Consider the following 56,348-nt stretch of genomic DNA (forward strand, 5'->3'; position numbering starts at 1 on the left):
GCGGGCTCCAGGAGGAGACGACGATCCTCGGTGTGCCGTGCCTGACCGTTCGGCCCAACACCGAACGGCCCATCACCATCACCCACGGCACCAACCGCCTCGTGACGTTCGAGGAACTGGTCCCGGCCGCGCGCAAGGCGCTGGGCGCACCGGAGACACCCCACCGGACGCCACCCCTGTGGGACGGCCACGCAGGCGAACGCATCGCCGACGTCATCCGGAGCTGGAGGGGGGTCGCGTGATGGACCTCGTCGTGATCGGACTCGGCTACGTGGGCCTCCCGCTCGTGCGGGCGGCGTGCCGGGCCGGGCTGCGCACCGGCGGCCTCGACCTCGACGCCCGCGTGGTGGACGGCCTGCGCGCCGGACGCTCGCACATCGACGACGTCTCGCCCGCCGAGGTCGCCGAGATGCTCGGCCAGGGGTTCGAGCCCAGCGTGGACGAGGACATCCTGGACGGCGCGCGGACGGTGGTCATCTGCGTCCCGACCCCGCTGTCGGAGGAGGGCGGGCCCGACCTGACCGCCGTCCGCGGCGCCGCCGAGACGATCGCCCGGCATCTGGAGCCCGGGATGCTGGTGGTGCTGGAGTCGACCACCTACCCGGGCACGACCGACGAGGTCGTCCGGCCGATCCTGGAGAAGTCCGGCCTGAACGCGGGGGAGGAGTTCCACCTGGCCTTCTCGCCCGAGCGGATCGACCCGGGCAACCCCGTCTACGGCATCCGGAACACACCGAAGATCGTCGGTGGTTTCAGCCCGGCGTGCGCGTCGGCCGCCGCCGCGTTCTACGGCAAGTTCGTCGACCGGGTCGTGGAGGCCAAGGGCACCCGCGAGGCCGAGATGGCCAAGCTGCTGGAGAACACCTACCGCCATGTGAACATCGCGCTCGTGAACGAGATGGCGGTGTTCTGCGACGAGCTGGGCGTGGACCTGTGGGACGCGATCGACTGCGCCGCGACCAAGCCGTTCGGCTTCCAGGCGTTCCGCCCGGGGCCCGGGGTCGGCGGGCACTGCATCCCGATCGACCCGAACTACCTGTCGTACAAGGTGCGCTCCCTCGGGTACCCGTTCCGGTTCGTGGAGCTGGCCCAGGAGATCAACGACCGGATGCCCCGGTACGTCGTCGAACGCGCGCAGCAGCTCCTCAACCGCGAGGGGCGGGCCCTGAAAGGCGCGAAGGTGCTGCTCCTGGGCGTCACTTACAAGGCCGACATCGCCGACCAGCGCGAGTCCCCGGCCCGGCCCGTCGCCCGCCGCCTGGCCCGCCTCGGCGCCGAGCTGACCTACCACGACCCGCACGTCGCGTCCTGGCGGGTGGACGGCACCGACGTCCCGCGCGCCGGTGACCTGCCCGCCGCGCTGGAGGCCGCCGACCTGACGGTCGTGCTCACCGGCCACCGGGACTACGACGGCGCGATGCTCGCCCGCCACGCGCGCCTGATCTTCGACGCCGTCGGCCACACCCGCGACGACCCGGGCCCCGCCACCGAACTCCTCTGACGCCCCTGTTCACGCCCGGTCGCCCGGCTCGCCGGGGGCCGTCGCCTTCACACGAGCAGGAGCGGGAGCCCATGCCGGGAACGAAGGACGCTCGCCAGCCGCCGCCCCGAGAACGGGCGGCGCGAACGCGGCACCAGCACCCAGCTCGGCGGGTGCCGCCGCGCGAGCGCGAGGATGCCCCGGACGGGGTCGCCGTCGACCGTGACCATCCGCCAGCGGGCCCCGGCCGGGTCGAGGATCTCCGACAGCCGGGTCAGCGCGGCGATCTCCAGGTCGCCGTTGCGCCAGCACTCCAGGGCCGAGGGGTCGAACGCCGCCGTCCAGGGCGGCCGGGACAGCAGCGCCACCGTCACCGGGCCGCCGGTGGCCGCCGCGAGCCGTGCGGCCTGGTGCGCCGCCATCTCGCGGCGGCCGTCGGTGACGGCGATCAGGTGCCCGCCCGTCCGGCCGCCCGCCCACGCGGGGACGGCGGGCGGCCTGCCCCGCTCGTGGTCGGGCACGGCCTACACCAGCCCGTTCTCGTAGGCGTAGATCACGACCTGGACCCGGTCGCGCACCCCGAGCTTCTGGTAGAGGTGCTTGACGTGCGACTTCACGGTGCTCGCCCCGAGCACGAGCAGTTCGGCCATCTCCTCGTTGCTGTGGCCGCGGACGAGCAGCCGGAAGACGTCCAACTCCCGGTCGGTGAGGTCGGGCATCTCGATCGTCCGCCCGGTGGACAGCGTGGGCCGGCGCGCGAACTCCCGGACGAGCCGCCGCGTCACCGACGCCGACAGCAGCGCCTCGCCCGCCGCGACCTCGTGCACGGCCTCCACGAGCGTGCGTGCGGGCGCGTCCTTGAGGATGAACCCGGTCGCGCCGATGCGCAGCGCTTCGAACAGGTGCTCGTCCTGGTCGAACATCGTGAGGATGATGACCTTGGTGTCGATGCCGGAGCCGGGCGCGCAGATCTCGCGCGTCGCCTCCAGCCCGTCCTTGCGCGGCATGTGGATGTCCATCAGGACGATGTCGGGGTTCAGCAGCCGGACGTCGCGGACGGCCTCGACGCCGTCCGCCGACTCGCCGACGATCGCGATGTCGGGCGCGCCGCCGAAGGTGGCGCGCAGCCCGCCGCGCACCAGCGGCTGGTCGTCGACGATCAGGACGCGGATTTCATGCATCGGCTTCCCCTGTCGTACCAGCGGGCCGTGGACTCGTTGGTCGGAATGCGCGCGCGGACCAGGAAACCGCCGGAGGGCAGTGTTCCGCATTCGAAGGAGCCGTTGACCTCCTGGACCCTTTCGCGGAGCCCGGCAAGCCCGTGGCAGACATTTTGGCCACGCTCGATGAAGGGGACGATCGGCAGGGTGTGGATATCATCGCCGGCGGTGCTGGCCGCGCCACTGGCGACGCACAGCTCCAGTTCGTCGCCAAAGCGCAGCGAGGCGCGGACGGGTCCGCCGCCGTGTTTGACGGCGTTGGTGAGCCCTTCCTGCACGATGCGGTACGCGGTGTGCCGCAGCTCCGCCTGGAGCCGGTCCTGCACACCGGCATTCTCCAGCATGACGGTGAAGCCCGCGCCCGGCGTCCGGACGCCGAGTTCGGTGATCCCGCCGGCGAGCGTGTGCTCGGAAAAGGATTCCGCGACCGTCGAGGAAACACGTTCGCGTGTCCTGGTGCGGGCGAGCCGGGCGCCGAGGGCGCCCCGGGCGGGGTCGTCGGAGCCGGTAGGGGGATGGGCGCGCAGCTCGCCGACCAGGCGGCGGACGTCGTTCAACGTCGCGTGGACCGCGTCGTCGATCGCTTCGGCGACAGGCTTGGCTCGCGGGGCGACGAGCGGCAGCCGCCGGGCGCACATCGAGACGAGGAGCATCCCGTGCCCCACGGTGTCGTGCAGTTCCCGCGCTATCCGCTGCCGTTCCAGATGAATCGCGGCGCCCACCCGGCGGGACAGCTGCCGACGCCGCGGCCAGGTCAGTCCGCCGATTGTGAAGGCGCCCAGCATGAACCCGATGAGAAACTCGAGATCTACCACGAACTCCCACGTCAAAAGCGGTGTCGCTGTATAGGGCATCTTTTCCCCCATGGCCCCGAAGACATCTGACAATTGGTGCAGGTGTGGCGGGGGAACAAAGTGATCGCTGGCACATAACGCTGCGGCCGTGCGCGGAAGTCACCCTGTCCTTCGCCGACTCTATCCCGATACTCATTGGTCTGCAAGAGATTTGTAAGTAAATCCTAAGTGGCCGGACACCGCGTCTGAAGTGTCATTATCACCCTGTGATCAACTAGCCTTACTGGCCGTGAGAAATGCGGGGAAGGGGAATCGGCTCGTGGTTGTTATCTAGTCAAGAAAGCCGTCGCCATTGTCGGGAACCGCCAGCGGAAGCCGAATACGGACGAGCATGCCGCCGCCCGGCGCCGTGTCCAGACCGACCTCGCCGCCGTGCGCCGAGACCACGGCGGCCACGATCGAGAGGCCGAGCCCGGAGCCGCCGCGGTCGCGCGAACGGGACGCGTCGGCGCGGTAGAACCGCTCGAAGGCGTGCGAACGCTGCTCGGCGGTGAGGCCGGGACCCTCGTCCTCGACCTCGACCACCGCGCCGTCCGACCGCGCGGCGTACCGCACGACCGCCGCCGTTCCGTCCGGCGTGTGCTGGCGGATGTTGGCCAGCAGGTTCGCCAGCACCTGCCGGAGCCGGTGGGCGTCGCCGGCCACGATGAGCGGCCCCTCGCCCTCCAGCGCGACCGGACGCCCCGGCGCGACGGCGCGCGCGTCCGACACCGCGTCGCCGGCGAGCGCGGCGAGGTCGACGGGTTCCCGCTCCAGCGCCCGGCCCTGGTCGAGCCGGGCGAGCAGGAGCAGCTCGTCCACCAGCACGCTCATCCGCTCGGCCTCGGACTCGATGCGCGCCATCGCCTTGGCGAGGTCCTCGGGGCGTCCCGCCGCGCCGCGCCGGAACAGCTCCGCGTAACCTCGGATCGTCGCGACCGGGGTGCGCAGCTCGTGCGAGGCGTCGGCGACGAAGCGGCGCAGCCGCTCCTCGGCCGCGCGCCGCTCCCGGAACGCCGCCTCGATCTGGCCGAGCATGCCGTTGAGCGCCTGGCCGAGCCGTCCCACCTCGGTTCGCCGGTCGGCACGCCGCACCCGCCGGGTGAGGTCGCCCGCGCCGATGGCGGCGGCCGTCGCGCCGAACTGCTCCAGGGGGCGCAGCCCGCGCTTGACCACCAGCCCGGCCACGAGCGCCACCCCGAGCAGGGCCAGCAGCCCGAACACGGTCATCGAGCCCGCGGTGCGGCCCTCCAGCTCCTCCGACTCGGTGTTCTGGACGCCGAGCACCAGGAAGCGCGTGCGGGGGCCCGCCCCGGCGGGTCCCGGCAGCCAGGCGGTCCGGACGCGGAAGCCCGAGTCGCCGCCGCCGATCGTGAGGAACCGCTCGCCGTCGGGGTTGCGGTCCGTCACGCGCCCCGGCGCCAGGTCGCCGGGCAGCTCGGGGACCGGGCCGTAGTTCACGGTCTGGAGGACCCTGCCGTCCGCCGCCCGGATCTGGAACAGCGACGGGATGGCGCCGTCGGCCGCGAGGACGCGCCACAGGGCCGTCACGTCGTCCGGTGCGGACGTGGTCCTGAGCGCCTCGCGCGACCCGATCACGGCCTCGGCGCGCCTGCCGGGCGAGGTGAGCATCCGCTCGTCCCGCCCGGACGTCCAGTCGCGCACCGCCGCGAACGTCGCCAGCCCGGCGAGGAGCAGGCCGAGCGCCGCCAAGGCCACCGATGACAGGATGAGCCGTCTGCGCAGTGACACGTCCGTGAGTCTCCCGTCGCGTTCTGGCCTGGCGCTGTGCGGACTCTTAGAGAACCTTGTGAGTCAGGATTCCCTGCGTTTTCTATGAACGCGCGGACGGTGGCTGAAGAGCCGTCCGCTGCACTTGCCTCATGGAAACCTTCTCCAGGTTCGTGCTACGGCACAAGTTGTTCGTGGCCATGGTCTGGCTCGCCGTCACGGCCGCCGGAGCCTTCGCGGTCACGCAGGTCAGCGACCGCCTTGTCGAGGACTTCGCGCCCGCGGGATCGGCCGCGCGGGACGCCAACCAGGCCATCGACGCGACCTACCGCAGCGGGGGCGACAGCGCGCCCACGGTGCCGGTCATCGTCCTGCCCGAGGGCAGGACCGTGGACGACCCGGCCGTGCGGGCGTCGCTGGGCACCGCGTTCGAGAACGCGGCGAAGCGGCTGGACGCCCGTGTCGTCTCCTACGCCGACACCGGCGACCGGCGCTTCGTCGGCGCCGACGGCCGGACGACCTTCGGTTTCGTCTACCCGCGCCATCCCGCCGGAAAGCCGGTGGACGAGGCGCCCGACATCAGCAAACCCCTGGCACAGATCATTCAGCCCTCCCTGCCGACGGGCGCCACCCTGCGGGTGACGGGGATGGACCTGCTGTCGGAGGGGGCGGGCGAGGAGGGCGTCAGCGTCCTCACCGAGACGCTCGTCGGCGGCGTCGGCGCGCTGCTGGTGCTCGCGTTCGTCTTCGGCTCGTTCCTCGCGTTCGTCCCGCTGCTGATCGCCGTCGTGTCCATCCTCGGTTCGTTCCTCGCCGTGTACGGGTTGACGGAGCTCGGCGAGGTCAACTTCCTCGTGCAGTTCGTGGTCGCGCTCATCGGCCTCGGCGTCGCCGTCGACTACTCCTTGCTGCTGGTGACCCGCTGGCGGGAGGAGCGCGCCCACGGCCACGACGGCGAGGAGGCCGTCCACCGCGCCATGGCCACCGCCGGGCGCTCGGTGGTGTTCAGCGGCGTCGCGGTGAGCATCGGACTGATCGTCATGGTGGTGCTGCCCGTCCCGTTCCTGCGCAGCATCGCCTACGGCGGTGTGATCATCCCGGCCGTCAGCGTACTGGCGACGCTGACGCTGCTGCCGATCATCCTCGCCACCGCCGGGCCGCGCCTCGACTGGCCCCGGCTGCGCAAGGACTCGCACGCCAGCCGCGCCTGGGCGGCGTGGACCCGCGGCGTCATCCGGTTCCGCTTCCCGGCGGCGCTGGGCGCGATCGCGGTGCTGGTCGCGCTGGCTTTCGGCGGCCTGAACATCCACCTCGGGGAAGCGGGCAGCATCGCGGGGGCCAAGACCGGCCCCGCCCACGACGGCCTCGTCGCGCTGCGGTCGGCGGGAATCGGCTCGGGCGTCCTCACCCCGGTCGACGTGCTCGTCCCGGCGGGGAGCACGCCCGCGCAGGTGGCCTCGCGGCTCGCGGACGTGGAGGGCGTGCGGACGGCCGTCGCGCCGTCCGGCGAGGCGTGGCGGCAGGGCGGGTCTGCGCTGCTCTCGGTGGTCCCGGTGGACGAGGGCGGCACCAACGCCGGCCACGACACCGTCCGGCGGATCCGCGACGCGGTGCCGGCGAAGACCCACGTGGGCGGTGAGGCGGCCAGTGACATCGACTTCATCAACCAGGTGTACGGGGTGTTCCCCTGGATGCTCGGCCTGATCGCGCTGCTCACCTTCGTGCTGCTGGCGCGGGCGTTCCGGTCGCTGGTGCTGCCGCTCAAGGCCGTCGCGCTGAACCTGCTGTCGCTCGCCGCGGTGATCGGCTCGGTCACGCTGATCTGGCAGGAGGGGCACGGCAGCGACGCGGTCTGGGGGATCCCCGCCACCGGCGCGGTCGGCGCGTTCATCCCCTGCCTGATCTTCGCGTTCCTGTACGGGCTGTCGATGGACTACGAGGTCTTCATCCTCGCCCGCATCCGTGAGGAGTACGAGCGCACCGGCTCCACCAGGGAGGCGATCGTGGAGGGCCTCGGCCGGACGGGACGCCTCGTCACCAGCGCCGCGCTGATCCTCTGCCTGGCGTTCGCCTCGATGGCCGCCGCGCCGATGACCGAGGTCAAGGTCTTCGCCACCGGCCTCGGCCTCGGCATCCTGCTGGACGCCACGATCATCCGCGGCATCCTCGTGCCCGCGCTGATCTCGATGTTCGGCGACTGGAACTGGTGGCTGCCCGCCTGGGCCGCGCGGATCCTGCGGGTCCCGCCGTCCAGGGCGGTCGCCCGCCCGGAGGCGCCGGAGCTCGTTTCCGTGCCCGGCCCCGCCGGCACCTGATCGGCCCCGGTCACCGGAAGGCCCGGGACGCGCCCCGTGCGTCCCGGGCCTTCGTGCGCTCGGCGTGCGCCCGGCGTGCGTTTCGGCGCGCGCCCGGCGCCGCCGTCAGTGGTCTTTGGGGAGCCGTAGGACGTATCCGACGCGCGGGATGGTGTGGATCAGCGGCGGGTCGATGGCGTCGACCTTCCGGCGCAGGTAGCTGACATAGGTCTGCACGACGCCGTCGTTGCCGCCGTGGTCGTAGTTCCAGACGTGGTCGAGGATCTGCCGCTTGGTCAGGACGCGCCCCGCGTTGATGACGAGGTAGCGCAGCAGCTTGAACTCCGTGGGCGTCAGGTCGAGCGACTCGCCCTTGCGGCGCACCTCGTACGCCTCCTCGTCGATCACGAGGTCGGCGAACGACAGCCGCGCCTCGGCGGGTTCGGCGCTGCTCGTGCGCCGCAGCACGGCCCGGATCCGGGCGATCAGCTCCTCCAGGCTGAACGGCTTGGTGACGTAGTCGTCGCCGCCCACGGTCAATCCGGCGATCTTGTCTTCGGTGGCGTCCCGCGCGGTGAGGAAGACGACCGGCGCCGCGCATCCCTCGCGGCGGAGCCGGTGGCACGCGTCCAGCCCCGACCCGTCCGGGAGCATCACGTCGAGCACGATCAGGTCGGGTCGGAACTCGGTCACTTTCGCTGCCGTCTCGGCGCACGTCCCGGCGACCTCGGCGGTGTACCCCTCATACCGCAGAGCCGTGGCGACCAGGTCGGCGAGGTAGGGCTCGTCGTCTACGACGAGAACGCGCTGTGCGGGCTGATTCATGACTCCCAGTGTGAACCGCCGACCTTGGAGAACACAGAGAAAGCCGTGTGAGGGATCTACACGTGCCCGGGCGATCACCGGGGGCCGCCTCCTCCGGAGGGTCCGCCGATCGGCCTGCCGGGGGACGAATGGCCTCCCGCGGTAGGTGGAAGACGAAAGGCGGCCCGTTCCGTAGCGTCCCATCCGACGGAGTCCAAGGCGGTGCCGACGCGGTTCCGGCGTAGTCGTCGACGGAAAGGGGCGGTCCATGAAATCGGAATTCGATCTGTCCGGTGAGCATATCCTGGTGACCGGCGGGTCGCGGGGAATCGGCCGGGCGGTCGTGCTGGCGCTCGCCCGGGGTGGCGCGCGGGTCACCGCGTCCTATGTCAGCGGCGGCGAGGCGGTCGAGGCCCTCGACAAGACCCTCGCGGGCCTGGGCGCCGACTACCAGCTCGTACGCGCGGACGCGGCGAAGGCGGCCGACGTCTCCGCGCTCGTGGAGCGCGCGCACGAGCGTTTCGGCGGGCTGGCCGGGGTCGTCAACAACGCCGGGGTCGTCAGCCACCGCACGATCGACGACCTGGAGCCCGAGGAATGGCACCGCGTCCTCGACGTGAACCTCACCGGAATGTACCTGACCGTCCAGGCCGCGCTGAAACGGCTGGAGCCGGGCGCATCCATCGTCAATGTCACCTCGGCGGTCGCCTTCCGCGGAATGGCGGGACGGGTGCATTACACCGCCGCGAAATCAGGGGTCACCGGGCTCACCCGCTCCCTGTGCAAGGAACTCGGGCCGCGCGGATTCCGGGTGAACGGCATCGCCCCCGGGCTGGTGGAGACCGACCAGATGAGCGGTGTCCCGCAGGCGGCGCGCGACCGCTACTCCGGCATGATCGCGCTCGGCCGGATCGCCGATCCCGCCGAGGTCGCCGGGCCGGTGCTGTTCCTGCTCAGCGACGCCGCCCGCTACGTCACCGGCGCGACCCTGCACGTGGACGGCGGGATCTGATGATCAGGGCCACCCTGCGGATGCGCGTCCGCCCCGGCGGGGGCGCGGCGTTCGAGCGGGCCTTCGCCGCGGTCGCCGACGCGACCAGCCGCGAGCCCGCGAACCTCCGCCAGTCGCTGCTGCGCGGCGACGAACCCGACAGCTACGTGATCACGAGTGACTGGGCGAGCCTCGACGCGTTCCGCGCGTTCGAGAGCAGCCCCGAGCAGGACCGGCTGACGGCGCCGCTGCGCGAGCTGCGGCTTTCGGCCGACATGCGCGTCGACGAGATCGTCCGGCACGTCGACGCCGCCGAGCCCGAGACCCGCCGGGCCGATCAGGAGAAGGAGTCGAGATGACCGTACGGGTGATGGTGTTCGCGTCCGTCAAGGAGGACCAGCGCGGCCCGTTCGAGGCCGCCTATACCGAGGTCGCGTCCACGGTGGCGGGCACGCCGGGACACGTCCGCGACGAGCTGCTGCGCGACGACGCCCGACCGGGCGGCTACATCCTGCTGAGCGAGTGGGAGAGCGAGGAGCAGTTCCGCGCCTGGGAGGACGCGCCCGTCCACCGGCGGGCGACGACGCCGATGCGGCCGTACTGGGCGGGGCGGATCGAACGGAAGATCTACCCGGTGCGGGCGACCGCGGACGGTGTCAGGCCGGGCGAGGGGGCATGAGGGTCCCGGACGACGGCGGCGTCGCGATCGTCGGCGGCGGCATCGGCGGGCTGACCGCCGCGGTCGCGCTGCGCGGGATCGGCGTCCGGACCACGGTGCACGAGCGCGCGCCCGACCTGGGCCGGATCCAGACCGGCGGCGGCCTGATGCTGTGGCACAACGCGGTCCGCGCGCTCCACCTCCTCGGCCTCCGGGACGAGCTGGCCAAGATCGGGCACGAGATCCGGGCGCAGGAGTTCCACTCCTGGCGGGGCCGGCGGCTGGCGCGGTGGCCGGTGGCCGAGATCAGCGAGCGGACCGGCGTGCCCGTCTACGCGGTGAGCCGCCCGGAGCTGCACCGCATGCTGACCGGCCAGGTCGGCGCCGACCTGCGGCTCGGCTCCCGGTGCACCGGGTTCGCCACCGGGCGGGACGGCGCCACGCTGCGGCTGTCCCGGTCCGGCGGGCGGAGCGAGGAGGTCCACCGCGACCTGCTCGTCGGCGCGGACGGGCTGCGCTCGACCGTCCGGGCCGCGCTGATGCCCTACGAGCCGCCGCCCCGCTACGCCGGGTACACCGCGTGGCAGGGCGTCGTCCCGGACCCGGGCGTTCGGCCGGGGGTGTTCGTCAACATCTGGGGACGGGGCCGCCGGTTCGTCTACTACCCGCTCGCGGACGGCCTCGTCTACTGGGACGCCATCACCAGCGACCGGATCGGCCACGGGCTGGACGCGCTCGGCGCCACCGGCGGGGAGATCGTGACCGAGCAGTTCGCGGGCTGGCCCGACCCGGTCGCCGCGCTCGTCGCCGCCACCCCGCCCGAAGAGATCACCCCCATCGACATCTACGACCGCGACCCCGTCCGCCGCTGGAGCACCGGCCGGGTCACGCTGCTCGGCGACGCCGCCCACCCGATGGCCTTCAACCTCGGCCAGGGCGGCTGCCAGTCGATCGAGGACGCGCTCGTGCTCCGCCAGTGCGTGGACGAGGCCGGCCCGACCGGCGCGGCGCTGGAGCTGTACGAGCGGCGCCGGCTGCCGCGCACGACCACGATCGTCCGGCGGTCGCGGGCCATCGGCTCGCTGTCGCGCTGGCAGAACCCCGCGCTGTGCCGGGTCCGCGAGGGCTTCATGCGGATCGCGTTCCGGCGCCTCGTCTACCGCAAGACCGCCGACCTGATCACCGCAACCGACTACTAGAGGAGGCGACCGCGATGCTCGCGAGGACGCTGTCCATGGTCGTGCTGTTCGGCAGCGGCACGGTGGCGGGCACCCTGTTCGCCGTGTGGCGCGCGATCGTGCCCACCCTCGTCGCGCTGCCGGGGGACCGCTACGTGCAGGTGCATCAGCTGCTCGACCGGCGGTTCGATCCGCTGCTGCCGTGGGTGACCCGCGTGACGATGGCGACCGCCGTGGTGTTCGCGCTGCTGCCGGTCGGGCTCACCGCGCGGCTGCTGTGCGGCGCGGGGCTCGCCATGTCCGTCCTGGTCGCGGTGGTCTCCGACACCCGCAACGTGCCGATCAACCGCACGATCTCCGGGTGGGACCCCGAGGCGGCCCCGGCCGGCTGGGACGACCTGCGCGCCCGCTGGTGCCGCGCCAACTCCGTTCGAACGGCGTTCGCGCTGGCCGGGTTCGGCCTGTACGCGCTCGCCGCACTGTCCATCGACTGACCGGCTCGCAGAAAGGGAGTTCATCGTGGAACGTCACGCGATCATGTTCAGGATCAAGCCCGGCACCGAGGAGGCGGTCAAGGAGCTGCTCGCCGGGTACGCGCCGCCCGAGTGGACGGCGCCCGACGGCACCCGGCTGGTCAGCACCTCGGTGTTCCTCAAGGACGACCTCGTCGTCCGGATGATCGAGATCGAGGGGAACCTGCCCGGCCTGATGGCGCACCTGTCGTCGCAGCCCGAGATCCAGCGGGTCGAGCGGGAGATCTCCCAGTACCTCGCCGAGGAGCGCGACACCAGCACCCCCGAGGGGACCCGCGACTTCTTCATCAACTCGCTCATGCGGCACGTCACGACGCGCCGCTCCGAACCCGCGCAGGCCCCCGCGTGAGCCCCCTCGGGACGCCGCCCGCCGGGATGATGATCGACGTCCACGGGCACCTGGCCGCCGCGGGCGCGGGCGGGCTCGGGCCGCCGAGCCTGTTCGACCCCGAGGGCTCGATCGAGGCCAAGCGCGAGCAGGGCATCGGGCTCACGGTGATCGGCAGCCCGTGCGGCGCGGGCTCGATGCTGCCCGGCGCGGCGGCGGACAACTACAAGCAGCCCGTCGCCAAGGTCCGCGCGTACAACGAGGCGATCGGCGACCTCGTCGACCGCTTCCCGGACGCGCTGCGCGCCTACGCCTACCTCGACCCGTTCGGCGGGGACGCGATGCTGGAGCAGGCAGCCGAGCTGACGAGGGACCCGCGCTTCGTCGGGCTGATCGTCAACAGCAGCGTCGACGGGGAGTACCTGAGCGCGCCGCGCGCGGACGGCTTCTTCGCGATGGCCGCCGAGACGGGCGTGCCGGTGCTGGTGCACCCGCCCGCCGCGCCGGTCGGGACGGCCGCGATGGGCGGGCACCTCGGCCTCGTCGAGCACGCGGTCAGGCCGTGCGACATCACGGCGGGCATCGCCGCGATCGTGTGCGCGGGCTGGCTGGAGCGCTACCCCGCCGTCCGGCTGATCGCCGCGGGCGGCGGTGGCGGGCTCGCGCACCTCCCGGAGAAGCTGGACGCGGCGATGCGCCCGTGGCCGGGCCAGCCGCCGTCGGGCCCGCACGGTTCGCCGGGGACGGTGGTGCCGAGCGAGTCGCTCGCCCGGATCCACGTCGACACCTCCTTTCCGAACGCGGCGCAGCTGCGCGCCAACCTGACGACGTTCTCCGCCTCCCAGATTCTTCTCGGAACGGATGCGCCGCCATTGATGGACCAGCTGAAGCCCATTACCGACATCATCGCGAGCGAACTGCGCGACCCGGCCGAACGCGAGCGGGTCGCCTGGCGGAACGCGGCGGAGCTCTTCGATCTGGCCTGACCGGCCATGAACTTGTCCTGAACCTGCCCTGACCATTTTCCAATCGACGGCCGCGCACCTGGCCCCCGGGGTGCGCGGCCGTCGGCATGCCCGGACACGTGGGGCTTCTCCACCTTGCGGAGGATGGTCCGGCTTCGGTGAGGAGGCCGCAATTCACGTCGGCGGGGGAAGACCCGGCCCGTCCTGACATTTAACCTAAAGGTGATTCCAAGGGAAACCTAAGGAGCACCTGTGACCGACCGGATTCTCATAGTCGCACGAATGCGACCTGATTCAGCCGACGCGGTGGCCGGGTTGTTCGGCGCGTCCGACGAGACGGAACTGCCCCGGGTCCTCGGGGTGACCCGCCGGAATCTCTTCCGGTACCAGGATCTGTACTTCCACTACGCCGAGTTCGCCGGCCCCGCGTCCGAGGCGATGGCCGTGGCGCGGGAGCGCGGCGACTTCCGGCGGCTGAGCGACGAGCTGAGCCCGCACATCGCGCCGTTCGACCCGGCGACCTGGCGCGGCCCCGCCGACGCGATGGCGCGCGGCTTCTACGAGTGGACGGGGGACGCCCGATGACCGCCCTCGACGCGCGCGGCGCCGCGCTCGCCGCGGACCCGGCGGAGGAGAAGTGGCTCCGGTGCGGGCGGTGCGGCGTGTCGGTCTACATCCCGCGCCTCGTCCGCAACCGGCACGTGTGCCCCGAGTGCGGGCACCACCGCCGCCTCGGCGCCCGCGAGCGCCTCGACGTCCTGGTGGACGAGGGGTCCTTCAGCCCGGCGGAGCAGGTGCGCGGCGCGGACCCGCTCGGGTTCAGCGACTCCCGCCCCTACACCGACCGGCTCGCGACGGCGCGGCGGCGGACCGGCCTCGCGGACGCGATGCTCTACGGCGGCGCCGCGATCGGCGGGCACCCGGTCATGGTCGCGGTCATGGACTTCGGGTTCATGGGCGGCAGCATGGGCTCGGCGGTCGGCGAGACGGTGGCGCGGGCGGCCGAGGAGGCCGAGGCGCGGCGGTGGCCGCTGGTCCTGGTCGCCGGGTCCGGCGGCGCCCGGATGCAGGAGGGCGCGCTCTCGCTGATGCAGATGGCGAAGACGGCGCAGGCCCTCGAACGGCTCCGGGACGCGGGCGTGCCGTCGGTCTGCGTGCTGACCGACCCGACGTTCGGCGGCGTCACCGCGTCGTTCGCGACGCTGGCCGACCTGCTGGTCGCCGAGCGCGGCGGCCTGATCGGGTTCGCCGGGCCGCGCGTGATCGAGGCCGCGACCCGGGAGACGCTGCCCGCCGGGTTCCAGACGGCGGAGTACCTCAAGGAACAGGGCATGCTCGACCGGGTGGAGCCGCGCGACGGCCTGCGCCCGCTCCTCGCCCGGCTGCTGACCCTGCTCGCGGGCGACCGCAAGCCGCCGTCCGGCGCCTCCGCCGGGACCGCGGCGAGGACGGCGGCCCGCGCCTCCGGACGCAGCGCGTGGGAGACCGTCCGGCTGGCCCGCGACATCGCCCGGCCGACGACGCTCGACTACATCTGGCGGATCTGCGGCGACTTCGTGGCGCTGCACGGCGACCGGCACTTCCGCGACGACCCGGCGATCGTCGGCGGCATCGGCGACATCGACGGCGTCAGCGTGATGATCATCGGCCACCAGAAGGGCCACGACACCAAGGAGCTCGTCGCCCGCGGGTTCGGGATGCCGGGCCCCGAGGGCTACCGCAAGGCGCTGCGCCTGATGCGCCGGGCCGACACGCTCGGCCTGCCCGTCGTCACGCTCGTCGACACGCAGGGCGCGGCGCCCGGCATCGGCGCCGAGGAGCGCGGCCAGGCGTGGGCGATCTCCGAGTGCGTCGCCGGGATGTCGCGGCTGCGGGTGCCGGTCGTCTCCACCGTCACCGGGGAGGGCGGCAGCGGCGGCGCGCTCGCGCTGGCCGTCGCCAACACCGTGCTGATGATGGAGAACGCCTGCTACTCGGTGATCAGTCCGGAGAGCTGCTCGACGATCCTGCACGGCGACCCGTCGAAGGGCGCCGAGATGGCCGAGGCCCTGCGCGTCACCGCGCCGGAACTGCTCGCGCTCGGCGTCGTCGACGGGGTGGTGGACGAGCCGGAGGGCGGCGCGCAGGCCGACCCCGCCGCGGCCGCCGCGTCCCTGAAGGCCGCCGTGCTGTCCGCGCTCGCGGACCTCGGCGGGCTGGACGGCGGCGAACTGCGCGACCGGCGCCACGCCCGGTTCCGCCGCCAGGGGGTGGTCGTCGATGGCTGAGCCCACCGCGTCCGCCGAGCAGACCGAGCGGACCGAGCAGACCGAGCAGACCGGCCAGACCGGCCGGCCCGCACGACCCGCCGAGCAGCCGGGGCACGAGTCGCTGCGGCTGCTCCGCGAGGAGGTCAGCCACCTCGTCAAGACCGTCCCCGGGCCGGTCACCAGCGTGTCCGCGCGCCTCGGCGAATGCGTTCTCGAGGTCACCTGGGCGTCGCAGGCCGCCCCAAACGTCGAGCGCACCGTCATCGCCGCCCCGGCCCCCGCGGAGGCTTCCGCGGAGGCCCCCGCGCCGCCCGCCGACGACACGCTCAAGCGCGTCACCGCCCCGCTCGTCGGGACGTTCTACGTGGCGCCCGAGCCCGGCGCGCCCCCGTTCGTCCAGCCGGGCGACCGGATCGAGGCCGGCCAGACGATCGGGATCGTCGAGGCGATGAAGCTGATGAACCCGGTCGTGTCCGACTGGGCCGGCGAGGTGCTCCAGGTGATGGCGGCCGACGCCGAGCCGGTGGAGTTCGGGCAGGTCCTCGTCAGGGTCAGGACGGAGCGGACATGAGCCGCCCGATCGGCACGGTGCTGATCGCCAACCGGGGCGAGATCGCGTTGCGGGTGGCGCGCTCCTGCCGCGAGATGGGGGTGCGCAGCGTGGCGGTCTACTCGACCGCCGACCGCGACTCCGCCGTCGTCCGGTACGCGGACGAGGCGGTGCACATCGGGCCCGCGCCGGCCCGCCGCAGCTACCTGTACGTGCCGAACATCGTCGAGGCCGCGTTGCGCACCGGCGCCGACGCCGTCCACCCGGGCTACGGGTTCCTGTCCGAGGACCCCGACTTCGCGCAGGTGTGCGCGGAGAACGGGCTCGCCTTCATCGGCCCGCGCCCGGACGTGATGGAGTGCGTCGGCGACAAGGCCCGGGTCCGCGCGCTCATGGGCGCGGCCGGCCTGCCGCTGCTGCCGGGCAGCGACGGCAGCGTGCCGACGCTCGCGGCCGCCGAGGAGGTCGCCGCCGAGATCGGCTACCCGGTGATCGTGAAGGCGGCGGCCGGGGGCGGCGGGCGCGGCATCGAGGTCGCCCGCGACCGCGCCGACCTCCAGGAGGTGTTCCGCCGGACGACCGCGCTCGCGCGCCAGGTGTTCGGGATCGGGGACGTCTACCTGGAGAAGTTCGTCCCGGCGGCGCGGCACGTGGAGGTCCAGCTCCTCTGCGACGAGCACGGCGCGGCCGTCCACCTGGGGGAGCGGGACTGCTCGCTGCAACGCCGCAACCAGAAGCTCGTGGAGGAGTCGCCGTCGCCGGGGCTGGCCGGGGACCTGCGCGACGCGCTGGGCGAGTACGCCCTCACGGGGGCGCGCGCCGTCGGCTACACCGGCGCGGGGACGATGGAGTTCCTCGTCGACACCTCCGGCGCGCTCACGTTCATGGAGATCAACGGGCGCATCCAGGTCGAGCACCCCGTCACCGAGATGATGACCGGAATCGACCTGGTCAAGGAGCAGATCCGCGTCGCCGCCGGGGAGCCCCTCGGGTACGGGCAGGACGACGTCCGCCCGCACGGCGCGGCGCTGGAGTGCCGCGTCAACGCCGAGGACCCGGCCGCCGGGTTCCGGCCCACCCCGGGACGCCTTGAGGTGTTCCGCCCGCCGGGCGGCCCGGGGGTGCGGGTCGACTCGGGGTTCGCGCAGGGCGACTCCGTCCCGCCGAACTACGACTCGCTCATCGCCAAGCTTGTCACCTGGGCGCCGACCCGGGACGAGGCGATCGAGCGGGCGCTGCGCGGGCTCGCCGAGTTCGCCGTGCGGGGCCCCGGCGTCGCCACGACCATCCCGCTGCTCCAGCGCCTGCTGACGCACCCGGTGTTCGTCCGGGGCGAGCACACGACCCGATTCGTCGACGCACTCATGGCCGGGCCGAGACCGGCCGAGGAACAGGAGAGATAAGCGATGCCCACGCAGCACATCACCGACGCGGACGTCCTGGAACTGCTCGTCGCCGTCGGGTTGGACCGCGCCGCCGGCGCCGAGTCGCTCGCCCGCTCGTTCGAGGACCTCAACCTCGACTCGCTGGCCCGGATGGAGATCGCCACCCGGATCCAGGACCGCTACGACATCGACGTCGAGGAGGACCTGACCGCCGAGCTGACCCCCGAGGGGCTGCGGCGCATGGTCGTCGAACGCCGTCCCGCCGCCTGACCCGCCGGAAACCGCACGCCCGAGGGAGCCCACCGTGATCGGACACACCGACAACGCCATCGAGATCGACGCGCCCGTCCCCTTCGTCTTCGCGCAGACCAACGACGTGCGGAGCTGGCCGGAGCTGTTCAGCGAGTACGCCAAGGCCGAGATCCTGGAGGAGGGGACGGACTCGGTCACCTTCCGCCTCACCATGCACCCGGACGAGCAGGGCCGCGAGTGGGCCTGGGTGTCGACCCGGGCCTGGGACACGAGCACCTGGACCGTCCGGTCCCGGCGGGTCGAGAAGGGCCCGTTCGAGTTCATGAACATCACCTGGACGTTCGAGGAGCTGGCGCCCGACCGCACCCGCATGCGCTGGGTGCAGGACTTCGAGATGAAGGAGGGCGCGCCGCTGGACACCGCCGGGATGACCGAGCGGATCAACGCCAACACCGCCGTCCAGATGGATCTGATCAAGGACAGGCTGGAGCGGCGGCGCCGGACGGTCGTCGGCTTCCACGACGTGCCCGCCAACCGGCGGCGCGGCGGCGACCTGCGCGCGATGGTGTCGCCCGCGACATCGGGCTCGACGTCCGGGTTCTGCGGGGCGGTGCGGCTCGCGCCGGGTGAGAAGGTCACCGAGCACTACCACCCCTACTCCGAGGAGTACCTGTTCGTCGCGACCGGCGAGTTGCGGGTCGAACTGGATGGCGAGCCGATGGCGGTCGGCGCCGAGCAGGCGCTGCTGATCCCGCGCGACGTCCGGCACCGGCTCGTGAACGAGGGGGACGCGGAGGTCCTCGCGGTGTTCCAGCTCAGCCCGCTCGCGCCGCGGCCGGAGCTCGGCCACGTCGACACCGAGGAGTACCCCGGGGAGGCGTCGTGAGGCGCGTCGCGGTCACCGGGATCGGGGTCGTCGCGCCCGGCGGCCCGTCCCGCGAGGAGTTCTGGCAGCGGATCGTGGACGGCAAGCCCGCGATCCGGCGGATCAGCGCGTTCGAGCCGTCCGGCTACCGGTCGCAGATCGCCGCCGAGATCGACTTCGACCCGGCCCGGTACGGGCTGACGCCGCGTGAGACACGGCGGATGGACCGGTTCGTCCAGTTCGCGGTGGCCTGTGCGGACGAGGCGCTCGCCGACTCCGGGATCGAGCCGGCGGACCGGGACCGGGTCGGGGTGTCGCTCGGCTCCGCCGTCGGCGCGACGATCACACTGGAGGACGAGTACGTGGTCGCGAGCGACCACGGCCGCGACTGGGTCGTCGACCACCGGCACGCGATGCCGTTCCTGTACCAGGCGCTCGTGCCGTCCAGCGCGGCGGCGGAGCTGTCGGTCCGCTACGGGGCGCGCGGCCCGGCGGCGGTCGTGTCGACCGGCTGCACGTCCGGGATCGACGCGCTCGGGCACGCCCTCCAGCTCATCCAGGACGGCGAGGCCGACGTGATGATCGCCGGGGCGGCCGACGCGCCGATCTCCCCGATCACGGTCGCGTGCTTCGACGCGATCCGGGCGACGACCCCGTCCAACGACGACCCGGAGCAGGCGTCCCGCCCGTTCGACAACGACCGCCGGGGCTTCGTGCTCGGCGAGGGCGCCGCCGTCCTCGTGCTGGAGGAGCTGGAGCACGCGCGGGCGCGCGGCGCGGACATCTACTGCGAGGTCAGCGGGTACGCGGCCCGCGCCAACGGGTTCCATATGACGGGTCTGCGCCCGGACGGGTTCGAGCTCGGCGTGGCGATCGCCGACGCGCTCGACCAGGCGACGCTGAACCCCGACGACATCGGCTACATCAGCGCGCACGGCTCGGGCACCAAGCAGAACGACCGGCACGAGACCGCCGCCTACAAGCGCGCGCTCGGCGACGCCGCCCGGGACGTGCCGATCAGCTCGATCAAGTCGGTGGTCGGGCACTCGCTCGGCGCGATCGGCTCCATCGAGATGGCGGCGTGCGCGCTGGTCATCGACCGGGGCGTGATCCCGCCGACCGCGAACCTGCACACCCCCGACCCCGAGTGCGACCTCGACTACACGCCGCTCGTGGCGCGGGAGGCCCGCGTCGACCACGTCCTGTCGGCGGGCAGCGGGTTCGGCGGGTTCCAGTCCGCGCTGGTGTTCAGCCGGGCGGGGGCGTCATGAGCCCGCGCCGCGCCGTCATCACCGGGCTCGGGGTCGTCGCGCCGACCGGCATCGGCGTCACCGGGCACTGGGAGGCGACGCTGGCGGGCGAGTGCCGGATCTCGCCCGTCCGCGACTTCGACGCCTCCGCGCTGCCGGTGCGCCTCGCCGGGCAGGTGGATGGGTTCGAGCCCGCGGAGTTCGTCGAGAACCGGCTCGCCGTCCAGACCGACCGGTGGACCTGGCTGGCCCTCGCCGCCACCCAGCTCGGGTTCGTGGACGCCGCGCTCGACCCGGCGAAGGAGGACCCGTTCCAGCTCTCGGTCGTGACGGCGAGCGCGTCCGGCGGCAACGCCTTCGGGCAGCGGGAGATCCAGGCGCTGTGGCAGGAGGGCCCGCGCCAGGTCAGCGCCTACCAGTCGATCGGCTGGTTCTACGCGGCGAGCAGCGGCCAGATCTCGATCAGGCACAAGCTGAAGGGCGCCTGCGGGGTGCTGGTCGCCGACGCGGCGGGGGCGGTGGAGGCGCTCGCGTCGGCCCGCCGCCAGATCGGCCGGGGGCTCGCGGCGGTCGTGACCGGCGGCACCGAGGCGCCGCTGTCGCCGTACGCGCTGGCCTGCCAGACGAGCCAGGGGACGCTGAGCGGCGAGACCGACCCGGCCCGCGCGTACCGTCCGTTCGCCGGCGACGCGACCGGCCACGTGCCGGGGGAGGGCGGCGCGATCCTCGTCGTCGAGGAGCTGGCGCACGCGCGCCGGCGCGGCGCCCCGCAGGTCTACGCGGAGGTCGCGGGCACCGCTTCCACCCACGACGCCTTCCACGTCACCGACGCCGCGCCCGACCACACGCAGCTCGCGCGGGCGATCCGGCTGGCGCTCGAACGCGCGGGCGCCGGGCCGGGCGACATCGGCGCCGTCTTCGCCGACGGCGCCGGGGTCCCGGCCCTCGACCGGCTGGAGGCCGCCGCGCTCCGCGAGGTGTTCGGGGCCCGGGGGGTGCCGGTGGCGGTGCCGAAGACCATGACCGGACGGCTGTGCTCCGGCGGCGCGGCCCTCGACCTGGCCTGGGCCGCGCAGGCGCTGAGCACCGGGATCATCCCGCCGTCGGTGAACCTGGCCGGGCGGGACGACCTCGACCTGGTCACCGGGCCGAGGGAGGCGCCGGGCCTCACCGCCGCACTCGTGGTGGCGCGCGGTGCCGGAGGCTTCAACTCGGCGGCCGTCCTGAGGAGGTTCGATGCGTGACACGCAGGCCCGTCACCGGTGGATGGCCGTCGGCTCGGCGCTGCTGCTCGCGCTCTCGCTCGCGGGGGGCGGCGACGCCGAGGCCGAGACGCCTCCGGCCCATGCGGAGGGGGCGCTCCCGAGCGGCGCGACGTGGGTCATGGACGTCCCGTCCGGCTGGAACGGCACCGTCCTGCTCTACAGCCACGGCTACGTCGCCGAGGGGCAGCCGAACCCGGCGCGCAACGCCTCCACCGACGCCGTCCGCGACGCCGCGCTCGCCCGCGGCTACGCGCTGATCGGCTCGTCCTACTCGCGGACGGGCTGGGCGGTCGGCGAGGCCGTCCCCGACCAGCTCGCCACCCTGGAGGAGTTCACCCGCCGCTTCGGCGCGGCGCGCCGTGAGATCGCGTGGGGTACGTCCTACGGCGGCCTCGTCACCACGGCGCTGGCGGAGCGGCACGGCGACCGCTTCGACGGGACCCTCGCGCTGTGCGGCCTGCAACAGGGCGGCGTCGCCCACTTCAACGCCCTGCTCGACACCACCCACGCGGTGAAGACGCTCATCGGCGGGCTCGACGACGTGCCGCTGACCGGCGTGCCCGACCAGGCGACTGCGACGCGCTGGGCGGGCCGGGTGACCGAGGCGCTGCGCCGGGCGCAGGAGACCCCGGAGGGGCGCGCCCGCGTGTCCCTGGCGGCGGCCCTGTACAACCTGCCGTCCTGGCCGGGGCCGATGGTGCCCGAGCCCGCGCCGGACGACTACGACACCTGGGAGGTCAACCAGCACCGGCACATGGTGGGCCCGTTCTTCAACGTCGCCTACACGTGGCGGGCGGAGGCCGAGGCGCGCGCCGGGGGCAACGTCTCCTGGAACCGCGGCGTCGACTACCGCTCGCTCCTCGCCGCGTCGTCCGACCGGAAGGAGGTCGAGGCGCTCTACGGCAAGGCGGGCCTGTCCCTGCGCGCCGACCTGCGGGCGCTGAACGCGGGGGCCCGGGTGGCGCCCGAGCCGTCGGCGGTGGCGAACCTGGCGCGCACCGGCCTCTTCAGGGGAAGCCTGCGGGCGCCGATGCTGACCGTCCACACGACGGGCGACGGCGTGGTGCCGATCCAGGTGCAGAACAGGTACCGGCGCCTCGTCGGCGACGGCGCGCTGCTCGGCCAGGCGTACGTCCGGCGGGCGGGCCACTGCGCCTTCACCGCCGGCGAGGTGCTGGCGGCGCTCGGGGCCCTGGAGGCGCGGCTGGACGGGCGGACCTGGTCGCTCGACCCCGCCGCGCTCAACCGGGCCGCGCGGGACATCGACCCGGCCGCGCCCGCGTTCACCCCCGCCGCTCCCGGCCCCTACCTGCGTCCCTTCGACGCCCCGCACCACCCGGACGGAAAGGGAGGCTCGTGATGCGGTTGACGGTGTTCGGCGCGACGGGCGGCATCGGCGGGCCGTTCGTCCGCCAGGCGCTCGACGCGGGCCACGAGGTCACGGCGGTGGTGCGCGGCGACCCGGCGGCCCTCATCGACGAGATGCGGGAGCGCGCGGGCCGGTTCATCGCGGTCCGGGCCGACGTCATGGACCCGGTCGGGGTCGAGCCCCACATCTCCGGCCGCGACGCCGTCGTCTCCGTCCTCGGCTCGCCCGGCCGGGGGCCGTCCACGGTCCGCGTGGAGGGCGCCCGGAGCGTGACGGCGGCGATGGGGAAGGCCGACGTGCGACGCCTCGTGATCGTGAGCACGAGCGCCGCGTTCACCGAGGTGAAGGACGACCCGTTCGCGCGGCTCGTCGTCAAGCCCCTCGTGCGCCGAATCCTCAAGCACCCCTTCGCCGACGCGCGCGGGATGGAGCGGGTCGTCCGCGAGTCCGACCTCGACTGGACGATCGTCCGGTCGCCCCGGCTCACGGGCGGCGGGCTCACCCGCGACTACCGGATGGGCGTGGACGGGGGACTGCGGGGCGCCTACCGCATCTCCCGCGCGGACCTCGCCGACTGCCTGATCGGGATCATCGACGATCCCGACTTCCACCGGGCGACGGTGTCGCCCGGGTACTGACCCGCCCGCTCCTCGGCGCGCTCCCTCGTGAGCAGCCGGCGCCCTTGGTCCTCGTTCCGCCCGTGAGGACCAAGGGCGCTGCCGGGCGCGGGGGTCAGTTCCGGGGTCAGTTCCGCTTGGCCTGGCCGATCACGCCGCAGGCGAAGCGTCCGCCCGCGTCGCCCGTGGCGAGGGACGCGGCGTCCGGCCCCTTCTTGCCGTCGGCGGTGGTGTAGCGGTCGGGGATGTTGGCCTGGTTGTCGGGCAGCGCGTGGATGATGATCGCACTGCCGTCGGCGTCCAGCAGGTGCTTGGCCTGGAAGCGGTCGGTGACGGTCTCGCCGGACCCGCGCCCGTTCTCGTCGACCAGCAGCGTCGGCAGGTCGCCCGAGTGCGAGGGGTGGGTGTGGGTGGAGTCGAGGTTCAGGTGGCCGCCCGCGGTGAAGAACGGGCTGACCTTGCCGGTGTTCGGGTCGACGGCCTCGGGGTCGCACTTGCCGGTCGTGTGGACGTGGAAGCCGTGGAAGCCGGGCGGCAGGTTCCACGCCCGGACCGTCAGCCTCTCGTGGGTGGGGCCCTGGTCGGCGACGGTGAGCGCGCCGACCACGTTGCCCTTGGCGTCGCGGATCTGGGCGGTGAGGGCGCGGTGGCCGCCGTCGGTGGCGGCGTTGACGGCGGCCGATACCGCCACCGTCCCCGCGAGCCCGCCGACCGTGGCCAGCACCGTGAGATGGGCGACCGAAAGGATCTTCTTCATTCCGTCCCTTTCCGGATGGGCGGGCAACGGGGGCAAGGCACCCGCCGGGGCCCTTGGTAGCGCGGCAGGCCCTGCGGCGCAAGGGTTCCGGCGAACCGGGCAGGCAAGGAACAAGGATTGGCAGCGACGGTCAGAACGCAGGTGAAGGGGTCTGGTCTTATCCAAGAATTAATAGGAAACTTACCTATCGGATCGGCCCCACCCCTGTCCCCGCCAAACGGGAGCCACGATGTCCGTCAGGACCCACCCCACGTCCCACGCCCCCCGCACAGCCTCCCATCCCGCCCCCTACGTCCTCGCCGTAGGACGGTTGTTCCTGGCCTGGATCTTCCTCTGGGCCTTCCTCGACAAGCTCTTCGGCTTCGGCAAGCCGACCAAGTCCGGCTGGCTGGACGGGACCTCCCCGTCCAAGGGCTTCCTCAGCCACACCGAAGGCCCCTTCAAGGGCATGTTCCACGCCATGGCAGGTCAGACCTGGGTCGACGCGGCCTTCGTGTTCGGTCTCGGCGGCCTCGGGATCGCGCTGACCCTCGGCATCGGCCTGCGCATCGCCGCGGCGGGTGGAACGCTCCTGCTCCTCAACCTGTGGGCCGCCTCGCTGTGGCCCGAGGCCAACCCGTTCATGGACGAGCACTGGATCTACGCGGCGCTGCTCGTCGCGGCCGCGTACGCCAACGCCGGCGACGTCCTCGGCCTCGGGGGCCGCTGGTCCCGGACGGCCCTCGTCCGCCGCTACCCGTTCCTGCGCTGAGGCCGACTCCCCGCGCTGATATTCAGCGCTGAGCCACCCTCACGGCGGGCCGTTGTAATGGCCGGTCCGAAAAAGGCGACCCGCCGTGAGGGGACAGCGACAGATGACCTCGCGCGCAAGCGCGGTATTCCCTTTCAGAAAGGCCCCGGCTTCAGGAAGGTCCCTGATCGACCCGGGGAAGACGGCCGAGGGTGGCCGCGTACTCCGCCACCAGCTCCCCGACGATCTCCGCCGCCGGAAGGATCTCCTTCACCAGGCCCGCCGACTGCCCGGCCTCGACCTTGCCCCGCACGACGTCTCCCTCGAACGCCGCCATCCGCAGCGTGGACGCGGCGAACACGGCGCGCCGCAGGTCCAGCTCCGCGCCGGTGCGCTCCAGCTCGCCCATCCGGTCGGCGAACTCGTTGGCCAGCAGCCGGATCATGCCGAGCTGGTGGCCGACCGTCCGGGTGTCGCCGACCCCGGCCGCGAGGACGGCCTCCTTGTAGGCGGGATGCAGGTTCGACTCCACGCTCGCGAGGAACCGGGTGCCGAACTGCGCGCCGTCCGCGCCGAGCGACAGCGCCGCCGCGAGGCCCGCGCCGTCGGCGAAGCCGCCCGAGGCGACGATCGGGACGCCGGGCGCCGACCGCACCACCGACCGCACCATGACCAGCGTGGAGACCAGCGCGGCGGGCGGATGGCCGCCCGCCTCCGCGCCCACGACGACGAGCCCGTCCACCCCGGCGGCGACGGCCTTGGCGGCGTGCTCCTCGCCCGCGACGACGTGCAGGCAGGTCGTCCCGAGGTCCTTGAACCGCGGCAGGTAGCGCTTCGGGCCGCCCTGCGAGGCGATCAGGATCGGCACCCGCCGCTCGCACAGCAGGTCGATGACCTCGTCCACGCCCTTGCGGTACAGCGGCAGGTTCACCGCGTACGGGCGGTCGGTGCCCGCCTCGACCTCGTCGATGGCGCGCTCCAGGTCGGGCAGCCGCATCGGCCCGGCGGCGATCACGCCGAGCCCGCCCGCGCGCGAGACCGCGAGCGGCAGCGCCGAGCCCGACGAGGCCCACGACATCCCGGCCTGGACGATCGGCAGGTCGGTCCCGAGGAGCCGGGTGAGCGGCGTGTCGATCCTCACCCGTCCTCCAGCAGCTTGCGCGCGTGCTCGGCGAGGTGCCGCTTCTGCACCTTCGAGCTGGCCGTCATGCCGAACTCCTCGAAGCCCGCGACGACCCGCAGGTGGCGGGGCGCCTTGAACCCGGCGAGCCGCTCGCGCGCCCAGCCGAGGATCTCCTCCGGCTCGGCCTCGCGGCCCTCGGTGAGGACGACGAACGCGAACGGCACCTCGATCAGCCGCGCGTCGGGCACGCCGACCACCGCCGCCTGCTTGATCTTCGGATGGCGGTGCAGGCAGTCCTCCACCTCGGTCGGGGAGACGTTCTCGCCGCCGACCCGGATCAGGTCCTTGGCGCGGCCGACGAACTCCAGCCGCCCGTCCGGGCCGAGCCGTCCGAGGTCGCCGGTGGACAGCCAGCCGCCGGGGGAGAGGGCGGCGGCCGTCTCGTCGGGCATCTCGAAGTAGCCCTTCATGACGTTCCAGCCGCGCACGAGGATCTCCCCGACCCCGCCGGCCGGCACCTCGCGACCGGTCTCGGGGTTGCGCAGCCGCACCTCGACGCCGGGCTCGGGCAGCATCCGCCCGGACGCCCGCACGTCCTCGGGCTCCCACCAGGCCGACTGCGCCACGTTCGGGGACGCCTCCGACAACCCGTACCCGACGACGCACTCGGTGGCGCCCAGCTCGTCGATGATCCGCCGGACGATCCCGGGCGACGCCGCCGCCCACGCGCCGCGCAGGTTCAGCCTCCGTCCCGGACGGTCCGGATGGTCGAGCAGCATCAGCGCGATCGTGTCGTTGCCGGAGAAGTGCGTGCAGCGCTCGGCCTCCATCAGCCGCAGCGCCTCGCCGGCCTCGAACCGGTCCATGGTCACGAGCGTCGTGACGTGCTGGAGGCACGCCAGCACCGACAGCGTGCTGCCCGCCGCGTGGAAGAACGGCCGCGCGCTGTGGAACCGGTCGCCCGCGCGCAGCCCGAGCCGCGCGCCGGAGAAGAACGCGTCCGCGCACATGTTGCGGTGCGTCAGCAGGACGCCTTTCGGATAGGACGTCGTGCCGGAGGTGTACTGGATCAGCAGCACGTCGCCGGGCGCCGAGCACGGCTCGACGGGCGGCGCGTCCGCGGCGAGGAAGTCCTCCCACGACCGCGCGGCGGACGGCACGTCCGCGCCGAGCACGACCACGTCCCTCAGGTCGGGCAGCGCCGGGTCGGGCAGGGCCTTGTCGACGCCGGGGCAGATCCGCCGCAACATCGCGGTGAACTCGCTGCTGAGGAACCGGTCGGCGGTGAACAGCAGCGTCGCGCGGGACTGCCGCAGCACGTAGGCGATCTCGTCGGCCCGCAGCCGCGTGTTGACCGGCACGGTCACCGCGCCGAGCGAGCCGATCGCGACGAACAGCGACACCCAGCGTGGACCGTTCCCGAGGCAGACCGCGACATGGTCGCCCCGGCCGACGCCGGCGGCGGCCAGCGCCGCGCGGACGGCCGCGACCTCCGCGTCCAGCTCCGCGTAGGTGATGTTCCCCTGCGCGGAGACGACCGCCTGGACGTCCGCGCCCACGGCCGCCGCGCGCCGCAGCGCCGCGTCGGCGGTCAGCGGGCAGATCGCCTCCAGGTTCACCGGCCCTCCCTCTTCCCAGTCTGTTCTCCCGAGGAGGGACGACCCCCCACACCCCCCGGAAAAGCCTGTTTCTCCGAGGGGGGACGACCCCCCGCACCCCCCGGAAAGGCTTTTTCTCCCGAGGCCGGACGGATCGACCCGTCGAACGCGCTGACCCCGGCGCGCCAGGCGCCGTCGGCCAGGCAGCGCTCGATCGCGGCCATCTCGATCCTGATGCCGTTGGCGAGGTCGGTCTCCGCGCCGAGGTCGATCGCCTGCTTGGTGAGGGCCATCGCGAGCGGCGGCGCGTCCGCGATCGTCCGCGCGAGCCGCTCCCCGGCCTCGGCCAGCTCCGCCGCCGGGACGATCCGCGCGACCAGCCCCACCGCCGCGGCCTCCTCGGCGCCCATCGTCCGGGAGGTGAACAGCAGCTCCTTCGCGCGGCGCTTGCCGATCACCCGCTGGAGCCGCTGCGTCGCGCCGACCGTGCCCCAGTGCGGCTCGGGGAACCGGAACGTGGCGTCGTCGGAGGCCACCACGAAGTCGCAGGACATGGCGATCTCCCCGCCCGACCCGACGACCGGGCCCTGCACCAGCGCGACCACCGGCTTGGAGCAGCGCTCGATCGCCTCGTAGGCGGCGAAGGAGGCGAGCCGCCGCGAGCGCACCCACGCCTCGTCCCGCCCCTTGCGCTCGCGCAGGTCGGCGCCCGCGCAGAACGCGGGCCCGTTCGCGCGCAGCAGGACGGCGCGGACGTCCGGGTCGGCGTCCAGCTCGGCGAACGTCTCGCGCAGCCGGTGGCACATCGGGAGGTTCAGCGCGTTGCGCGCGGCCGGCCGGTTCAGCACGGCGTGCGCCACGCCGTCCTCCCGGCGCACCAGCACGGGATCGTCGTCCCTCTCGTCGGCACTGCCAGCGGACATGCTCAAATCGTCCCTTCGTCGCGAAGCCGGGAGATCTCCGCCTCGCCGAGCCCGAGCAGCTCGCCGAGCACGGCGGCGGTGTCGGAGCCGAGCAGCGGCGGCGCGGCGGGCTCCGGATCGTCGTAGCCGTCGATGCGCAGCGGGGTGCGCAGCGCCGGAAAGCGGCCCTCGACGGGGTGGTCGAAGTGCCGGACCATGCCGCGTTCCACGGTGTGGGGGTCGGCGAGCGTCTCCCGCACCGAGTTCACCTCGCCGGCGGGCACGCCCGCCGCGCGCAGCGCCGTGGCCAGCTCGTCGCGCCGCCACCCCGCGAACGCCTCGGTGAGGGCCGCGGTCACGTGGGCGCGCCGGGCGACGCGTCCGGCGTTGGTGGCGAGGTCGGGGTCGCCCGCCAGCTCGTCCAGGCCGAGGACCTTGCACAGCGGGCGCCAGTGGTGGTCGCTGCCGCTGATGTGCAGCCACCGGCCGTCCGCGCACTCGAACGCGGCCGACGGCACGCGCCCCGGGTGCCCGGTGCCGGTGCGCACCGGGTCCTCGTCCAGCGCGAACAGCCGCGCGGCGGCCACCGCGAGCAGGCTGACCTGCACGTCCATCATCGCGAGATCGGCGTGCCCGCCGCGCCCCGAGGCGTCGCGCCCGGCCAGCCCGGCGAGCGCGGCGATCACGATCCACAGCCCCGAGGTCAGGTCGGCGACCGGGACGCCCGCCTTGGCGGGCGGCGTGTCCGGGTGGCCGGTCAGCGCCATGACGCCCGACAGCGCCTGGAAGATCGTGTCGTAGCCCTTGCGGTCGGAGTAGGGCCCGGTCTGGCCGAAGCCCGTCCCCGACACATACACCAGGCGCGGGTTCTCCTTCGCCAGCGCCTCGTAGCCGAGCCCGCGCCGCTCCATCGCGCCGGGCAGGAAGTTCTCGACCAGGACGTCGGCCTGCCGGGCGAGCCCCCGCGCGATCTCCTGCCCCCGGGGGGAGGACAGGTCGAGCGTGATGGAGCGCTTGCCCCGGTTGAAGGCGAAGAAGTAGGCGCTCTCCCCGCCGGGGAGCTTCGGCTCGAACAGCCGCGACTCGTCCCCGCCGCCGGGCCGCTCCACCTTGATCACCTCGGCGCCGAGGTCGGCGAGGATCTGGGTGGCCATGGGCCCGGCGAGCACCCGGGAGAAGTCCAGTACGCGAATCCCGTCCAGTGGCCTCACGGGCGGAACCCGCGCATGATCGCGTTCACGTCCGCGCCGGTGCGCATGGCCTCCTCGAACGGCAGGTCGGCGACCCGGTAGAACAGCGCCTTGGCCGCGATCATCGCGTCGGCGTTCACCTCGGCCCAGCCGGTCGCGATCTCCAGCGCCGCCTCGACCTCCTCGCCCGGCTCGACGACCCGGTTGGCGATGCCGTACTCGGCCAGCTCGGCCGCGCTCAGGATCCGGCCGGTGCTGACCAGCTCGAAGGCGAGCTTGCGGCCGAAGTGCCGCTGCAACCCGGTCATCACGACCGCCGGGACCAGCGAGTGCCGCAGCTCGGGGTAGCCGAGCCTGGTGTCGGACGCGGCGACCATCATGTCGCAGCCGATCGCCAGGCCCGCGCCGCCGCCCATCGCGTGCCCGCGCACGGCGGAGACCACCGGCTTGGTGAGCTGCTGCGGGAGCATCTGGCTGCGCATCGTCAGCTCCGCGCGCTGGACGACCGCGCCCTGGTCGGCGGGCGTCAGGTCCTTGAACTCGGTCAGGTCGGCGCCCGCGCAGAACGCGCGCCCCGTCCCGGTCAGCACGACCGCGCGGACGGCGCCGTCGGCGTCGGCCGCCTGGAGCGCCGCGAGCAGCGCGGCGGTCAGTTCGGTGTTCAGCGCGTTCAGCTTGGCGGGACGGTTCAGCCGAAGCACACGGACGGCGCCGTGGTCCTCGGTGACCAGCACGTCGGTCGACGTTTCACGCGTGAGCATCCTGGAACTCCTTCCGGCCGGCCGGGCCGAACCCGGCGCGGGCGACCATGCTGTAGAGGGTCCGGCCGAGCGCCTCCTCGCACATCCGGGACGCGGCCATGACCTTGTCGAGGTCGAGCCCGGTGTCCACCCCCTCGGACTCCAGCAGGTTCACCAGGTCCTCGGTGCAGACGTTCCCCGTCATGCCCTCCCCGTACTGGATGCGGGCGGGGTGGCCGCCCACCCCGCCCAGGGAGCTGTCGAAGTCGCGGCACCCGGCCTCCAGCGCCGCCACGCAGTTGGCGATGCCCGAGCCCCGGGTGTTGTGGAAGTGCGCCACGACCGGGATGTCGGGCCGGGCCGACGACACCCGCTGGAACAGGGACCTCACCGCGCTCGGCGTGGCGAGGCCGGTGGTGTCGCCGAGCGTGACCATGTCCACGCCGAGGTCGGCGAAACGCGCCGCGTCCTCGGCGACGACGCCGGGGTCGACATATCCCTCGAACGGGCAGCCGAACGCGACCGAGACCACCCCGACCAGCCTGAACCGCCCGGCGGCGAGCCGCACCATCTCGGTGATCCTCGCCCACTGCCGTTCCCTGGTGGTGCGCATGTTGCGCTCGGTGTGCGACTCGCTCGCCGAGACCAGCAGGCTCAGCTCGTGCGCGCCGTGCCCGGCGTCGAGGTCGGCGAGGGCGCGCTCGACGGCGCGCGGGTTCGGGCAGGTCGCCTTGTACGACACGCCCGCCGGCCGGGGGAGCCCGGCCAGGACCTCGCTCGCGTCGGCGAACGCCGGGACCCGCCCGGGGTGGCTGTAGGAGGTCGCCTCGGCGCGGCGGAACCCCGCGTCGGCGAACGCGCCGATCAGGGCGATCTTGACGTCCGCCGGGACGTGCGTCTCCTCGTGCTGCAGGCCGTCACGGGCGAAGCATTCGCAGATCGTGACTCCGTCGGTCATGTACGGCCGCCCCTCCTGAAGTGTCGCCACACGGGTCATCACCTTGAGGGATACACGGCTGGTGTTGATGATGTCAACACCGCACGACGCGACGTGCGCGAGCGGTGACCGTCAGTGTTCGGCACGCTCCAGCGCGCGGCCCACGGCGGCCAGCTTGCGCAGCGCCGAGTCGAGGACTTCCTGCTCGTCAGGGCTGAGGCAGGCGAGAAAGGCCGCGTTGCGGTCGTTGGCGGCCGAGATCAGCCCGCGGTAGAGCGACTTCCCGCTGCGGGTCAGCGAGAGCTGCGTGGTGCGGCCGGGGCCGGGCTGGCGCTCCAGCAGGCCGCGCTCGGTCAGCTTGCCGACCACCCGGCTCATCTGCGCCTTGTCCAGCCCGGCGAGGCGGGCGAGCTGGTTGACGGTCTGCGGCTCGTCGGCGCCGAGCAGCGCGACCGTCCGCCATTCGTGCAGGCTGACGCCGTATTCGCGGCGGTAGCGGAGGGCGGCGCTGCGCGACAGCGCGTTCGCGACGCGGTGCAGCCGGTAGGACAACAGCTCCCGGATCGGCAGGAGTGCTGTCGTTTCGGCGGCGGGATCCGCGGAGCGGGCGGGATCTGCGTTCATGCGCCCACTGTAAAGCCGCGAATCGATACCGCGATAGGTGTTGACAAATACAACACTTGGTTCTCAGACTGCTGACCTGTACCGATCACCGTCGGTTGACCCGCATACCTGCCCACAGTACGAGGGAGGGCGCAATGCCCGCAGAGCCGTCCACCGCCACCCTGCTGATCGACGGGGAGTGGCGCACGGGGCCCGCCGCGTTCGAGGTGGTGGATCCGGCGACGCTGGAGGTCGTCGCGCACGCCGCCGACGCCGGCCCGGACGAGGCGCTCGCGGCGCTGGAGGCCGCCTGCGCGGCGTTCCCCGGCTGGCGCGCGACGGGCTCGGAGGACCGCGCCACGGCCCTGCGCGCCGCCGCCGCCGCGATCCGCGCCGCCGCCGGGCCGCTCGCCGAGCTGATGACCAGCGAGAACGGCAAGCCGCTGCACGAGGCGCGCGGCGAGGTCATGGGCAGCGCCCGGATGCTGGACTGGGCGGCCGAGGAGGGCCGCCGGGCCGACGGGCGGGTCACCCCGGGCAACCCGAACGGCCCCGGGCTGGTGCTGCGCACCCCGGTCGGCCCCGCCCTCGCGATCACCCCCTGGAACTTCCCCGCGAGCATGCTGGTCCGCAAGGTCGGCCTCGCGCTCGCCGCCGGCTGCCCGGTGATCGTCAAGCCCGCCGAGCAGACCCCGATGATCGGCACCGAGCTGGTGCGGATCATCAACGAGGCCGCCGCGCTGCCCGCAGGCGTGCTCCAGTCGATCACCACGACCCGCCCGGCCGAGGTCGTCGGCGCGCTGCTGGACGACCCGCGCCTGCGCAAGGTCAGCTTCACCGGCTCGACCGAGGTCGGGCTGAGCCTGATCCGCTCCACCGGGTCGCGGCTGCGCCGGACCTCGCTGGAGATGGGCGGGCACTCCCCGGCGGTCGTGTTCGACGACGCCGACCTGCCCGCCGCCGCCGCGGCCGTCAGCGCCGCCAAGTTCGCCAACGCGGGGCAGAGCTGCATCGCGATCAACCGGCTGTACGTCCAGCGCGGCGCGCTGGAGGCGTTCCTGCCGCTGCTGCTGGAGCGGGTCGCGGCGCTGCGCCCCGGGCACGGCGCCGACGAGGGCACGACGCTCGGCCCGCTGATCGACTTCGCCGGCCTCGACAAGGTCGAGCGGCACGTCACCGACGCCGTCAAGCGCGGCGCCGCGGTCGCCGCCGGAGGCCGCCGCTGGAGCGCCGAGGGCGCCGCGCGCCCCGGGCTGGCCGGCGCGTTCTACGAGCCGACCGTTCTGACCGGGGTGGACGACTCGATGCTGATCAGCTCGGAGGAGACGTTCGGGCCGGTACTGCCGATCTACGCCTTCGACGACGACGAGGACGCCCTGAACCGCGCCAACGCGAGCGAGTACGGGCTCGCCGCCTACGTCTTCGGCTCGGCCCTCGGCCGGGTCTGGCGGGCGGTGGAGGCCCTGGACTTCGGCATCGTCGCGGTCAACGACCCGGCGCCGGTGCGGCCCGAGCTGCCCTTCGGCGGCATGAAGAACAGCGGCCAGGAGCGCGAGGGCGGCAGCGAGGGCATCGACGCCTACCTGGAGACCAAGTCCGTTTCGGTGAAGCTGTGAGGACGGTGGCATGACGATGGAGCAGCAGGCCACCCGCGAGCGGGCGGGTGCGGCACAGGCGAGGGACCTCGCCGAGCGGGACGTCCGCACGATCGTCCACCCGCACAGCGTGATCGGGGAGCCGGCCGAGCCGCTCGTCCTCGACCGGGGCGAGGGCGCGCTGGTGTGGGACGTGCGGGGCCGCTCCTACATCGACGGCACCTGCGGGCTGTGGCAGTGCCCGGTCGGCCACGGCCGCCGGGAGCTGGCCGACGCCGCCGCCGAGCAGATCGCGAAGCTGGAGTTCTACTCCTCCTTCGGCGACTACTCCAACGAGCCGTCGATCAAGCTGGCCGAGAAGCTGCTGGAGCTGGCCCCCGCGGGCCTGCGGCGGGTGTTCTTCACCAACGGCGGCTCCGAGGGCAACGAGACGGCGATCAAGCTGGCGCGGCTCGCGCAGCACCACGCCGGGCACCCCGAGCGCACCATCGTGCTCGCCCGCTCGGCCGGGTACCACGGGATGGGCGGCGGCTCGCTCGCCGCGACCGGCATCGACCGGCTGCGGGAGGGCTACGGGCCGCTCGTCCCGGGCATCGAGTTCCTCGGCAAGCCGCACGCCGTCGCCGGGGACCCCGGCACGGCCGACCGGCTGATCGCCGAGTTGGAGGAGCGGATCGAGTCGATCGGCCCGGAGCGGATCGCCGCGTTCATCGGCGAGCCCGTCCTCGGCGTCGGCGGCATGGTCCCGCCTCCGGACGGCTACTGGCCGAGGGTGCAGGAGGTCCTGCGCAGGCACGGCATCCTGCTGATCGTCGACGAGATCGTCACCGCGTTCGGGCGCACCGGCCACTGGTTCGCCAGCGAGCGCTACGGCATCGAGCCCGACATGATCGTCACTGCGAAGGGCCTGTCCAGCGGATACATTCCAATGGGGGCCGTTCTCATCGGCCAGCGCGTGCTCGACCTTGCCGAAGGCGCGGCCTTCCTGCACGGCTTCACCTACAACGGCCATCCTGTCGGCGCCGCCGTCGCCCTCGCCAACATCGAGATCCTGCGGCGGGAAAATCTTCTAGAACGAGCCACCACGCTCGGTACGCGGCTGCTGGACGCGCTGCGACCCCTTGAGGAGCTCGACCACGTCCTTGAGGTCCGCGGCGTCGGGCTCATGCTCGGCATCGAGTTCACCGGGGGCGACACCTCCGGGGTGCAGGCCGGGGCGCGCGCCGAAGGCGTGATCGTCCGGGCCTCCGGCACCAGCATCGTCCTCTCTCCGCCTCTGGTCATCACCGAGGAGCAGGTGGATACCCTCGCGCGGGTCCTGAAAGAGCAGGTCAGGGCGGCGCACTAGTTAAAAATCCGTCGGGGACCACACCACCGAGCACTGGAGGAGACCGTGCGTCGGAACATAGGCATCAAGACCAGGGCCGCGGCCGCCGGTCTGGCCGTGACCATGGTCGCGGCATGCGGCATCGGCAACCCGTCGAAGAAGAGCGACGCGCTCACGTTCGTGTCGACCGGCAGCCCCTTCCAGGACTACCAGAACAAGGCGTGGGCCGAGCCGTTCACCGCCCAGACCGGGGTGAAGGTCCGCAACGACGGGCCGACCGACGAGGCGCGCATCAAGACGATGGTCGAGGCGCGCAAGGTGAGCTGGGACGTCGTCGACACCAGCGCCGCCGCCGCCGAGCAGTACTGCGGCAAGTACCTGGAGAAGCTCGACTTCTCCGTGATCGACAAGAACGTCTTCCCGCCGGACACCGTGGGGGACTGCGGCGTCCCGGCCTACAACTACAGCCTGATCTTCATGTACGACAAGCAGAAGTACAAGGACAACCCGCCCACCAAGATCGGTGACTTCTTCGACGTCCAGAAGTACCCCGGGCGGCGGATCGTCCCGCCGGAGATCGCGGTCGGCCTGCTGGAGGCGGCCCTGCTCGGCGACGGCGTCCAGGAGAAGCAGCTCTACCCGCTGGACCTGAACCGCGCGTTCCGCAAGCTCGACCCGATCAAGAAGTCGACCACGTTCGCGAAGACCTACGGCCAGCAGCAGCAGATGATGGTCGACCGCCAGGTCGACATGTCGCTGGTCCTGTCGGCCCGCGCCTACCAGTCGCTCAAGGCGGGCGCCCCGTTCGAGCCCGTCTTCGACAAGACGGTAGTGAACTGGGATGACCTGGTGGTGCCCAAGGGGGCTCCGAACAAGGAACAGGCGATGAAGTTCATCGCCTTCGCCTCCCGGAACGACCCGTCGGCGAAGCTGGCCGAGCTGGCCTCCGTCCAGCCGATCAACGAGAGCATCGTGCCGAAGTACGACCCGATCCAGCAGCGGGTCAACCCGTTCACGCCCGACCGCAAGCAGTCGATCGTCCGCTCGAACTCGCAGTGGTGGGGCAAGAACTTCGACGAGGTCACCAAGCGCTACACCACCTGGCTCGCGGGGTGAGGCATCCATGACGACCACGACGATCAAGGCTCGGTCGCAGGGACGCGAGGCGACGCGCCCTCGGGGGCGCGCGGCCTGGTTCGTCCTGCCGGCGACGGCGCTGTTGCTGGTGTTCTTCTTCTATCCGATCGCGACGATCGTGTGGCGCAGCCTCACCGAGCCCGACGCCGGGTTCGGGAACTACACGGCGCTGCTGCACGACGGCCTGTCGGTGAAGGTGCTCGTCAGGACGCTGGTCACCGCGCTCATCGTGGCCGCGACGACCCTGGTCATCGCCTACCCCTACGCGTACGCGATGACCAAGGTCCGCCCCCGGACCCGCGCGGTGCTGACGGTGATCGTCCTGCTGCCGTTCTGGACGTCGCTGATGGCCCGCAACTTCGCCTGGTACATGCTGGAGCAGCGCGGCGGCCCGATCGAGCGGTTCCTCGGCCTGATCGGCTTCGACGGCGTCGTGCTGCTCGGCACGGTTGCGGGCGTCACGGTGGCGATGGTGCAGGTGATGCTGCCGTTCATGGTGCTGCCGCTGTACAGCGCCATGGAGCAGATCGACCCCCGGCTGCTGGACGCGGCGGGCAGCCTCGGCGCCCCGCGCTGGCGGGCCTTCGGGCGGGTGTACGTCCCGCTGTCGGTGCCGGGCATGCTGTCGGGCTTCTCGCTGGTGTTCATCATGACGCTCGGCTTCTACATCACCCCGGCGCTGCTGGGGTCGCCGCAGAACTCGCTGATCTCGCAGGTGATCAGCGAGCGCGTCAGCAAGCTGCTGGACTTCGGCGGCGCGGGCGCGCTCGGCACCGTCCTGCTCGGCGTGACGCTGCTGGTGCTGTTCATCGTGTCGCGGTTCGGCGGACCGGCGAGGGCCCTCGGAGGGGCGGTGACCCATGACTGAGGCGACGGAGACCCGCGAGAGGGAACCGGTCAAGGCGCAGCGGGACGGCGGGATCGGCTGGGGCCTGCGGACGGCCGTCGGGCTGACCGCGCTGCTGCTGATCGCCCCGACCGTGGTGGTGATCCCGATGAGCTTCTCCGGGGCCACGACGTTCGAGTTCCCGCCGAAGTCCTGGTCGCTGCGCTGGTACAAGTCGTTCTTCGGCTCCGAGAAGTGGATGTACGCGCTTCTCACCTCGGTCCAGATCGGGCTGCTGGTCGCGGTGGCCGCGACGATCCTCGGGGTCGCGGTCGCGCTGGGGCTGACCCGGTCGCGCTTCCGCGGCCGCGGCGCCGTCCGGCAGCTGATGATGGCGCCGATGATCATGCCGGGGATCGTGGTCGCGATCGCGATCTACGGCGTGTTCATCCGCTGGCAGCTCAACGGCACCGCGATCGGCTTCGTGATCGCCCACACCGTCCTCGCGCTGCCGTTCGTGGTGACGGCGGTGTCCACCAGCCTCGCCGGGTACGACCGGACGCAGGACATCGCCGCCGCGACCCTCGGCGCCACCGCGTGGACGACGTTCTTCCGCATCACGGTGCCGCAGGTCCTGCCGGGCGTGCTGTCCGGTTTCGCCTTCGCGTTCGTCACCTCGCTCGACGAGGTCGTCGTCGCGCTGTTCCTGCAAACGCCCGACATCCAGACCCTGCCGGTGCAGATGTACAACTCCATCACCCTGGAAATCGACCCCACCATCGCTGCGGCGTCGAGCGTGATGGTGGTCGCGACCACCCTCGTGCTGCTCGTCCCGCAGCTCGTGCGCCGCGAGCGGAGGACACGATGAACCCCAACAGCCAGGAAGCCGCCCGCGGAATCCGCATCAAGGGGGTCTCCAAGCTCTACACCGGGACGTCGCACCCGGCGGTGGACGAGGTGTCGCTCGACATCGCCGACGGCGAGTTCATGACGTTCCTCGGCCCGTCCGGGTCGGGCAAGACGACGATGCTGTCGATGCTCGCCGGGTTCGTGTCGGTGTCGGCGGGGTCGATCGAGATCGACGGCCGCGACGTGTCCCGGCTGAAGCCGCACAAGCGCGACCTCGGCGTGGTGTTCCAGCAGTACGCGCTGTTCCCGCACCTCAGCGTCACCAAGAACGTCGCGTTCCCGCTCCAGCAGCGCAAGACGCCCAAGGCCGAGATCGCCAGGCGGGTGGCCGAGACGCTCGACCTCGTCCACCTCGGCGACTACGCCGACCGGCTGCCCGGCCAGCTCTCGGGCGGCCAGCAGCAGCGGGTGGCGCTGGCCCGCGCGGTCGTCTACGAGCCCCGCGCCCTGCTGATGGACGAGCCGCTCGGCGCCCTCGACAAGCGGCTGCGCGACCAGCTCCAGCGGGAGATCGCGCGGATGCACCGCGAGCTCGGGATGACGTTCATCTTCGTCACCCACGACCAGCACGAGGCGCTGACGCTCTCCGACCGCATCGCGGTGTTCAACGAGGGCCGGATCGAGCAGGTCGGCAAGCCCGCCGACCTGTACGAGCGGCCGGAGACGCTGTTCGTCGCCGAGTTCCTCGGCGAGTCCACCGGGTTCCGGGGGACGGTCGACAAGGCCGCCGGGATCCTGCGCTGCGGCGGGCACGAGCTGCGGGCGCCGCGCCTGGACCCGGAGCTGGACCGGTGCGCGGGCGTCGCGGTCGTCCGTCCCGAGCGGCTGAAGCTGCACGTCGACGACACCGAGGTCCACGCCGAGCACAACCACATCGGCGCGACCGTCACCGAGATCGTCTATGTCGGCGACCGGCACCAGGTCGGGCTGAGGTTCGCCGACGGCACCAAGGGCCTCGCCTCGCACCCGGTCGGCTCCCCGCTGCCCGCGATGCCGGGCGAGGGCGTCACGGTGAGCTGGGACCCCCGGCACCAGGCGATCGTCCGCGACCACGCGGGCGGGCCCGCCGCGCCCGCCGCCGTCCCGGCCGGGGCGTGATCCGCCGCCCCTCCACCCGCACCGATCCGAGATGACCTTCGCGAATGGAGTTCCTTCCGTGGCACCGCACACCGACGGCACCGCGACCGACCCGCGCTACGGGCGCATCACCGCCGGCCCGCCCGAGGTGAGCGACGGCTTCCTCCGGGACGTCCTGCGGGACGGCTACGGGCTCGACTCCGTCACGCTCCGGCCGCTGGCGGGCGAGACCGACCGCAACACGCAGGTGACGGACGAGACCGGCGCACGCTATGTCCTGAAGGTCACCGGGCCGGGGGAGCGGCGGGCGGCGGAGTTCCAGACGGCGCTGCTCGACCACCTCGCGGCGCGCGACCTCGGGTTCGAGGTACCGCGCGTCGTCCCCGACCGGGACGGCGCGCGGGACCGGATCGTGGACGGGCTGCTCGTCCGGCTGCTGACGTTCGTGCCCGGCGCGCCGCTGGCCGAGGCGCCGCGCCGCTCGGCCGAACTGCTCGCCGACGTCGGCGCGGTCTCCGGACGGCTCGCCGCCGCGACCGCCGGGTTCACGCACCCGAGCCCGCCCGAGGCGCACTACTGGGAGTTCGCGCACGCGGGGACGGCGCTCGCCGACTCGCTGCCGCACGTCCAGGACCCGGCGCTGCGGGCCGCCGCCGCGCTGATCCAGGCCCGCTACCTCCCGCTGCTGGACGAACGGCTCGGCGGGCTGCCGGTCGCGGTCGTCCACCACGACCTGAACGTCTTCAACGTGCTGGTGCGCGCCGAGGGCAACCGCGCCCGCGTCTCCGGAGTGATCGACTTCGGTGACGCGGCGCCCGCCCCCCGGGTCGCCGACCTCGCGATCCTGCTGTCCAGCGCGATGCGCGGCGCGGACCGCCCGCTGGAGGTGGCGGCCACGCTCACCGCCGCCTACCACGGCGCGTGCCCGCTGTCGGAGGACGAGATCGACCTGCTGTTCCCGCTGGTCGCGATCCGCTCGGCGGCGGTCGCGGCGACCACCGCGCGGCTGTCGGCCGGACGCGCGCACGGCGACCCCCGGCACCGCTCCTCCGGCGCCGCCGACCTGGCCCGGCTGCTGGCCGGGGTCCCGGCGGAGGTGGGGGCGGCGGCCGTCCGCACGGCGTGCGGGCTGCCCGCCCACCCCGCCACCGCGACGGCCGCCGCCTGGCTCGCCGGGAACGCCGCCGCGATCACGCCGCCGGTCGCCGGCGCGCTCGCGCCGATCGACCTCGGCGCGAGCGGCGAGTGCTACGACGGCGCCGACCCCCGCGAGCCCGACGCCCTGCGCGCCGCCGCCCGCGCCGCGATCCTCGCCTTCGGGCCGGGGACGCCTGTCGGCCGCTACGCCGAACCCCGGTTCCTCGCGCCGCGGCGGCGCGGCGCCGACGTCACGCTCGGCGTCGAGGTGTTCGCCGCGTCCGGCACGCCGGTCCGGGCGCCGCTGGCCGGGCGGGTGGAGGCCGCCGAGCCGGCGCTGGTGCTGGTCCACGAGCCGGCCGAGGGCGTGCGCTTCCGCACCGTCCACTCCGGCGTGGCCACGCGCCTCGCCCCCGGCGACGACGTCGCGGCGGGCGGCGCGCTCGGCGAGGTCGCCGCCGCGACCGGTGACGGGCTGCCGCCGCGCGTGCGGATCCAGGTGACGGGCGCGCCCGTCGCGTCCTGGCCGGACGTCCCGCACCTGGCGCCCGGCGACGGCGCCGCGCTCTGGCGCGGGCTGTTCCCCGACCCGACCCCGCTGCTCGGCGCGCGGGACGCGGTCACCGCCTGGCGGCCCACCGCCGAACGCGCGCTGCCGAAGCGGCACCACCACCTGCCGAACAGCCACCCCACCTACTTCACCAACCCGATCGCGATGGTCCGCGCCCGCGACTGCCGGTTCTACGACGAGCACGGCCGCTCCTACCTGGACGCGCTGAACAACGTCACGCTGGTCGGGCACGGCCACCCCCGGCTCGTGGACGTCGCCGCGCGGCAGCTCGGCAGGCTGAACACCAACACCCGGTTCGTGTACGACGTGCTGTCGGAGTACGCCGAGCGGCTCACCGCGACGCTCCCCGACGGCCTCGACGTCGTCTACTTCGTCAACTCCGGCAGCGAGGCCAACGACCTCGCGCTGCGGATGTCGCGCTACCTCACCAAGCGCGACGACGTCGTGATCATCGACGACGCCTACCACGGCTACACGACGACGGTCGCCGACGTGAGCCCATCGCGCTACAAGCACTACGGCAAGCCCGACACCACCCACCCGACGCCCGTCCCCGACCGCTACCGGGGCCGCTACGGCTACGACGACCCGGAGGCGGGGGCGCACTACGCCCGGCACGTCATCGAGACCTTCGACCGGCTCGCCGCCGAGGGGCGCCCGCCCGCCGCCTACCTGTTCGAGGCGCTGCTGGCGGGCGGTGGCCAGGTCGTGCTGCCGCCCGGCTACCTGGCGCCGATCTTCGCCGCCGCGTCCCGGGCCGGCGCGATGACGATCGCCGACGAGGTCCAGGTCGGGTTCGGACGGCTCGGCGAGGCGTTCTGGGGCTTCCAGACGCAGGGCCCCGACGTCGTCCCGGACTTCGTGACGATGGGCAAGGCGATGGGCAACGGCTTCCCGGTGGCGGCGATGGTCACCACCCGCGAGATCTCGCAGGCGTTCGACGCCACCGGGAGGTTCTTCTCCACCTACGGCGGCAACCCGGTCGCCTGCGCGGTCGGCCTGGAACTGCTGAAGGTCGTCGAGGAGGAGGGCCTGCAACAGAACGCGCTGGAGACCGGCCAGTACCTGCGGGACGTGCTCGCCGCGCTCGCGCCCAAGCACGAGCTGATCGGCGACGTGCGCGGCCAGGGCTTCTACAGCGGCGTCGAGTTCGTGCTGGACCGCGAGACCAAGGAGCCCGCGTCGGAGGAGACCCTGCTCATCTGCGAGCGGCTGAAGGACCGCGGTGTCCTCGTCTACCCGACCGGGCCCGCGTGGAACATCCTCAAGCTGAAGCCGCCGCTGTCGTTCACCCGTGACCACGCGGACGAGTTCGCCGCCGCGTTGGACGCCGTTCTAGAGGAAGGCTGGTAAATGCCCGCAGCGGATCTGGTGTTGCTCGGCGGAAACGTCCTCACGCTGGACGGGGGGTCGCGCACCGCGACCGCCGTCGCGGTGGCGGGCGACCGGATCGTCGCGGTCGGCGACGACCGGGCCGTCCGGGAGTTCGTCGGCCCGGGCACCTCCACCGTCGACCTCGCCGGGAGCACGGTCGTCCCGGGCCTCAACGACGCGCACCTGCACCTGGCGATGTTCGGCCTGGCCGCGCTCGGCGCCGACCTGAACGGCGTCACCTCGCTCGCCGCGCTGCACGCCGAGCTGGCCGGGGCGGGCCCCGGGCCCGCCGGCAGCGACTGGGTGATCGGCGAGGGGTTCCGGGAGGCGAACATCCCCGAGTTCGACCCGGTCCCGCACCGCTCGCACCTCGACCCGGCGACCGGCGGCCGGCCGGCGCTGCTGCACCACGCCTCGCGGCACTCGGTGCTGGTCAACACCGTCGCGCTGGAGATCGCCGGGATCACCCGCGACACGCAGGACCCGCCGGGCGGGGTCATCGAGCGCGACCCCTCCGGCGAGCCGACCGGGCACCTGCTGGAGTCGGCGAAGGAGCTGGTCACCCGGCACGTCCCGGCGCACACCGAGCAGGACAGGCTGGACGCGATCGTCTCGGCGATGCGGGTGCTCAACTCCCTCGGCTTCACCAGCGCCACCGACCCGGTCGTGTGGCCCGAGCTGCTGCGCGACTACACGACGCTGCGCCGCGAGGGCCGGATGACGCTCCGGGTGAACACGCTGCTGCACTGGGACTGGCCGTCCACGTCCACGACGTCGGAGGGGCTGGCGCGGTCGCTGTCCTACGCGGGCCTGTCCACCGGCCTCGGCGACGACTGGCTGCGCGTCGGCGGCTGCAAGCTGTTCGCCGACGGCGTCCCCACCCAGTGCAGCGCGTGGCTGCACCACCCCTACCCCGAGGGCGGGACGGGCCACCTCGTCACGCACGGCGACGACGAGGACGCCCGCTACGAGGAGCTGATGCGCCTGATCGAGCTGGCGCACCGCAACCGGCTCCAGGCGCAGGTGCACGTCACCGGCGACCGCGCCGCCGACGCCGCGATCGACGGGTTCGCCCGCGCGCAGAAGGCCGACCCGTGGCCGGACGCGCGGCACGCCCTCATCCACGGCACGCTGCTCGCCGAGCACTCCTACGCGCGCATGGCCGAGCACGGCGTCGGCGTGATCACCAGCTCGCTGATGAAGTCCTACAGCGGCGCGTCGATGACCCGCTCGATCGGCGCGGACCGCTGGGCGCGCGCGTTCCCCGCAGGCGCCCTGCTCGCCGCCGGGGTGAAGGTCGCCGACAGCTCCGACGCGCCGGTCACCTTCCCCGACTGGCGGCGCGGCATGGCGACGTTCGTCGGCGCGGCCCCCGGGCCGTTCGCCGAGGTCCCGGAGGACCTGCGGCTCACCCGCGAGCAGGCGCTGCGGCTGTGGACGAGCGACGCCGCGCACTTCGAGCACGCCGACCACCACAAGGGTGTGATCGCCCCGGGCCACCTCGCCGACCTCGCCGTCCTGGACGGCGACCCGCTGACCGCGGAGATCGCCGAACTGCGGGAGCTGTCCACCACTCTCACCGTCGCCGGGGGAAGGATCGTTCATTCGGCCTGATCGATCACTCGCCGTGGGTCATATTGAAATGTGAATACGCCGGACGGGGTGTGAAATACCCCTCCCGATTGATCGGGACGGAGCGTTCTACGATGGTTTCGTGTCCCCTGGTGATCTGCTGATCGTCGAAGACGACCCCGAGATCGGCTCGGATCTCGTCGAGATACTGACCGAACAGGGATATGCGGCCACCTGGAGCCGGGCGGGCCGCCCCGCCGCGCGGGCGGTCCTGCACAGCCCGCCACAGATCGTCGTGGTCGACCTCGGGCTGCCCGACATGGACGGCGTGACGCTGTGCCGGTGGCTGCGCGACTCGGTCCCCGAGGTCGCGATCCTGGTGCTCACGGCGCGCACGCGCGAGCCCGAGGTCGTCATGGCGCTGGACGCGGGCGCCGACGACTACGTCACCAAGCCGTTCCGGCTCGGCGAACTGCTCGCGCGGCTGCGGGCGCTGCGGCGGCGCGGCCACCCGCGTCCGGGCATCGGCCTGGTGTCGGTCGGCGACCTGCGGCTGCACGTCGCCGCCCGGCGCGCGTTCGTCGGCGGGGCCGAGATGGCCCTGCGGCCCCGCGAGTTCGACCTGCTGTTCGCGCTGGTCGCGCGTGCCGGGCGGGACGTCTCGCGGGAGGAGTTGATGCGCGAGGTGTGGGGCGCGAACTGGTTCGGCGCCACCAAGACGCTGGACGTGCACGTCTGCGCCCTGCGCCGGCGGTTGTCCGCGCACGGCCACGATCCCGGCCGCATCTCCACCGTGCGCGGGCACGGCTACCGCTACGAGATCATCTGATCCCGGCGGGCGGTCAGGCCGAGGGCACGGGCCGGTCCGCCGCCGGCAGCATGAGCGTGAACACGACGGGCTCGGTGCTGCTGAGGTAGAGGCGCCCCCCTTCCGCGTGGGCCAGGGAGCGGGCGAGCGCGAGCCCGATCCGGTGCCGGGGGCCCTGCTCGGTGGCCTCGGACGGCGGGCGCCGCTGGAAGACGTCGTCGTCGGGGTCGGGCCCCGGCCCCTCGTCCATGACGTCGACGGCGAGCCCGGGGTCGGCGTGGTGGGCGGTCACGGTGATCGTCCCGGCGCCGTGCGCGAGCGCGTTGTCGATCAGGACGTCCAGGATCTGCGCCAGCGCGGCGGGCGCGGCCTGCACCGGCGGCAGCGGCGGCGAGGCGGCCAGCACGAGCCGCCGCCCGGCCGCGTCGGCGTCGGGCGCGCGGCGGGCGTGGACCTCGGCCAGCAGCGCGCCGACGTCGACCTGCTCGCGGGTGTGGTCCTCGCGGGCGAGCTGGAGCATCTCCTCGACGGTGTCGACCAGCGACCAGCCGCGCCCGACCGCCGTCCGGATCGCCGCGCGCGGGTCGTCGGCGCGGTGCAGCCCGGCCTCCAGGCCGAGCAGCAGCCGGGTCAGCGGCGTGCGGAGCTGGTGCGCGACGTCCGCGCTGAACAGCCGCTCGCGCGCCACGGTCTCCTCCAGGTTCCGCGCGGCCTCGGCGAGCTGCTCGACCGGCCGCGCGGCCCGGCCGGCGAGCCGGGACGCGGCGACGAGCGAGGGCAGGAGCAGCAGCAGCCCGCCGAGCACGATCAGCGCCCAGGCGCGCTCGGTGCGGTGCCGGACCCGGGCGTAGGGGACGCCGACGCGGACGACGGTGATCGACCCGTCCTGGTGCAGCAGCGGGGCCGTGGCGGTGAGCTGGCCGTCCTCGACGGCGTCGTGGATGCGGCCGTCCAGCGCCAGCGCGGCGGTCGCCGAGCTGGCCGGGCCGTCGCCGCCGAAGCGCGACCCGGTCGGCCCGTACAGCCCGACGACCGGCGACTTCACGCCGGGCCCGGCCATCCGCGGGAACGCCTCGACTGCCTCGCCGGAGGTGCCGGCCCCGGCCTGGGCGCCGGTTCCCGGCGAGGCGCCGGACGAGGCGCGGGGCGAGGGCCTTGGCCGGGTGCCGTGGCCCGGCACGTCGCTGGGCCCCCCGGGGACGGGCAGGGGGTCGGGCATGCTCTGCGGGCGGACGGTCTCCGGGTGGAAGGTCTGCGCCTCCTGCGCGAACTGGAGCCCCTGCGCGGCGCGGTCCAGGTTGGCCACGGCCTCGTCGCGGTAGAGCCGCTGGATGGTGAGCGTCAGCGGGACGGCCGAGACGACGATGGCGAGCGCCGTGCAGCCGATCAGCCATCCCAGCAGGTGGCGGCGCAGCGGGGCGCTCCGGTGGCGGGCCGGGCGCGGGGTGCGGTGGGGTGTCATCGGGTGCCCTGTCCAGGAGTGCGCGACGTCGTGTCCGCGCTGCGGGGTGGTGTCGCGGGTGTCGCCGGGGGCGGTGCCGGCCACGCGTCAGGCGCGGTCCGGCCGTCCGTCGAGCGCCCGCGCCGGGGCCGGGCGGCGCGACCGGTACACGACGTAGGGGCGGACGAGGTAACCGACCGGCGCGGCGAAGGCGTGCACCAGGCGGCTGAAGGGCCACAGCGCGAACAGTGCCATGCCCGTCAGCGTATGCACCTGGAAGACGAGCGGCGCGTCCCGCATCGCGTCGACGTTCGGGTCCAGCTCGAACAGGCTGCGGAACCAGATCGACACCCCGAGCCGGTAGTCGTAGTCGCCGGACGCGCTGCCCGCGAGCGTCGCGACCAGCCCCGCGACGAGCACGGTGACGAGCACGGGGTACAGGGCGCGGTCGCTGCGCGTGGAGGACTCCCGGACGGCGCGGGTGCTCAGCCGCCGCCAGATCAGGACCGACAGGCCCGCGACGGCGGCCGTCCCCGCGAGCCCGCCGACCAGCAGCGCGTTGGCGCGGTAGGCCGACTCGGGGACGCGCAGCGCCTCGGTCAGGCTCTCGGGGACGATCAGCCCGATCACGTGGCCGCCGATGACCAGCAGCAGCCCGATGTGGAACATCGGGCTCGCGACCCGCAGCAGCCTGCTCTCGTGGAGCTGGCTGGACCGCGTGGTGATCCCGAACCTGTCGTACTGGTAGCGCCAGGCGCTGCCCGCGAGGAACAGGACGAGCACGAGGTAGGGCAGGACGCCCCACAGGGCGATGTGCAGGTGTCTCATCGTCGATGTCCTTCCACGCCCACCGTCTCGGTGGGGGGTCCTGACCGCGCGAGCGCGCGGGCCGCCTCCCGGTCGCGGGGGCTCGCGCCCGGGAGGGTGGAGCACACGGCCCCGATGACCGCCTCGTAGCCGCTGCCGGCGTCGCGCAGCGCGAGGCGCAGCAGCTCCAGGCCGGGCCGGTGCGCGGCGAGCAGCTCGCTCCCCGCGTCCGGGACGCGCGCCGCGAACTCCAGCATGACCGGCAGGAAGTCGGGCAGCTCGGCGTCCTCGTGGTTCCAGCCGTGCCGCCGGTAGAGGGCCTTCATCCCGGCGAGCCGCGCGCCGCGGGCGCGGGTGTCGCCGTCGGTGTAGTAGGTCAGGTGCAGGGTGCGGCGGCGGTCGCGGTCGAAGGTCGCGACGTAGCGGGCGCCGAGCTCCAGCGGCGGGACGTCCGCGACGTCCGCGCAGAACCGGGCGAGCGCGGCGGGCGCCGGGCCCCGCGCGCCCGCCAGCGAGCCGGCGACGAGGTCGAGCGTCGCGGGCCAGTCCGCGTCCGGGTAGGACAGCAGCAGCGAGGCCGCCTGCCGGACGAGCCGGACCGTCACGACTCCTCCCCGGCGGCGCGCGGCGGGAACAGCCCGGCGGGCCTGCCGTGACCGTTCCAGTTCAGCAGGTTGACGCGGCGCGGCCCGTCGCCGTCGCCCTCGCCCGCCGCGCTCGACGGCGCGGGCACGAGCGGCGGCGCGTGGAACGCCTCGCCCGCGGCGTCGCCGTCCATCATCCCCGGGCCGCCGGGGCCCTCCAGGCTGCACCCGTGGTCGGCGTGCCCGGTGAACGAGCCGCCGCTGTAGGCCGTCGGGATGACGTAGCGCTCGTCGTACTTGGCCAGCGCCAGCAGCCGGTACATGGCCCGCATCTGGTCGGTGTCCATCCCGACGCTCCCGGCGATCGACGGGTCCTCGGGCTCGCCGAGGTTGACGCGGCGCATGTGCGCCCGCATCGCCGCGAGCTTGCGCAGCGACGCCCGCACCGGCTCCTCGTCCCCGGCGGTGAACAGCTCCGCGAGGTAGGACACCGGGATCCGCAGCGACTCGATCGCGCCGAACAGGTTGCCCGCGTCCTCGCCGTCGTTGCCGGTCTCGGCGAGCGCGTCCACGATCGGCGACAGCGGCGGGATGTACCAGACCATCGGCATCGTCCGGTACTCCGGGTGCAGCGGCAGCGCGACCCTGTACTTGTTGATCAGCGCGTGCACCGGCGAGCGCCGCGCGGCGGTGACCCAGTCGTGCGGGACGCCGGACGCCTCGGCCGCCGCCGCGACCTGCGGGTCGTCGGGGTCGAGGAAGCAGCCGAGCTGCGCCTCGTAGAGGTCCCGGTCGTCCTCGACCGAGGCGGCCTCGCCGACCCGGTCGGGGTCGTAGAGGATCACGCCGAGGTAGCGCAGCCGCCCGACGCAGGTCTCCGAGCAGACCGTCGGCTCGCCCGCCTCGATGCGCGGGTAGCACAGCGTGCACTTCTCGGCCTTGCCGGTGCGGTGGTTGAAGTAGATCTTCTTGTAGGGGCAGCCGGACACGCACATCCGCCAGCCCCGGCACCGGTCCTGGTCGACCAGCACGATGCCGTCCTCGATCCGCTTGTACAGCGCGCCGGACGGGCAGGCCGCCACGCACGAGGGGTTCAGGCAGTGCTCGCAGATGCGCGGCAGGTAGAACATGAACGACTGCTCGTACTCCAGCTTGATGCCGTCGCCGATCTTGCGGAGCATCGGGTCGTTCGCGACGTGCGCGGGGCCGCCGCCGAGGTCGTCGTCCCAGTTGGGGCCCCACTCCACCGAGGTGGGCCTGCCGTCGATGAGCGAGCGCGGCGCCGCCGTCGGGACGTCGTCGCCGAGCGGCGCGTCGGTCAGCGTGGCGTAGTCGTAGGTCCAGGGCTCGTAGTAGTCGTTCAGCTCGGGCAGGTCGGGGTTGGCGAAGATGCCCGAGAGCCGCCGGAACCGTCCGCCCGCGCGGGGGACGAGCCTGCCGCGCCGGTTGAGCGTCCACCCGCCGTTCCAGCGGTCCTGGTCCTCGTAGCCGCGCGGGTAGCCCTGGCCGGGCCGGGTCTCGACGTTGTTGAACCAGACGTACTCGGTGCCGGGACGGTTCGTCCAGGTCTGCTTGCACGTCACCGAGCAGGTGTGGCAGCCGATGCACTTGTCGAGGTTCATCACCATGGCGACCTGCGCCATCACGCGGCGCGGGGCGGCCTTCCCGCGGCCGTTCGCGGCGCCGCCCTTCTTGCGGAGACTCGGTCGGGCCATCAGTACTGGACCTCCTGGGAACGGCGCCGGATCACGGTGACGGCGTCGCGCTGGTTGCCGGTCGGGCCGTGGTAGTTGGGGGCGAACGACTGCTGGGCGTAGCCGCCGATGAGGTGCGTCGGCTTGATGAGCAGCTTGGTCAGCGCGTTGTGGACGCCGCCCCGGCGTCCGGTGGCGGTCGAGCGGGGCACGTTCACCAGCCGCTCCTGCACGTGGTACATGAACACGGTGCCCGGCGGCATGCGGTGCGAGACGATCGCGCGGGCGACGACCACGCCGTTGACGTTGACCGCCTCGATCCAGTCGTTGTCGGCGACGCCCGCGGCCGCCGCGTCCTGGACGCTCATCCAGATCACGGGCCCGCCCCGGGCGAGCGTCTGCATCAGCAGGTTCTCCTGGTACTCCGAGTGGATCGACCACTTGGAGTGCGGCGTGAGGTAGCGGACCGTCACCGCGCGTCCGTCGCCGTTGCCGTTCGCGTCGCCGTCGCCCAGCGCGGCGGCGGCCCGGCCCTCGCCGAGCGCGGCCATGTCCAGCGGCGGGCGGTAGATCGGGAGCTGCTCGCCGAACTCGATCATCCAGTCGTGGTCGAGGAAGAAGTGCTGCCGCCCGGTCAGCGTGTGCCAGGGCTTGCGGTGCTCGACGTTGATCGTGAACGGTGAGTAGCGGCGGTCGGTCGCCTCCTTGCCCGACCACTCGAAGCTCGTCGAGACCTGGACGGGGCGGTCCTGGGTGTCGGAGAACACCACCCGGCGCTCGGCGACGGACGCGCCCAGCTCCGCCAGCCCGGAGCCGTCGCCGCACCGTCCGGCCAGGTTCGTGAAGCCCTCGGCCGCGATCCGCCCGTTGCAGGTGCCCGACAGCGCCAGCACGGCCTCGCACAGCCGGACGTCGGTGTCGAGCAGCGGGCGCCCGCGCGCCGCGCCGCCGGTCGCGGTGCCGCAGCGGGAGGCGAGCCACGCGTCCTCCTGGGCGGCCTGCACGTGGACGCCCTTGACCAGCATCCCCGCGTCGCGCGGCAGCGGGCCGAGCGCGGCGAGCCGGTCGGCGACCGCGGTGTAGTCGCGTTCCACGAGCGTGATCGCGGGGAGGTTGCGGCCGGGGCGCGCGGGATGGCCCTCGCGCCAGTCGGGGACCGTTCCGCCGGGCTGGGCGGTCTCCCCGGGGGTGTCGTGCTGGAGCGCGGTCGCGACCAGGTCGTGGGCGACGTCCAGCCGCCCCCGCGCCAGCTCCGACAGCCTCCGCGCGAGCCCGTGGAAGATCTCGAAGTCCGTCCTGGCCTGCCAGGGCGGGTTGATCGCCGGGGAGAACGCGTGCACGTAGGGGTGCATGTCGGTGCTGGACAGGTCGTGCTTCTCATACCACGTCGCCGCCGGGAGCACGAGGTCGGCGAACAGCGTGGTGGAGGTCATCCGGAAGTCCAGCGCCATCAGCAGGTCGAGCTTGCCGCGCGGCCCCTCCCGCCAGGCCACCTCGTTCGGCCGGGCGCCGGGCGGCGCCTCCTCGGCGGTCGCGTTGTCCTGCGCGCCGAGCAGGTGCCGCAGGAAGTACTCGTTGCCCTTGGCGGACGAGCCGATCAGGTTCGCGCGCCACACCGTCAGCACGCGCGGCCAGTTCTCGGGGGCGTCGGGGTCCTCGACCGCGAAGCCGAGCCGCCCGTCCTGGACGCGCTCGGCGACCCAGTCGGCCGGGTCGCCGCCCGCCTCGCGCGCGGCGCGGCCGAGGTCCAGCGGGTTCGCGGTGAACGTCGGGTAGGACGGCATCCAGCCCAGCCGGGACGACTGCGCCACCAGGTCGGCGGTGTGCCGCCCGGCGAACAGGCCGGGTCCGGTGGGCGACGACAGCGCCCCCGCCGAGAAGCCCTCGTAGCGCCACTGCCCGGTGTGCGTGTACCAGTACGGCGTGCCCGCCATCTGCCGGGACGGCCGGACCCAGTCGGCCGCCGTCGAGAGCTGCTGCCAGCCCGCGAGCGGCCGCACCTTCTCCTGCCCGACGTAGTGCGCCCAGCCGCCGCCGTTCACGCCCTGGCAGCCGGTGAGCAGCAGCAGCGACAGGAACGAGCGGTAGATCGTGTCGGAGTGGTACCAGTGGTTGGTGCCCGCGCCCATCACGATCATCGAGCGCCCCCGGGTGCGCTCGGCGTTGTCCGCGAACTCCCGCGCGATCGCGGCGACGCGCGCGGCGGGCACACCGGTGATCTCCTCCTGCCAGGCGGGTGTGCACGGGACGCGCGGGTCCTCGTAGCCGGCGGGCCACTCCCCGGGCAGCCCGGGGCGGTCCACCCCGTGCTGGGCGAGGAGCAGGTCGAACACGGTGGTCACGGTGCGCCCGCCCACCCGGAGTACGGGCACACCGCGACGCACCGCGCCACCACCGGCGGTCTGGTCGGCGTCCGCCGCCCCGTCGCCGTTCGCGCCCGCGGCGGGCGCCCCGGCGGCCTCGGTGTCGAAGCGGGGCAGCAGCACCTCGGCGCTCCGCGCGCCGTCGGAGTACAGGGTCAGCAGCGGGTCGAGGTCGCCGAGGTCGAGGTTCCAGCGGCCCTCGCCCTCCGGCCCCCAGCGGTCGGCGAGCGTGCCGTTCGGGGCGGCGGGGGCGCCGGTCCGCGCGTCCATCAGCACCGGCTGCCACTGCCGGTCGCCGGGCGCCGCCGCCGTCTCCAGCCCGATGTCGGCCGCCGTCACGAACTTGCCGGGCACGAACGCGCCGTCCTTCTCCCGCAACTCCACGAGGAAAGGGAGGTCGGTGAAACGCTTCACATATCCATCGAAATAGGGTGTGGTGCGGTCCACGAAATGCTCGCGCAGGATGACATGGCCCATCGCCATGGCGAGCGCGCCGTCGGTTCCGGGGTGCGGATGCATCCACTCGTCGGCGAACTTCGTGGCGTCGGAATAGTCGGGCGAGACCACCACGACCTTCTGCCCGCGATAACGCGCCTCGGTCATCCAATGCGCGTCGGGGGTGCGCGTCACCGGGACGTTGGAACCCCACAGCAGCAGGTATCCCGCGTCCCACCAGTCGGCCGACTCGGGGACGTCGGTCTGGTCGCCGAACACCTGCGGCGAGGCCACCGGGAGGTCGGCGTACCAGTCGTAGAACGACAGCATCGGCGCGCCGATCAGCGACATGAACCGGGCGCCGACCGCGTGCGAGGCCATCGACATCGCCGGGATGGGGGAGAAGCCCGCCACCCGGTCCGGGCCGTGGTTCTTGATCGTGTGGACGTGCGCGGCGGCGGCGATCTCCAGCGCCTCGTCCCAGCCGACGCGCACCAGCCCGCCCCGGCCCCGCGCCGACTGGTAGCGGCGCCGCCGCTCCGGGTCGTCGACGATGTCGGCCCAGGCGGCGACGGGGTCGCCGAGGCGCCGCCTGGCCTCCCGGTACATCTCGACCAGTACCCCCCGCGCGTGCGGGTAGCGCACCCGCGTGGGCGAGTAGGTGTACCAGGAGAAGGACGCCCCGCGCGGGCAGCCGCGCGGCTCGTACTCCGGGCGGTCGGGCCCGACGCTCGGGTAGTCGGTCTGCTGCGTCTCCCAGGTGATCAGACCGTCCTTGACGTACACCTTCCACGAGCAGGACCCGGTGCAGTTGACCCCGTGCGTGGAACGCACCACCTTGTCGTGCGCCCAGCGCTCCCGGTACGGCGCGTCGTTGACCTTCTGGTCGTCGCGGTACACGAAGCGGAGATCGGCGGCGGTCCGCGCGGGACGCAGCAGCCGGCCCGCTCTCAGCAGCCGCTCCTCCGCTTCCGCCGCCACCTGCCCGGCACGTTCACGGCCTCCACGAAGAACCACGGCACACTCCTTCACAAGCGCACGCCGGCGTACCGGCCGAACCGGCCCCCGAGAAATCTCACGCTCCTTGACCATAGGAGTCAATGCTCTTTGCCATTCGCTAACCTAAATTCCTCGCACCGGGATCTCGGGCCCGGCCGGGCGGCGCAACCCGAATATAGAAAAACCCCGTGCTCCCGTGCGGGGAAAATCAGACGTCGGGGGCCTCCGGGGGGCACGGACGATCCAACCGATAATCCGCCGACATAGAACGCGAAACGCACGGGCCCCGCCGGCCGGCCGGGCCGAACCCGCGCGCCGCGCCGGGACGCGCGGGCCGTTCGGCTCGGGGGCGGGCGCGCCGCCCCTGGCGCAGCCCCTTGCGCCGCCGCCCCGCACGGCCCCCGCGCCGCGCGTGCGCCCGGCGGGGAGGAGGTTGGTCCACGGTGTTTCGTTTGGCGCAACCGGTAATCTTGGGCCATGGGGGCCGCGATGGTGGTGGAGCACCTGGTTCCGGACGGTTTGTGGGAGGCGTTCCAGCGCGTGGCGCCGCCCGCGCCGACGCGTCCGCAGGGGGGCGGGCGGCGGCGCGCCTCCGAGCGGGACGTGCTCGCGGCGATCGTCCTCGCGGCCACGACCGGTTGCACCTGGCGGCGGGTGCCGCCCGTCTTCGGGGCGTCGTGGCAGACGATCTACCGGTGGTTCGCCTGCTGGAGCGACTCCGGCGTGTGGGACCGGCTCTACCGTGCCGTGTCGGAGGACGGCGGCGCGCCGGAGTGGGCGCGGTTCGCGGCGGAGGCCGTCCTCGCCCGCGCCAAACAAAACACCTCGGGGGACGAAGCGGCCAATCCTGAAACGGTTAACGCTGCGCGGTGATCGGTGCACCGCGCTCCGTCGCGATCGGCGACGGAATGGGAACGCCGCACTTCATAGGGGGCACCCGATGGTCAAAATTTCAACCCCGGGCTCGGATCGCCGCGCTTTCGGCTGGCCGCTTCTCCTTGAACGGCGCGCCCGCTATCCCGAATCTTTCAAGATCACTCCGGTTCGGCTAGCGTGACGGCACGCCTGAAGATCTTGGTCCCACGGCCATTGATATCACAGGGTGACCGTGTGATCACGAACTGAATGACGGTAGTTCGCCGTCGGAAGGTATGGATTTGTGGGCGCGCCTACCGCCAGAACCGCTCGCGCGCGCCCATGCGAGCCGCCGACAGCCGCAGCCAAGTTGTCTCAGAGGGGTGTAAGCGTGGATCAGGCATCAGGCAGTTCGGTTACGGGGGAAGTCCAGACCGAGGTCGTGCCCGCCAGAAGCCGCGGGTCGATGGTCGTCTCCGTCTCCATTCTCGATCTTCGGCCGGGGGACTCCCCGCGCCTCAGGGGTGAGGACAAGGCGCACGTCATGCGGCTGGCCGAGACCGAGGGGCCGCTCCCGCCCATTTTGGTCGATCGGCGCACGATGCGCGTGATCGACGGCGTCCACCGGCTGATGGCCGCGTCGCTGCGGGGGCAGGAGACGATCGAGGTCGAGTTCTTCGACGGCAGCCCGGAGGACGCGTTCGTCCTCGGCGTCGAGGCCAACGTCCGGCACGGCCTGCCGCTCTCCCAGGCCGACCGGCACGCGGCGGCGCTGCGGATCCTGATGTCGCAGCCCGACATGTCCGACCGCGCGATCGCCAAGACGACCGGGCTCGGCACGCGGGTCGTGGCCGAGATGCGCCGATCGACCGATGCCGTGCCGCAGTTGAACACCCGCGTCGGACGGGACGGGCGGGTACGCCCCCTCAACGGAGGGGAGGGGCGCCGCCGGGCCGCCGAGCTGATGCGGGAGAACCCGCGGACCTCGTTGCGCCAGGTCGCGCGGATCGCCGGGGTCTCGCCCGCGACGGCGCTCGACGTGCGCAGGCGGCTGGAGCGCGGCGAGGAGCCGGTGCCCGCCGGGCGCTCGGCGCCCGCCCCCGGGTCGTCGGCCGCCTCGTCCACGCCGACGCCCTCGGCGCCGCCGAAGAAGCCGAAGCGCTCCTTCGACCGCGACGTCGAGGCGGTGAAGGTGGGCGAGGTGCGCGCGGCGCCCTCGACGGTGGCGCTGGAGAAGCTGCTGCGCGACCCCTCGCTGCGCCACAGCGAGCAGGGCCGGCGGCTGCTGCGGATGCTGAAGGAGAACGCGGCGGGCGCGACGAACATGACCGATTTCGTGGCGTCTGTGCCCTCCCACTGCCTGACGCTCGCGATGCAGATAGCCCGGCAGAACTCGCAGATGTGGCTCGAATTCGCACGGGAACTCGATATGCGGGCGAAGATATCCGACCCGTGGCTGCTCGGGCGGCAGACCGCGCAGTGACATGAGCGCGACCGATGGCGCCCGCCGGACATTCCGGTGGGCGTCGTCGCACTTCACGGCCATGCCATCGGGCGCGGGCGCGGAGAACATGGACGCTCTTCGCCTAGATCATCTACGTTCTCCCGTGTTCCCCGGCGCGGGGACGCGATTCGAGGGGACGCGACCATGCGCGATTCCGCCGTCGACCACACCGCTCGCGGGGCCGTGCCCGGCATCGCGGCGGACCGTCCCGAAACGGGGGACGCCGAAACGGCGTTTCCCGAACTCGGCCGCGAGGACGTGGAGCGCGCCGCGCGGCTGCTCGCCGGGCAGATCTGGCGGACTCCGGTCGTGCGGAGCGAGGCGCTCGACGCCGCCGCCGGGGCGCGGCTCTGGCTGAAGGCCGAGAACCTCCAGCGCGGCGGGTCCTTCAAGGTGCGCGGCGCGTCGCTGGCCGTCGCGCGGCTGGCGGCGGAGGGCAGCCGGGGCGTGCTCGCGCAGAGCACCGGCAACCACGCCATCTCGGTGGCGCTCGCCGCGCGCCGCCGGGGCCTGCCGGCGACGGTCGTCCTGCCGGAGGACGCGGCGCCCGGCAAGGTCGCGCGGCTCCGCGAGATCGGCGCCCGCGTCGTGACGGCCGGGACCACGCTCGCGGAGCGGATCGCCGCCGTCCACGACCTGCGGGAGCGGCACGGCTACGACGTGGTCGACCCCTACGAGGACCCGCGCGTGGTGGCCGGGCAGGGCACCGCGACCGCCGAGCTGGTCGAGCAGGTGGAGCGCGAGGGCGGCCGCCTGGACGCCGTCGTCGTGCCGGTCGGCGGCGGCAGCGCGGTCGCCGGCGCCTGCCTCGCCACGTCCGGGACCGGGATCGCGGTGGTCGGCGCGGAACCGGCGGCGGTGCCCGCGCTCGCCGCCGCGCTGGAGGCGGGCGGGCCCGTCACCGTCCCGGTGGGCCCGACGATCGCCGACGGGCTGCGCCCCGACCGGATCGGCGCGCTGCCCTTCCGGACGGCGCGCGCGTCGGTCTCTCGGGTCGTCGCCGTGCCGGAGGCCGCGATCGGCGCCGCGCTGCGCGCCGCCCTGCTGCACGCCCGGCTGCTGGTCGAACCCGCCGCGGCGACCGCGCTCGCCGCGGCGCTCGACCTGGCCCCCTCGCTCGGCGCCGACGTCGGGGTGCTGCTGAGCGGCGGCAACGTCGAGGAGGGCCTGCTGGTCTCGCTGCTGGCGGGCGCGGTCGCGGGCGGGTGACCCGAGAACCGGCCGGATGTCGGGCCGGGTCAGCCGGCGGCCTTGGGGAAGCGGAGGATGCGGTCGTCGGTCCCGGCGGGGCTGCCCCGGCCGTCGCGGTTGCTCGTCGTCACCCAGAGCCAGCCGTCCGGGCCCAGCTCGACCGTGCGCAGCCGCCCGTAGGTGCCCTGGAGCACCGCCGTGGGCGTGCCGGACGAGCCGCCCTTGCCGTCGAGGGGGACCGTCCACAGGCGACGGCCGCCGAGGGCGGCGGTGTAGAGGGTGTCGCCGACGACGGCGGTGCCGCTGGGCGAGGCCTCCCTCGTCCGCCAGGTGGCGATGGGATCGATGTAGTTCGACCCGCCGCCGGTGCCCTCGACGTTCGGCCAGCCGTAGTTGCCTCCGGGCGTGATGTGGTTGACCTCGTCCCAGGTGTCCTGGCCGAACTCGCTGGCGTACATCCCGCCGGCGCCCCACGCGAACCCCTGCACGTTGCGGTGCCCGAGCGAATAGACGACCGAGTTCGGGGCCGGGTTGCCGGGCGCGGGCTTGCCCTCCGCCGTCATCCGAAGGATCTTCCCGTTCGGGCTGGACGCGTTCTGCGCGTTGGGCTTCGTCCCGGCGTCACCGGTGCTCGCGTACAGGAACCCGTCGGGGCCGAAGTGGATCCGCCCGCCGTCGTGGAAGGAGTTCTTCGCGATGCCGGAGAACACCACTTCCTGCTGGGGCGAGGCGGCGAGCTTGAACC

Annotated in this window: 52 protein-coding genes (1 of these 52 running past the window's edge); 33 read left to right on the forward strand and 19 right to left on the reverse strand. The window is 73.3% G+C overall.

Annotated elements, in window-relative coordinates; genetic code table 11:
- Together GNZ18_RS17735 and GNZ18_RS17740 are read left to right on the forward strand one after the other, a co-directional pair.
- A partial coding sequence (locus tag GNZ18_RS17735) for a UDP-N-acetylglucosamine 2-epimerase (protein WP_173390805.1) occupies nt 1–242 on the forward strand: 242 nt, incomplete at its 5' end.
- Complete coding sequence (locus GNZ18_RS17740; protein WP_156217637.1) at nt 242–1,501, forward strand: nucleotide sugar dehydrogenase; 1,260 nt, start codon at nt 242–244, stop codon at nt 1,499–1,501. The genes GNZ18_RS17735 and GNZ18_RS17740, both read left to right, overlap by 1 nt.
- Nucleotides 1,502–1,548: 47 nt before the next feature.
- Here GNZ18_RS17740 and GNZ18_RS17745 read toward each other — a convergent pair whose 3' ends face one another.
- From GNZ18_RS17745 to GNZ18_RS17760, 4 genes are all read right to left on the reverse strand, one after another.
- Nucleotides 1,549–2,001, reverse strand: coding sequence for a universal stress protein (locus tag GNZ18_RS17745; protein ID WP_156217638.1), 453 nt, complete (start codon nt 1,999–2,001; stop codon nt 1,549–1,551).
- A 3-nt stretch (nt 2,002–2,004) separates the two neighbouring features.
- Nucleotides 2,005–2,661: a response regulator gene (locus GNZ18_RS17750; RefSeq protein ID WP_156217639.1), complete on the reverse strand. Its 657-nt coding sequence runs from the start codon at nt 2,659–2,661 to the stop codon at nt 2,005–2,007.
- Complete coding sequence (locus GNZ18_RS17755) at nt 2,640–3,566, reverse strand: sensor histidine kinase (protein WP_156217640.1); 927 nt, start codon at nt 3,564–3,566, stop codon at nt 2,640–2,642. Before GNZ18_RS17755 ends, GNZ18_RS17750 begins: the two co-directional genes overlap by 22 nt.
- Nucleotides 3,567–3,824: 258 nt before the next feature.
- Nucleotides 3,825–5,285 carry a sensor histidine kinase gene (locus GNZ18_RS17760; protein ID WP_173390806.1) on the reverse strand — a complete coding sequence of 487 codons (1,461 nt, stop codon included), beginning with the start codon at nt 5,283–5,285 and terminating at the stop codon, nt 3,825–3,827.
- A 131-nt stretch (nt 5,286–5,416) separates the two neighbouring features.
- Between GNZ18_RS17760 and GNZ18_RS17765 the strand changes: the two genes are divergently transcribed.
- A complete protein-coding gene (locus GNZ18_RS17765; protein ID WP_156217641.1) occupies nt 5,417–7,579 on the forward strand; it encodes an MMPL family transporter in 2,163 nt (720 codons plus the stop codon).
- Nucleotides 7,580–7,684: 105 nt separating this feature from the next.
- Here the strand turns inward: GNZ18_RS17765 and GNZ18_RS17770 are convergent, their stop codons facing one another.
- Nucleotides 7,685–8,383, reverse strand: coding sequence for a response regulator transcription factor (locus GNZ18_RS17770; protein ID WP_156217642.1), 699 nt, complete (start codon nt 8,381–8,383; stop codon nt 7,685–7,687).
- A 247-nt stretch (nt 8,384–8,630) separates the two neighbouring features.
- On the opposite strand from GNZ18_RS17770, the gene GNZ18_RS17775 reads away from it, so the two are divergent.
- From GNZ18_RS17775 to GNZ18_RS17855, 17 genes are all read left to right on the forward strand, one after another.
- On the forward strand, nt 8,631–9,374 hold the full coding sequence (locus GNZ18_RS17775; protein WP_156217643.1) for an SDR family NAD(P)-dependent oxidoreductase: 744 nt from the start codon (nt 8,631–8,633) through the stop codon (nt 9,372–9,374).
- Entirely contained in the window at nt 9,374–9,712 is a 339-nt protein-coding gene (locus GNZ18_RS17780; RefSeq protein WP_156217644.1) for an antibiotic biosynthesis monooxygenase family protein, read from the forward strand. Before GNZ18_RS17775 ends, GNZ18_RS17780 begins: the two co-directional genes overlap by 1 nt.
- Entirely contained in the window at nt 9,709–10,032 is a 324-nt protein-coding gene (locus tag GNZ18_RS17785; RefSeq protein ID WP_156217645.1) for an antibiotic biosynthesis monooxygenase family protein, read from the forward strand. The genes GNZ18_RS17780 and GNZ18_RS17785 overlap by 4 nt, the downstream gene beginning before the upstream one ends.
- Nucleotides 10,029–11,210, forward strand: a complete 1,182-nt coding sequence (locus GNZ18_RS17790) for an FAD-dependent monooxygenase (protein WP_156217646.1) — start codon at nt 10,029–10,031, stop codon at nt 11,208–11,210. Before GNZ18_RS17785 ends, GNZ18_RS17790 begins: the two co-directional genes overlap by 4 nt.
- Nucleotides 11,211–11,224: 14 nt before the next feature.
- The gene (locus GNZ18_RS17795) at nt 11,225–11,683 is read left to right on the forward strand and encodes an anthrone oxygenase family protein (RefSeq protein ID WP_156217647.1); all 459 of its coding nucleotides are present in this window, start codon (nt 11,225–11,227) and stop codon (nt 11,681–11,683) included.
- 25 nt (nt 11,684–11,708) lie between these two features.
- Entirely contained in the window at nt 11,709–12,071 is a 363-nt protein-coding gene (locus GNZ18_RS17800) for a SchA/CurD-like domain-containing protein (protein WP_216651340.1), read from the forward strand.
- Nucleotides 12,068–13,036, forward strand: a complete 969-nt coding sequence (locus GNZ18_RS17805; RefSeq protein ID WP_156217648.1) for an amidohydrolase family protein — start codon at nt 12,068–12,070, stop codon at nt 13,034–13,036. The genes GNZ18_RS17800 and GNZ18_RS17805 overlap by 4 nt, the downstream gene beginning before the upstream one ends.
- 261 nt (nt 13,037–13,297) lie before the next feature.
- Nucleotides 13,298–13,600 (forward strand): TcmI family type II polyketide cyclase, encoded by a 303-nt coding sequence (locus GNZ18_RS17810; protein WP_156217649.1) that lies wholly within the window; start codon nt 13,298–13,300, stop codon nt 13,598–13,600.
- Nucleotides 13,597–15,282, forward strand: coding sequence for an acetyl-CoA carboxylase carboxyltransferase subunit alpha (locus GNZ18_RS17815; protein ID WP_156217650.1), 1,686 nt, complete (start codon nt 13,597–13,599; stop codon nt 15,280–15,282). The genes GNZ18_RS17810 and GNZ18_RS17815 overlap by 4 nt, the downstream gene beginning before the upstream one ends.
- Nucleotides 15,275–15,835, forward strand: a complete 561-nt coding sequence (locus GNZ18_RS17820; protein ID WP_156217651.1) for an acetyl-CoA carboxylase biotin carboxyl carrier protein — start codon at nt 15,275–15,277, stop codon at nt 15,833–15,835. The genes GNZ18_RS17815 and GNZ18_RS17820 overlap by 8 nt, the downstream gene beginning before the upstream one ends.
- On the forward strand, nt 15,832–17,217 hold the full coding sequence (locus GNZ18_RS17825; RefSeq protein ID WP_156217652.1) for an acetyl-CoA carboxylase biotin carboxylase subunit: 1,386 nt from the start codon (nt 15,832–15,834) through the stop codon (nt 17,215–17,217). The genes GNZ18_RS17820 and GNZ18_RS17825 overlap by 4 nt, the downstream gene beginning before the upstream one ends.
- Nucleotides 17,218–17,220: 3 nt before the next feature.
- Nucleotides 17,221–17,469 (forward strand): acyl carrier protein, encoded by a 249-nt coding sequence (locus GNZ18_RS17830; protein ID WP_156217653.1) that lies wholly within the window; start codon nt 17,221–17,223, stop codon nt 17,467–17,469.
- A 34-nt stretch (nt 17,470–17,503) separates the two neighbouring features.
- On the forward strand, nt 17,504–18,337 hold the full coding sequence (locus tag GNZ18_RS43705) for a cupin domain-containing protein (protein ID WP_312874588.1): 834 nt from the start codon (nt 17,504–17,506) through the stop codon (nt 18,335–18,337).
- Nucleotides 18,334–19,587, forward strand: coding sequence for a beta-ketoacyl-[acyl-carrier-protein] synthase family protein (locus GNZ18_RS17840; protein WP_242884365.1), 1,254 nt, complete (start codon nt 18,334–18,336; stop codon nt 19,585–19,587). Before GNZ18_RS43705 ends, GNZ18_RS17840 begins: the two co-directional genes overlap by 4 nt.
- Entirely contained in the window at nt 19,584–20,810 is a 1,227-nt protein-coding gene (locus GNZ18_RS17845) for a beta-ketoacyl synthase N-terminal-like domain-containing protein (protein ID WP_156217654.1), read from the forward strand. Before GNZ18_RS17840 ends, GNZ18_RS17845 begins: the two co-directional genes overlap by 4 nt.
- Nucleotides 20,803–22,191, forward strand: a complete 1,389-nt coding sequence (locus tag GNZ18_RS17850; protein ID WP_216651341.1) for a prolyl oligopeptidase family serine peptidase — start codon at nt 20,803–20,805, stop codon at nt 22,189–22,191. The genes GNZ18_RS17845 and GNZ18_RS17850 overlap by 8 nt, the downstream gene beginning before the upstream one ends.
- Entirely contained in the window at nt 22,191–22,838 is a 648-nt protein-coding gene (locus GNZ18_RS17855; protein ID WP_156217655.1) for an NAD(P)-dependent oxidoreductase, read from the forward strand. The genes GNZ18_RS17850 and GNZ18_RS17855 overlap by 1 nt, the downstream gene beginning before the upstream one ends.
- 106 nt (nt 22,839–22,944) lie before the next feature.
- On the opposite strand, the gene GNZ18_RS17860 is transcribed toward GNZ18_RS17855, so the two are convergent.
- Nucleotides 22,945–23,574, reverse strand: a complete 630-nt coding sequence (locus GNZ18_RS17860) for a superoxide dismutase family protein (RefSeq protein ID WP_156217656.1) — start codon at nt 23,572–23,574, stop codon at nt 22,945–22,947.
- A gap of 229 nt (nt 23,575–23,803) precedes the next feature.
- Here GNZ18_RS17860 and GNZ18_RS17865 point away from each other — a divergent pair, with 229 nt between their 5' ends.
- On the forward strand, nt 23,804–24,325 hold the full coding sequence (locus GNZ18_RS17865; RefSeq protein ID WP_156217657.1) for a DoxX family membrane protein: 522 nt from the start codon (nt 23,804–23,806) through the stop codon (nt 24,323–24,325).
- Between the two features lie 151 nt (nt 24,326–24,476).
- Here the strand turns inward: GNZ18_RS17865 and GNZ18_RS17870 are convergent, their stop codons facing one another.
- From GNZ18_RS17870 to GNZ18_RS17900, 7 genes are all read right to left on the reverse strand, one after another.
- Nucleotides 24,477–25,445: an NAD(P)H-dependent flavin oxidoreductase gene (locus GNZ18_RS17870; protein WP_214617094.1), complete on the reverse strand. Its 969-nt coding sequence runs from the start codon at nt 25,443–25,445 to the stop codon at nt 24,477–24,479.
- Nucleotides 25,442–27,046 carry an AMP-binding protein gene (locus GNZ18_RS17875; protein ID WP_216651342.1) on the reverse strand — a complete coding sequence of 535 codons (1,605 nt, stop codon included), beginning with the start codon at nt 27,044–27,046 and terminating at the stop codon, nt 25,442–25,444. Before GNZ18_RS17875 ends, GNZ18_RS17870 begins: the two co-directional genes overlap by 4 nt.
- Nucleotides 27,043–27,948 carry an enoyl-CoA hydratase/isomerase family protein gene (locus GNZ18_RS17880; RefSeq protein ID WP_156217658.1) on the reverse strand — a complete coding sequence of 302 codons (906 nt, stop codon included), beginning with the start codon at nt 27,946–27,948 and terminating at the stop codon, nt 27,043–27,045. The genes GNZ18_RS17875 and GNZ18_RS17880 overlap by 4 nt, the downstream gene beginning before the upstream one ends.
- Nucleotides 27,949–27,950: 2 nt before the next feature.
- Nucleotides 27,951–29,138: a CaiB/BaiF CoA transferase family protein gene (locus GNZ18_RS17885; protein WP_216651343.1), complete on the reverse strand. Its 1,188-nt coding sequence runs from the start codon at nt 29,136–29,138 to the stop codon at nt 27,951–27,953.
- Nucleotides 29,135–29,878: an enoyl-CoA hydratase/isomerase family protein gene (locus tag GNZ18_RS17890; RefSeq protein WP_156217659.1), complete on the reverse strand. Its 744-nt coding sequence runs from the start codon at nt 29,876–29,878 to the stop codon at nt 29,135–29,137. Before GNZ18_RS17890 ends, GNZ18_RS17885 begins: the two co-directional genes overlap by 4 nt.
- Complete coding sequence (locus tag GNZ18_RS17895) at nt 29,865–30,815, reverse strand: hydroxymethylglutaryl-CoA lyase (RefSeq protein WP_156217660.1); 951 nt, start codon at nt 30,813–30,815, stop codon at nt 29,865–29,867. Before GNZ18_RS17895 ends, GNZ18_RS17890 begins: the two co-directional genes overlap by 14 nt.
- Nucleotides 30,816–30,926: 111 nt before the next feature.
- Nucleotides 30,927–31,418, reverse strand: a complete 492-nt coding sequence (locus GNZ18_RS17900) for a MarR family winged helix-turn-helix transcriptional regulator (RefSeq protein WP_156217661.1) — start codon at nt 31,416–31,418, stop codon at nt 30,927–30,929.
- Between the two features lie 134 nt (nt 31,419–31,552).
- Between GNZ18_RS17900 and GNZ18_RS17905 the strand changes: the two genes are divergently transcribed.
- The 9 genes from GNZ18_RS17905 to GNZ18_RS17945 all read left to right on the forward strand — a co-directional run bounded on the left by GNZ18_RS17905 (nt 31,553) and on the right by GNZ18_RS17945 (nt 43,751).
- Nucleotides 31,553–33,013: an aldehyde dehydrogenase family protein gene (locus tag GNZ18_RS17905; protein WP_156217662.1), complete on the forward strand. Its 1,461-nt coding sequence runs from the start codon at nt 31,553–31,555 to the stop codon at nt 33,011–33,013.
- Nucleotides 33,014–33,023: 10 nt separating this feature from the next.
- Entirely contained in the window at nt 33,024–34,340 is a 1,317-nt protein-coding gene (locus GNZ18_RS17910) for an aminotransferase family protein (RefSeq protein ID WP_216651344.1), read from the forward strand.
- Nucleotides 34,341–34,385: 45 nt separating this feature from the next.
- On the forward strand, nt 34,386–35,435 hold the full coding sequence (locus GNZ18_RS17915; RefSeq protein ID WP_156217663.1) for an ABC transporter substrate-binding protein: 1,050 nt from the start codon (nt 34,386–34,388) through the stop codon (nt 35,433–35,435).
- Nucleotides 35,436–35,442: 7 nt separating this feature from the next.
- The gene (locus tag GNZ18_RS17920) at nt 35,443–36,324 is read left to right on the forward strand and encodes an ABC transporter permease (protein WP_156217664.1); all 882 of its coding nucleotides are present in this window, start codon (nt 35,443–35,445) and stop codon (nt 36,322–36,324) included.
- On the forward strand, nt 36,317–37,150 hold the full coding sequence (locus GNZ18_RS17925; RefSeq protein ID WP_156217665.1) for an ABC transporter permease: 834 nt from the start codon (nt 36,317–36,319) through the stop codon (nt 37,148–37,150). Before GNZ18_RS17920 ends, GNZ18_RS17925 begins: the two co-directional genes overlap by 8 nt.
- On the forward strand, nt 37,147–38,289 hold the full coding sequence (locus tag GNZ18_RS17930) for an ABC transporter ATP-binding protein (RefSeq protein ID WP_156217666.1): 1,143 nt from the start codon (nt 37,147–37,149) through the stop codon (nt 38,287–38,289). Before GNZ18_RS17925 ends, GNZ18_RS17930 begins: the two co-directional genes overlap by 4 nt.
- Before the next feature lie 58 nt (nt 38,290–38,347).
- On the forward strand, nt 38,348–41,329 hold the full coding sequence (locus GNZ18_RS17935; protein ID WP_173390807.1) for an aminotransferase class III-fold pyridoxal phosphate-dependent enzyme: 2,982 nt from the start codon (nt 38,348–38,350) through the stop codon (nt 41,327–41,329).
- Nucleotides 41,330–42,964, forward strand: a complete 1,635-nt coding sequence (locus GNZ18_RS17940) for an amidohydrolase (RefSeq protein ID WP_156217668.1) — start codon at nt 41,330–41,332, stop codon at nt 42,962–42,964.
- Between the two features lie 100 nt (nt 42,965–43,064).
- On the forward strand, nt 43,065–43,751 hold the full coding sequence (locus GNZ18_RS17945) for a response regulator transcription factor (protein WP_214617088.1): 687 nt from the start codon (nt 43,065–43,067) through the stop codon (nt 43,749–43,751).
- Nucleotides 43,752–43,764: 13 nt separating this feature from the next.
- Here the strand turns inward: GNZ18_RS17945 and GNZ18_RS17950 are convergent, their stop codons facing one another.
- From GNZ18_RS17950 to GNZ18_RS17970, 5 genes are read right to left on the reverse strand one after another with little or no spacing between them, the layout of a single operon-like run.
- A complete protein-coding gene (locus GNZ18_RS17950; protein WP_156217669.1) occupies nt 43,765–45,276 on the reverse strand; it encodes a sensor histidine kinase in 1,512 nt (503 codons plus the stop codon).
- A gap of 3 nt (nt 45,277–45,279) precedes the next feature.
- Complete coding sequence (gene narI, locus GNZ18_RS17955; protein ID WP_156217670.1) at nt 45,280–45,999, reverse strand: respiratory nitrate reductase subunit gamma; 720 nt, start codon at nt 45,997–45,999, stop codon at nt 45,280–45,282.
- Nucleotides 45,996–46,583 carry a nitrate reductase molybdenum cofactor assembly chaperone gene (gene narJ, locus GNZ18_RS17960; RefSeq protein ID WP_214617086.1) on the reverse strand — a complete coding sequence of 196 codons (588 nt, stop codon included), beginning with the start codon at nt 46,581–46,583 and terminating at the stop codon, nt 45,996–45,998. The genes narI and narJ overlap by 4 nt, the downstream gene beginning before the upstream one ends.
- A complete protein-coding gene (gene narH / locus GNZ18_RS17965) occupies nt 46,580–48,277 on the reverse strand; it encodes a nitrate reductase subunit beta (protein WP_216651345.1) in 1,698 nt (565 codons plus the stop codon). Before narH ends, narJ begins: the two co-directional genes overlap by 4 nt.
- Nucleotides 48,277–52,035 (reverse strand): nitrate reductase subunit alpha, encoded by a 3,759-nt coding sequence (locus tag GNZ18_RS17970; RefSeq protein ID WP_376766274.1) that lies wholly within the window; start codon nt 52,033–52,035, stop codon nt 48,277–48,279. Before GNZ18_RS17970 ends, narH begins: the two co-directional genes overlap by 1 nt.
- A gap of 495 nt (nt 52,036–52,530) precedes the next feature.
- Between GNZ18_RS17970 and GNZ18_RS17975 the strand changes: the two genes are divergently transcribed.
- From GNZ18_RS17975 to GNZ18_RS17985, 3 genes are all read left to right on the forward strand, one after another.
- Nucleotides 52,531–52,926 (forward strand): transposase, encoded by a 396-nt coding sequence (locus GNZ18_RS17975; RefSeq protein ID WP_156217672.1) that lies wholly within the window; start codon nt 52,531–52,533, stop codon nt 52,924–52,926.
- A 424-nt stretch (nt 52,927–53,350) separates the two neighbouring features.
- Nucleotides 53,351–54,391, forward strand: a complete 1,041-nt coding sequence (locus tag GNZ18_RS17980; protein WP_216651346.1) for a ParB/RepB/Spo0J family partition protein — start codon at nt 53,351–53,353, stop codon at nt 54,389–54,391.
- A 165-nt stretch (nt 54,392–54,556) separates the two neighbouring features.
- Nucleotides 54,557–55,621 (forward strand): threonine ammonia-lyase, encoded by a 1,065-nt coding sequence (locus tag GNZ18_RS17985; protein WP_156217673.1) that lies wholly within the window; start codon nt 54,557–54,559, stop codon nt 55,619–55,621.
- Between the two features lie 29 nt (nt 55,622–55,650).
- Here the strand turns inward: GNZ18_RS17985 and GNZ18_RS17990 are convergent, their stop codons facing one another.
- Nucleotides 55,651–56,348: the 3' portion of a PQQ-dependent sugar dehydrogenase gene (locus tag GNZ18_RS17990; RefSeq protein WP_156217674.1), read on the reverse strand. It continues 403 nt past the right edge of the window; the window shows 698 of its 1,101 coding nt (coding positions 404–1,101); its start codon lies off the right edge, out of view — the gene reads right to left on this strand; the stop codon is at nt 55,651–55,653.

Origin of the sequence: Actinomadura litoris, from assembly GCF_009733595.1 — a bacterium.
GTDB lineage: Bacteria > Actinomycetota > Actinomycetes > Streptosporangiales > Streptosporangiaceae > Spirillospora > Spirillospora litoris.

What these genes read in the sequence shown, in the direction of transcription:
- GNZ18_RS17740 (WP_156217637.1), top strand. Translation starts at nt 242, where the DNA reads ATGGACCTCGTCGTGATCGGACTCGGCTACGTGGGCCTCCCGCTCGTG.
- GNZ18_RS17750 (WP_156217639.1), bottom strand. Translation starts at nt 2,661, where the DNA reads ATGCATGAAATCCGCGTCCTGATCGTCGACGACCAGCCGCTGGTGCGC.
- GNZ18_RS17755 (WP_156217640.1), bottom strand. Translation starts at nt 3,566, where the DNA reads ATGGGGGAAAAGATGCCCTATACAGCGACACCGCTTTTGACGTGGGAG.
- GNZ18_RS17765 (WP_156217641.1), top strand. Translation starts at nt 5,417, where the DNA reads ATGGAAACCTTCTCCAGGTTCGTGCTACGGCACAAGTTGTTCGTGGCC.
- GNZ18_RS17770 (WP_156217642.1), bottom strand. Translation starts at nt 8,383, where the DNA reads ATGAATCAGCCCGCACAGCGCGTTCTCGTCGTAGACGACGAGCCCTAC.
- GNZ18_RS17775 (WP_156217643.1), top strand. Translation starts at nt 8,631, where the DNA reads ATGAAATCGGAATTCGATCTGTCCGGTGAGCATATCCTGGTGACCGGC.
- GNZ18_RS17780 (WP_156217644.1), top strand. Translation starts at nt 9,374, where the DNA reads ATGATCAGGGCCACCCTGCGGATGCGCGTCCGCCCCGGCGGGGGCGCG.
- GNZ18_RS17785 (WP_156217645.1), top strand. Translation starts at nt 9,709, where the DNA reads ATGACCGTACGGGTGATGGTGTTCGCGTCCGTCAAGGAGGACCAGCGC.
- GNZ18_RS17790 (WP_156217646.1), top strand. Translation starts at nt 10,029, where the DNA reads ATGAGGGTCCCGGACGACGGCGGCGTCGCGATCGTCGGCGGCGGCATC.
- GNZ18_RS17795 (WP_156217647.1), top strand. Translation starts at nt 11,225, where the DNA reads ATGCTCGCGAGGACGCTGTCCATGGTCGTGCTGTTCGGCAGCGGCACG.
- GNZ18_RS17810 (WP_156217649.1), top strand. Translation starts at nt 13,298, where the DNA reads ATGCGACCTGATTCAGCCGACGCGGTGGCCGGGTTGTTCGGCGCGTCC.
- GNZ18_RS17815 (WP_156217650.1), top strand. Translation starts at nt 13,597, where the DNA reads ATGACCGCCCTCGACGCGCGCGGCGCCGCGCTCGCCGCGGACCCGGCG.
- GNZ18_RS17820 (WP_156217651.1), top strand. Translation starts at nt 15,275, where the DNA reads ATGGCTGAGCCCACCGCGTCCGCCGAGCAGACCGAGCGGACCGAGCAG.
- GNZ18_RS17825 (WP_156217652.1), top strand. Translation starts at nt 15,832, where the DNA reads ATGAGCCGCCCGATCGGCACGGTGCTGATCGCCAACCGGGGCGAGATC.
- GNZ18_RS17830 (WP_156217653.1), top strand. Translation starts at nt 17,221, where the DNA reads ATGCCCACGCAGCACATCACCGACGCGGACGTCCTGGAACTGCTCGTC.
- GNZ18_RS17845 (WP_156217654.1), top strand. Translation starts at nt 19,584, where the DNA reads ATGAGCCCGCGCCGCGCCGTCATCACCGGGCTCGGGGTCGTCGCGCCG.
- GNZ18_RS17850 (WP_216651341.1), top strand. Translation starts at nt 20,803, where the DNA reads ATGCGTGACACGCAGGCCCGTCACCGGTGGATGGCCGTCGGCTCGGCG.
- GNZ18_RS17855 (WP_156217655.1), top strand. Translation starts at nt 22,191, where the DNA reads ATGCGGTTGACGGTGTTCGGCGCGACGGGCGGCATCGGCGGGCCGTTC.
- GNZ18_RS17860 (WP_156217656.1), bottom strand. Translation starts at nt 23,574, where the DNA reads ATGAAGAAGATCCTTTCGGTCGCCCATCTCACGGTGCTGGCCACGGTC.
- GNZ18_RS17865 (WP_156217657.1), top strand. Translation starts at nt 23,804, where the DNA reads ATGTCCGTCAGGACCCACCCCACGTCCCACGCCCCCCGCACAGCCTCC.
- GNZ18_RS17880 (WP_156217658.1), bottom strand. Translation starts at nt 27,948, where the DNA reads ATGTCCGCTGGCAGTGCCGACGAGAGGGACGACGATCCCGTGCTGGTG.
- GNZ18_RS17890 (WP_156217659.1), bottom strand. Translation starts at nt 29,878, where the DNA reads ATGCTCACGCGTGAAACGTCGACCGACGTGCTGGTCACCGAGGACCAC.
- GNZ18_RS17895 (WP_156217660.1), bottom strand. Translation starts at nt 30,815, where the DNA reads ATGACCGACGGAGTCACGATCTGCGAATGCTTCGCCCGTGACGGCCTG.
- GNZ18_RS17900 (WP_156217661.1), bottom strand. Translation starts at nt 31,418, where the DNA reads ATGAACGCAGATCCCGCCCGCTCCGCGGATCCCGCCGCCGAAACGACA.
- GNZ18_RS17905 (WP_156217662.1), top strand. Translation starts at nt 31,553, where the DNA reads ATGCCCGCAGAGCCGTCCACCGCCACCCTGCTGATCGACGGGGAGTGG.
- GNZ18_RS17910 (WP_216651344.1), top strand. Translation starts at nt 33,024, where the DNA reads ATGACGATGGAGCAGCAGGCCACCCGCGAGCGGGCGGGTGCGGCACAG.
- GNZ18_RS17920 (WP_156217664.1), top strand. Translation starts at nt 35,443, where the DNA reads ATGACGACCACGACGATCAAGGCTCGGTCGCAGGGACGCGAGGCGACG.
- GNZ18_RS17925 (WP_156217665.1), top strand. Translation starts at nt 36,317, where the DNA reads ATGACTGAGGCGACGGAGACCCGCGAGAGGGAACCGGTCAAGGCGCAG.
- GNZ18_RS17930 (WP_156217666.1), top strand. Translation starts at nt 37,147, where the DNA reads ATGAACCCCAACAGCCAGGAAGCCGCCCGCGGAATCCGCATCAAGGGG.
- GNZ18_RS17940 (WP_156217668.1), top strand. Translation starts at nt 41,330, where the DNA reads ATGCCCGCAGCGGATCTGGTGTTGCTCGGCGGAAACGTCCTCACGCTG.
- narI (WP_156217670.1), bottom strand. Translation starts at nt 45,999, where the DNA reads ATGAGACACCTGCACATCGCCCTGTGGGGCGTCCTGCCCTACCTCGTG.
- narH (WP_216651345.1), bottom strand. Translation starts at nt 48,277, where the DNA reads ATGGCCCGACCGAGTCTCCGCAAGAAGGGCGGCGCCGCGAACGGCCGC.
- GNZ18_RS17975 (WP_156217672.1), top strand. Translation starts at nt 52,531, where the DNA reads ATGGGGGCCGCGATGGTGGTGGAGCACCTGGTTCCGGACGGTTTGTGG.
- GNZ18_RS17985 (WP_156217673.1), top strand. Translation starts at nt 54,557, where the DNA reads ATGCGCGATTCCGCCGTCGACCACACCGCTCGCGGGGCCGTGCCCGGC.